The following is a 57,671-nucleotide window of genomic DNA, read 5'->3' as shown; positions in this document are numbered from 1 at the left end:
CAACCCCAGTCGGTCGTACATGCGCGCCTGGACGCTCAGGGCCGCGATCATCTCCGCCGATTCCTCGCGGTAGCGACTCGCAACCTCGAGGACGACCAATCGCGGCACGACGACGCGGTGTCCGAGTGCGCGAGCGTCGGCGATGGCAGTGTCGAACCGTGCGCCCCTGGTCAGGGCCGAAGAATCGAGAACGATGATCATGGGCTCGATTCTCTCTCGAGAAACCGGACGAATGCGCTAATCCACCCCGAACCGTTACTTGATCTTGAAGATCACTGCCCGCTGAACGATGAAGTTGATGACCGTCGCGGTGCCCTGCGCGATGACGAAGGCCAGCGGTGTCCGCCACCAATGCTCGTCGAAGACATGGACCATCAGTTCGTTGAGTCCGACCTGAACCGCAAAAGTGACCGCGTACAGCGCGACTACAGCGATGAAGCGGGCGCGAGAAGGCTCGGCCTTGAACGTCCACCGACGATTGATGAGGTACGCCGTCGTGGTGCCCGCAACGAAGCTCAGCGATTTTGCGGCGACGCGCGGCAACCCCAACGCGAGGAGCAGCACATACAGCCCGTAGTCCACGACCGCCGACAGCCCACCCGTCGCGACGAACCGGACGATCTGCGTTTTCAGGTCCAACGCGTCGTCGGCGATGTCCGTCGTGACAGGAATCTCGACGGGCAGCGGGACGTGGGGTTCGTGCTGGTGACTTGCAGGTGTTTCGGGCACGACGACGAGAGTAACCACTCGAGTCGGAGCCGTCGGCACTACTCCCAGGTAACCTCTACCTTGATGTCCACGACAGCAGAAGAGACGCCGCAGCCGGCTCTCCACACCCAAGCCCGCACCCTCACCGGTTGGGGACGCACCGCCGCCACCACTGCACAGGTGCTGTCCACCCCCGACGTGGAAGTGATCGCCAACGCGGTCGCCCAGGTTGCGGAACAGAACGATTCCAAGCCCTCGCATCTGCGACGCGGCGTCATCGCGCGCGGCCTCGGCCGCTCGTACGGTGACCCAGCGCAGAACGCCGGCGGCCTGGTCATCGACATGAATGCCCTCAGCCGCATTCACCGCATCGATCGCGACACCGCTCTGGTGGACGTCGACGCCGGCGTGAATCTGGATCAGCTGATGAAGGCTGCTCTGCCGTTCGGCCTGTGGGTTCCGGTCCTGCCGGGTACTCGTCAGGTCACGATCGGCGGCGCCATCGGCTCGGATATCCACGGCAAGAACCACCACAGCGCGGGCAGCTTCGGCAACCACGTCGTGTCGTTGGATCTGCTGACGGCCGACGGCAAGGTTCGCACGCTCACCCCCAAGGGCGGGCGCAACGACCCGAAGGCCGCACTGTTCTGGGCCACGATCGGCGGCATGGGCCTGACGGGCATCATCTTGCGGGCAACCATCAAGATGACACCGACCGAGACGGCGTACTTCATCGCCGACGGCGACGTCACCAACAGCCTCGACGAGACCATCGCGCTGCACAGCGACGGCAGCGAGGCCAACTACGAGTATTCGAGCGCCTGGTTCGACGCGATTTCCGCGCCCCCGAAGCTCGGTCGTGCGGCAGTCTCGCGCGGATCTCTGGCGAAGCTCGACCAGCTTCCGGCCAAGCTGCAGAAGAACCCGCTCGCCTTCGACGCACCGCAGTTGCTGACGTTCCCCGACGTCTTCCCGAACGGGCTGGCCAACAAGTTCAACTTCACCGCGATCGGTGAGGTCTGGTTCCGCAAGTCCGGCAAGTATCGCGGCAAGGTCCAGAATCTGACGCAGTTCTACCACCCGCTCGACATGTTCGGTGAGTGGAACCGCGCGTACGGATCCAACGGATTCCTGCAGTACCAGTTCGTGGTTCCGCCGGAGGCCGTCGACGAGTTCAAGAAGATCATCGTCGACATCCAGCGCAGCGGGCACTACTCGTTCCTCAACGTGTTCAAGCTCTTCGGCGAAGGCAATCAGGCGCCGCTGAGCTTCCCGATCCCGGGCTGGAACATCTGCGTCGACTTCCGCATCAAGCCGGGCCTGAACGAGTTCGTCACCGAACTCGACAAGCGTGTCCTCGAATTCGGCGGACGCCTGTACACGGCCAAGGACTCGCGGACGTCCGCGGAAACCTTCCACGCCATGTACCCGCGCATCGACGAGTGGATCGCGACGCGCCGCAAGTACGACCCCACAGGCGTTTTCGCCTCCGATATGTCCAGAAGGCTGGAACTGTGATCAACGCTGTAGGTAACCCGCAAACCGTTTTGCTTCTCGGTGGAACCTCCGAGATCGGCCTCGCCATCTGTGAGGAATACCTGAAGAAGGCGCCGCTCCGCGTCGTTCTGGCGGCACTCCCTGGCGATCCGGGACGCGAAGCTGCGGTCAAGCAGCTCGAAGCGAAGGGTGCCACCTCGGTGGAGCTCATCGATTTCGACGCCGTTGATTTCGAATCGCACCCGAAGGTGATCGACCAGGCGTTCTCGAACGGTGACGTCGACGTCGCCATCGTCGCCTTCGCACTGGACGGTGACTCCGAAGAGCTGTGGCAGAACCAGCGCAAGGCCGTTCTGGTGGCAAACGTCAACTACACCGCTTCCGTCTCGGTCGGTGTTCTTCTCGGCGAGAAGATGAAGGCTCAGGGCTTCGGCAAGATCATCGCGATGTCGTCGGTTGCCGGCGAGCGCGTCAAGCGTGCCAACTTCGTCTACGGATCCACCAAGGCGGGCCTCGACGGTTTCTACCTCGGACTCGGCGAGGCTCTCGCGGAATTCGGACCGCAGGTCACCGTCGTTCGCCCCGGCATGGTGCGCACGCAGTTCAGTGCCCACGTCGAGGAAGCTCCGCTGACGGTCAACAAGGACATCGTCGCGAAGCTCGCTGTTGCCGCCTCGGACAAGGGCAAGGAAATCGTCTGGACTCCCGGCCCGTGGCGCTTCGTCATGATGGGTCTTCGCCACGTGCCGCGCCCGATCTTCCGGAAGTTGCCGGTTTAAGCTCCTCCCGTGCCAGAAACAACAACTGCTCCGAGTACAGACCTTTCGACCCCGTCGCCGTGGCGTAATGCCGCGGCGACGGTGGTGGAAATGGCCCTCGGAGCGCTGGTCGCCGCTGTTGTAGCCGCTGTCGGGCTCTTTGCTTTCGGCCGAGTGCAGTGGCCGGCGTTCACCTCTTCCAATGTCACGCAGGCAGTCACGACGGTGCTGCAGGTGCTCTGCATCGCAGTGGTCGGTGTTGCGGTTCTGATGTTCCGCGCCCGCAAGGCCGAGCGGGTCGCAAAACTCCTCTCGTGGGCCGGGCTCTCCGGCTTCGTCACCACGACGCTCGGACTTCCCCTGGCCGCGACGAGTCTGTATCTGCACGGCGTCTCGGTCGATCAGCAGTTCCGGACCGAGTACCTGACCCGGCTGACGGATTCTGCTGCGCTGCAGGACATGACGTACGTGGATCTGCCGCCGTTCTACCCGGCCGGCTGGTTCTGGATCGGTGGACGCGTCGCGAACCTGCTGGGAATGGACGGCTGGGAAGCCTTCAAGCCTTATGCGATCGGCTCGTTGGCTGTCGTCGCCGTCGTTGCACTCGTGTTGTGGACCAAGCTGATTCGACGCGATTGGGCCGTCGTCGCGGCATTGGCCGTCACTGCCGTCGTGTTGGCGTACAACTCCCCCGAGGCGTACGGCGCCGTCATCAACCTCCTGATCCCGCCAGTGCTGATCCTCGCGTGGGGCGCATTGGACCGGCCGGGGGCATCTCGATTTGCCGGAGCCGGCGCAATACTCGGGACGGGCCTGTTCCTCGGTCTCGCCGCAACGGTCTACACGCTCTATCTCGGATTCGCCGCGTTCGCAGTGACTCTGATGGCCTTGGTTGCCGCAGTACTTGCCGCACGCGCCCAGAACACGTGGAAAGCCGCACTGGGATCCCTCGTCAGGCTCGCCGTGATCGCGGTGATCTCCGGCCTGGTGGCTCTGACCGTCTGGACGCCGTACCTGCTGAAGGCACTCTCCGGTGCCACCGCAGAGTCCGGCACCGCAATGCACTACCTCCCCGATTCCGGTGCGGTGCTGCCCTTCCCGATGCTGAGCTTCACCCTCGTCGGCGGACTGTGCCTACTCGGCACGATCTGGCTGATTTCGCGGTTCCTGTTCTCCCGCCGCGCCCGAGCACTCGGTATCGGTGTCATTGCCGTGTACCTGTGGGCATTGCTGTCCATGACGTTCACCGTCGCCGGCAGTACGCTCCTCGGTTTCCGACTGGAGCCGGTCCTGATCGGACTCCTTGCCGCCGCCGGTGTGTTCGGTTTCTTCGAGTTCGCCGGTTGGATCGTGCTGGCCACCAGCGAAAATCCTCGCGTCAAAGCGGTACTGGTTGCACTCGGTGTCATCGGAGCCATCGCCTTCGCGCAGAACATCCCGCAGGTGCTGGCGCCGGATATCGCTGTGGCATACAGCGATACCGACGGCAACGGCGAGCGCGGGGACAAGCGACCCCCGGGTGCCGAAGCCAATTACGCCGACATCGACCGGATCATTCGCGAGCAGTTGGGACGCGAACCCCATGACACGGTGGTCCTCACTGCCGACATCGGCTTCCTCAGCTTCTACCCGTACTTCGGCTTTCAAGGACTGACGTCGCACTACGCGAACCCGCTCGCCGATTTCCGTGCGCGCGCTGCGCTGATCGAGCAGTGGTCGGAACTGAAGACGCCTGACGAACTGATAGCTGCGCTGGACTCGGCGCCGTGGCGCAGCCCCGACGCCTTCGTCTTCCGCCAGGGCGCCGACGGGTACACGCTGCGGTTGGCAGAGGACGTCTACCCCAACGACCCGAACGTCCGCCGCTACACGGTCACGTTCCCCAAGGAACTGTTCGACGATCCTCGTTTCACCGTGACCGAGCAGGGGCCGTTTGTGGTCGTTACCCGCTCTGACGCAATCTAACCAGGAGATACGTCACAAAAGGCTTACCGTCGGGGTCGTTGACGCGACCCCGACGCACCCCTAGCTTCATACCGTGCCCCGAACCGATGCCCGAGCGGCGATGATCGATGCAGCCGAGCGTCTGGTTGCCGAGCGAGGTCTGGCCGCTCTGACTCTTCGTGATGTTCAGACCGAAGCCGGGCAGGCCAACAAATCGGCTGCGCAGTATCACTTCGGGTCACGTGAAGGTTTGCTGGCGGCCGTCGTCGAGTCCAGAATGCGACCTGCCGGTGAGCGTCGTCGTGAGTTGCTCGACACGATCGATCTCGACGCGAATCCACCGACGATGCGTGCCCTCGTCGAGGCTCTCGTCCTGCCGTTGGCGGAACAGACCATCTACCGCGAGGGCACGTTGTACGCGCGGTTCCTGGTGCAGTCGATCTTCGACCCGGCGATGTCGTCGACTATCCGTGACCACATGCAGGCCGAGAGTTTCCGCGAAGTTCAGCGGCGGATAGTCGCTGCGTCCTCGTTACCGGCAGAGATCGCCGAACTTCGGGCAGGAACTCTGACCGTGCTCACCGTCGTCACTTTTGCCACGTGGGAAGGCCGCGTCGACAGCCGCGAACGTGCTCACGTGATCGTTGCCGACCTGATCGAAAGTTGCCTCGGAGCACTCTCGGCCCCGGCTGCGCAAATCTGACACGCTGTCCGGCGAGTTTGTTTCCGAAACTGCCGGGGTACTCAGCCCCTCCAAGCGCAGTCGAGCAAACGGCCGCATCAACCACCGGCGGGGTAGGTGATGACAGTGAGCGAACTCGTTGCGCAAAGCCGCGAGCTTGTACCGCATCGTGCAGTTCTCGATTCCGCAGAGCATGTTCTGGTCATTGCGCGCGGCAAACCGTTCGGGCGCGAACAGGCTTTCCATGAAGTGTTGAGCGTCGCGATTCGCAATCGCATCGAAGTACTCACTCTGGCAAGGGCTCTCATCGACGTGTCCGAGTCCCGCGACTACCGCGCGATCCCGACCGACACCGCGCACACCGTTGCGGTGCTCGAATGGGGCGAGCTACTCGAGATCCCCACCGAACACCACGAGAAGTCCAGGGCCGAGTCATCCGAGGACGTCGATGAATCGAGTGAACCCGACGATCCGATCGAACCCGAGTATCTGGTCGAGACCGACGTGGGCGGACGGGTCGTCTTCGTCGCCCTCGCGTTCACGATCGGCGGGATAGTCGGATTCTTCGCGCACGACTGGGCACTTCTGCTTCTGATCACCGCCGTGTACCTCGTGTGGATCGCGGCACGGTTGGTCGCGAAACTCGTCAGTGTTTCCCGTAGTGCCCACTGGGCGGACGCTTCGCCGATTCGTGGCGCCGATTCGACCACAAGGAACGCGGAAAACTCCCACCATCACGCTGTTGCAGCGTGACGGCGGGAGCATCCGCTTTCGCTAAAGCCTCTGCGGTACACCGTAAGTGACGACGGTATCGCCATTCGACGTGACAGCCTTCGCGTACGGCCTGATGGTCACCGGCCCGATTGCTCCCTGTACGTAACCGTGAACTCCGGACAGACGGACAGCGGCTTCGGGACCGTCGAACTCCTGATCTTCGAGCAGCGCGACGTCGGTGATACCGCCCGGCGCCAGGTCGACGTCCAGTTCCTGCGACGGAATGATGTCGCCGCCGATGACGAACCCATTGGAAATATCCAGGCCCAGTTCGAAATCCGGAACCAGACCGATCCCGAGGTTCGTTCCGCTCTCGACTGCCCAGTCGAGACCAGGACTGTTGAGAACGACCGTCGCGCCGGTCAGCGCGATCGGGTAACCGATCTGATAGCCGATCGTCAGCTTCGTTCCGGTGAAACTTGCTGCATCCGGGCCGTCGATCTTCACGCCGGCAACCCCGTCGTGGAAGAACTCGACACTCAGCGGTGAGCTGTCGAGAGGTGGAAAGACGTGGATAGCGGTATCAGCCTGGAAGACTTCTATCCGATTTCCTTTGACGTCGGTGATCGAACTGGTGTTGTCGACGCCTGCCGACGCCGTCCCACCCCCCAGGACAACGGCCAACAAGGCCACTGCTCCTACTGCGCTACTACGAACTGCTGTCTTCGACATGCACAAGCACCATCCCATCCGGTATAGGCCCCGGACGTAGGTTCCAACTCTTCGTCGAGGATGGGATTCGTCGGGGCTGCCTGAACAAACGCGAGCAAGATCCTTGTTGCGATACCCCGGTCACGAACCCGTCAAACGGTGCACGAAAACATTACTTTTCGGACAAGTCGGGCGGACCGGTTTGTCCCGCTGAGTGCGCCCGCTCGCGGACGCGAACCGTTTTGTTCGTTACTCTGACAGAGGAAGTTATCGAATCGAGACCTAAGTAGGCCACCCCGAACTTCTGAGAACTGCCACTTCAGGGATGGGCGCCAGAACCGAAAGGCACCGACTGCATGACCGAGACCTTGCCCGACGTCCAACTGCTCGAAGAAGCACGTCCAGGGCGAGTCCGTTCAGCAGTGCGGCGCTCGGTCGTCCAGCGCGGTCGTCTGGTCGACCTCGCGATCATGGCGACGTTCACCGTCGCGGCGATCTACGTGATGTCCAACCTGTGGAGCGATCTGCAGTCCGGCTATCTGTTCAACGCGGGCCGCGACCAGGCCATGTGGGAATGGTTCTTCGCCGATACCGCTCACGCCCTCGCCCAGTTCCGCAGCCCACTGTTCAGTGACCTGCAGAATTACCCGCTCGGCGTGAACCTGATGGCCAATACCGCCATGTTCGGGATCAGCATCCCGCTGGCCCCGATCACATTGATCTTCGGACCGACAGCCACGTATGCGATCGGACTGACTGCCGGCCTCGGCGGCACCGCTATCGCCTGGTACTGGGCATTCTCGCGGCACGTGCTGACCGGCGTCTCGGTCCGCTCCAAGATCGCCGCCGCCGTCGGCGCGGGGTTCTGCGGATTTGCACCGGCCATGATCTCGCACGCCAACGGCCATCCGAACTTCGTCGCGTTCTTCGTCCTTCCGTTCATCTTCTTGCAGGTCGTGCGCATCTCGAACGGCAAGCGTCCGGTTCGCGACGGAATCGTTCTCGGCCTACTCGTCGCGTGGCAGATCTTCCTCGGCGAAGAGCCACTCCTCATCTTCACGATGTCGGCCATGGTGTTCGGCGCCGCATACGCCCTGCCCGACCTGGCCAAGTCACGCCAGGCGATCAAGCGTGCGATGCCCGGCCTCGTGATCGGCGGTGCAGTCACACTCCTGATCACCGCAGTGCCGCTGTGGTCGCAGTTCTTCGGCCCAGCGAGCTACGACGGCGTCTCACACGGTCAGGCCGGCAACGACACCGCTGCCCTCACCACGTTCCCGACCGAGTCGGTTGCGGGAGATCCCGAGGGCGCCGAGTTCCGGATGAACCCGACCGAGGAGAACGCGTACTTCGGGTGGCCGCTGGTGATCCTGCTCCTCGGTGCCACGGTGTGGCTGTGGCGCATCCGTCTGACCCGCGCTGCCGCCGCCGTGATCGTAGTCATGGGTGTGCTCTCGCTCGGTTCCGAACTGATCATCGACGGCGACAGGACCGGCATCACCCTGCCGTGGAAACTTCTCGCCGACCTGCCGCTGTTCGAATCGGTGCTCGAATCCCGATTCGCCATGGGCGCGATTCCGGCGATCGGACTGCTGCTCACCCTCGGCACCTACCGCGCTTTCGTCGAACTTCGTGGACCGCGCCGCACTGCTGCCGGTGTCTGGCTGGTAACACTCGCCGTCGCGATGATTCCTCTCATACCGACCCCCATCGACGCCGATCAACGATCTGCGACGCCCGAATTCATCACCAGCGGCTCGTGGGAGAACTACGTCAGCGACGGCACCCTGGTGACGGTTCCCGTCGCGAGCGCCGAAGACGCCCGCGCACTGAGCTGGCAGGTCGACGCCGACTTCGGCTTCCCCATCGCCGGCGGGTACTTCGTCGGCCCGGATTCGAAGACCCGCGCCGGAATCTACGGCGCCGAGTCCCGGCCCACCTCGACCCTGCTGGTCAATGCCAAACAAACCGGCAAGGTCCCGTTGATCGACGTGGGCACCAGAGCGAACGCACTGACCGACCTGCGGTACTGGCACGCCGACGTACTGGTGCTTCCCCGATTCTCCGGCGACGACGCCCTGCGCCACACGGTCGACGAACTGGTCGGCTTCGACGCCAAGCGCGTCGACGACGTGTGGGTGTGGGACGTACGAGACCTCGTGAGCGGCAAGACCTCCAACCAGAGCTGAGCGGGTTGATCAGCGGGTCATGATCACCGGACCGTCTTCGGTGATCGCGACCGTGTGCTCACTGTGCGCAGCCCGGGCGCCCGAAACGGTGCGAAGGGTCCACCCGTCGGCGTCGTGCCGGTAGTCGTCGGTTCCGTCGGCGACGAGCATCGGTTCGATGGCGATGACCAGGCCGGGACGCAGCCGGAAGCCTTTGCCTGCTCGACCTTCGTTGGGCACGTCCGGGCCTTCGTGCATCTCGCGGCCGATGCCGTGCCCACCGTGATCGGCCAGCATGCCGTACCCGCGGCCACGCGCGTACTGTCCGATCGCGGCACCGATGTCGCCCAATCGGTTTCCGGGCTGGGCAGCGGCAATGCCACGGGCAAGTGCCTCATCGGTCGCGTCGATCAGTGCCTGATCCTCACTACTCCCCCGCCCGACAGTGAAGCTGATGGCGGAGTCGCCGCACCAGCCGTCGAGTCTCGCGCCGCAGTCGATGCTGACCAGGTCACCGTCGCGAAGCCGGTACTCATTCGGGATACCGTGCACCACAGCATCGTTCACACTCGCACAGATGGCGCCTGGGAACGGCGTCGATGCCGTTGCCGGCCGGTAGTTCAAGAACAGCGCCGAGGCGCCGGCCGCCGAAATAACCTCCGCGGCAACGGCGTCCAATTCGAGCAACGTCACCCCGACGCTTGCCGCCTCACGCGCCGCAGCCAGAGCCTGCGCCGTGATTCTCCCAGCCGCCGCCATCGCGTCGATTTCCCCTGCGGTCTTGATTTCGACCATTTCGAACACCTTCCTTGTCGAATAACTATACCGGTATTACTATAAGCACATGGTGCGCGTGCCGCTGACGGCGGAAGAACTCGAACGAGGACTACGACTGGGTGAACTCCTGCGATCGGCGCGGGGGGACCGAAGCATGGTTCAGGTAGCGCTCGACGCCGGTATCTCGGTCGAAACTCTGCGCAAGATCGAAACCGGCCGCATCGCGACACCCGCCTTCTTCACCATCAGCGCGGTCGCGGAAGTGTTGGGTATTTCACTCGACACCATCGCCCGAACACTTGAAACACCACAATCCGAACAGGAAGTTGCATCCTGAGTAGTTCTCTCAGGATGTGCGGGCCCGCACTCGCCTAACATCGTTCCTTGTGCCGTCTGAAGTAGTAGTGCCCCCGAAACCCGTGCCCACTGGCCCCGAAGCTCCCCGAGAATCGGATTCCCAGAGAGTCCGGACGGCACGACTCATCGCGATAGTCACCGGCCTTCTTGGCCTGCTTCTTGCACTCGCTACGCCCTTCCTGCCCGTCAAGCAGGAAGCCGCGAGCATCGACTGGCCGCAGGGTGGGACCGTCAACAGCGTTTCGTCGCCGCTGATCTCCTACTCGCCCACATCGCTCGACATCAGCATTCCCTGTTCCACCCTCGGCCAGTTGGGCGGCAGCGGCGGCACACTGCTCTCGACCATGCCGAACGGCGCGCCGGACCGAAACGACCGCGGCCTCACCGTCCGCACCACTGCCGACCGCCTCGAAGCACTCACCCGCGATTCGGTATTGATCTCGACCCCGCTCGATCAACTGAGCGGGTGCACGGCGATCACCATCACGACCAACTCCGAGCAGACCGTCGCGGCGGTCACCGGTATCGACGGCGTCGGCACCACCCTGACCGGTGACTACCGCCCACAGGTTGTCGGCATCTTCACCGACTTGCAGGGCGCAGCGCCCGCCGGACTGTCCGCCCACATGGACGTCGACTCCCGGTTCTCGTCCAGCCCCACACTTCTCAAACTGTTCGCGATGATCGTCGCGGCACTCTCGACCATCGTCTCGCTGTACGCACTGCACCGGATCGACGGCGTCGACGGCCGTCGTGCACGGCGGTTCCTGCCGGCGCGATGGTGGAAGTTCACCGGCATCGACGCCCTGGTTATCGGCACGCTGGCGCTGTGGCATGTGTTCGGCGCCAACACTTCCGACGACGGTTACCTGCTCGGCATGGCCCGAGTCTCGGAGCACTCCGGGTACATGGCCAACTACTTCCGCTGGTTCGGCGTCCCCGAAGCGCCGTTCGGTTGGTACTACGACGTGCTGGCACTGTTCGCGAAGGTCAGCACCGCGAGCATGTGGATGCGCCTGCCCGCGTTGATCGCCGGCATTCTGTGCTGGATGGTCATCAGCCGCGAGGTGATACCGCGACTCGGTGTTGCGGTGCGCCGCAACAAGGTTGCCATCTGGACGGGCGGGCTCGTGTTCCTGGCCTTCTGGTTGCCGTACAACAACGGCCTGCGTCCCGAGCCCATCATCGCCCTCGGCGCCCTGCTCACGTGGTGCTCCATCGAACGCGCCATCGCCACCGGACGTCTGTTGCCCGCCGCGATGGCCGTGCTGATCGCCGCATTCTCGCTGGCCGCCGGGCCTTCCGGGCTGATCGCCATCGGCGCGCTGATCGCCGGAGCCAGGCCGATCCTGCAGATCCTGATCGCCCGCGGCAAACGCGTCGGCTTCCTGTCCCAGATCATGCCGATTCTCGCCGCCGGAACCGTGGTGCTCGTCGCGGTCTTCGCAGATCAAACCCTCGCGACAGTTCTCGAATCGACCAGAGTGCGAACGGCCGTCGGGCCGAACGTTCCGTGGTTCGAGGAACGGTTGCGTTGGGACGCACTGATGACCATCTCCCCCGACGGCTCACTCGCACGCCGCTTCGGCATGTTCGTCATGATCGTCGGACTCGTCTTCTGCGTCATGATGATCCTGCGCAAGGGCCGGATCCCCGGCACCGCGATCGGGCCCTCGCACCGAATCCTCGGCATCGTGTTCGCGTCGCTGCTCCTGATGCAGTTCACCCCCACCAAGTGGACTCACCACTTCGGTGTGTACGCCGGTCTGGCCGCCACGGTGGCCGTCCTCGCTGCCGTCGGTGTGAGTGCGTCGAGCATGCGTTCCAAACGAAACCGCGCGCTGTTCGCCGCGGGCATCCTGTTCATCCTCGCTGTGGCGTTCACGAGCTCCAACGGCTGGTGGTACGTCTCGAGTTACGGCGTCCCGTGGTGGGACAAGCCGCCGTCAATCGCCGGCAAGGGATTCTCGACGGCCTTCCTCGGCCTCACGATTCTCGCGCTGCTGCTGGCCGCGTGGTACCACGTCATGGAGCCGCGCCGGCGAAACGGCACGGAGGACAGCGTCAAGAAGACCAGGCGACTCCGCCTTCTCGCCCCGTCACCGTTGACCATCGCGGCCGGAGCGGTCGTGCTGTTCGAGGTGCTGTCCCTGCTCAAGGGCGCGGTCGCGCAGTACCCCGCGTATTCGATCGGCAAGTCCAACATCGAATCCGTCTTCGGCGGAAGCTGCGGTCTCGCGGGTGAGGTACTCGTCGAGTCCGATCCGAACGCCGGCGTTCTGCAATTGACGGATCGGCCCACCGATCTCGCCGGCGCAGGTGCATTCGGTGCGAGCGAATCAACCGGGTTCTCGCCGGACGGGGTTGCAGGCGACCTCACGGCCGACGCAGAAGACTCGACGGCAGGCAGTGCAAACAGCCTCGACACCTCGACCTCGCAGTCCGGCACCACCACGCCGGGAACCGGATCCGGCACCGCCGGTGGCTCGCAGTCGACGGCCGGCGTCAACGGCAGCAACGTCGCGCTCCCGTTCGGGCTCGACCCCGCAAAAACCCCGGTGCTCGGTAGTTACGGAGCACCTCAGAACGCGTCACTGACCACCGGTTGGTATTCACTCCCCGAGCGCAACGACGCCGCACCGCTCCTGACCGTCGCGGCCGCCGGACGCATCCGCTACGTCAACTCCGACGGCATCGTCACCCCCGGCGCAGTGCTGCAGGTCGAGTACGGCAAGAAGCAGGCCGACGGGAGCGTCGACGCACTGGGACGTGTCGATCCGATCGACATCGGCCCGTCGCCGTCGTGGCGCAACCTGCGCATTCCGATGGATCAGCTGCCCGCCGACGCCGACACCGTGCGTCTGGTGGCCAGTGACACCGACATCAGCGCCGACCAGTGGCTGGCGGTCACACCGCCACGAGTGCCGACCATGCGCACGCTGCAGGACGTCGTCGGATCCACCGATCCCGTGCTGATGGACTGGGCTGTCGGTCTGGCCTTCCCGTGCCAACGTCCGGTGGATCACCTGTACGGCGTCGCCGAGATCCCCGACTGGCGCATCCTGCCCGACCGCATCGGCGCGGAGTCCACCAACGCCTGGCAGGACCACTACGGCGGCGGACCGCTCGGCTGGACTACCGAACTGCTCTCGGCCAGGGCATTGCCGACCTATCTGGACAACGACTGGGATCGTGACTGGGGATCGCTCGAGCAGTACACACCGCTCGATTCGGACGCGGTTCCCGCGCAAATGAACGTCACCACAGAGACCCGATCGGGCACCTGGACACCGGGCCCGATTCGTTACCAGTCGTAACTGTTACGCGTGGACCTACCAACCACCTGGGCACGGTAGGTCCACGCTCAGCCCTGACATACCATCGGTAGCCGTGCCCGACGCCGTGACAGCTTCACCTCAGACTTCGAGTTCGCCGCCTCCTGCTGGTCAGGATGCCCGCGAGCGTTTCCATCGCACGCGATGGGTCGCGATCATCGCCGGCTTGCTCGGCTTCGTGCTCGCACTGGCAACTCCGCTGCTTCCCGTCGTGCAGACGACGGCTTCGGTCAACTGGCCGCAGAACGGCGTGATCGGCGACGTCGAGGCACCGCTGATGGCGCAGGTTCCCATCGACGTCAACGCGTCGATCCCCTGCACCGCGGTCAGCTCGCTGCCCGAGGGCGGCGGTATCTTGCTGTCGACGGCACCTGCTCAGGGCGACGGCGGCGCGCTCTCGTCGATGTTCGTCCGCGTGTCCGCTACCAGCGTCGACGTGCTCGATCGCAACGTCGTCGTCGCTTCGGCGGCACGCGAGGACGTCGAGTCCAGTCGCTGTGGCGCCATCGCGTTCAGCTCTGACGTCAACCGAACCACGGCAGAGTTCGTCGGACTGACCTATCCCGACGGCAACCCGATTCGTGGCCAGCTCGACGGTGACTTCCGCCCGCAGGTGGTCGGCGTCTTCAGCGACCTGCCCGACGGCGCTGCCCCCGAGGGCCTCGGCTTCTCGATGACGATCGACTCACGTTTCTCCTCGAGCCCCAGCGTCTTGAAGCTGGTCGCGATGATCGTGGCAGTCCTCTCGACCATCGTCGCGCTGGTCGCCCTGGCTCGCCTCGACGGCACCGACGGCCGCAAGCACCGACGCTTCCTGCCCGCACGCTGGTGGAAGTTCTCCGGTATCGACGGAGTGGTGGTCGGCACGCTCGTCGTGTGGCACTTCATCGGCGCGAACACCGCCGACGACGGTTACCTCCTCACCATGGCTCGAGTCTCGCCGGACGCGGGATACATGGCCAACTACTTCCGTTGGTTCGGCGTTCCCGAGGCCCCGTTCGGCTGGTACTACGAAGTCCTGGCCGTGATGGCGAAGATCTCGACCGCGAGCCCGTTCATGCGTCTGCCCGCTCTCCTCGCCGGAATCCTGTGCTGGATGGTCATCAGCCGCGAGGTCGTCCCGCGTCTCGGCCGGGCGGTTCGCCGGAGCAACGTCGCCCTCTGGACCGGCGGGCTGGTGTTCCTGTCCTTCTGGCTGGCGTACAACAACGGTCTTCGCCCCGAACCCATCGTGGCTCTCGGCGCACTGCTCACCTGGTGCTCCATCGAGCGCGCCATCGCGACCGGACGTCTGCTGCCCGCGGCCACGGCAATCTTGATCGGCGCCTTCACTCTTGCCGCCGCACCCACCGGATTGATGTGTATCGCAGCCCTTCTCGCCGGTGTGCGCCCGTTGGTACGCATCGTCGTCAAGCGTCACCGACTGGTCGGCACACTGCCGCTTCTCGCTCCGATCGCCGCTGCCGGAACCATCGTGCTGGTGGTCATCTTCGCCGACCAGACCTTTGCCGGTGTCATGGAAGCCACGCGCGTCCGAACGATCATCGGCCCCAATCTCGAGTGGTACCAGGACTTCCTGCGCTACTACTACCTCTTCGTCCAGACAGTCGACGGCTCGGTTGCCCGACGCTTCGCGTTCTTGACGATGATCCTGTGCCTCTTCACGACGCTCTTCGTGTTGTTGCGCCGCGGCCGCGTCCCCGGTGCGGCAACCGGTCCGTCGTGGCGCCTGGTCGGCGTCGTCTTCGGCACGATGTTCCTGATGATGTTCAACCCCACCAAGTGGACTCACCACTTCGGTGCGTACGCGGGCATCGCCGGTTCTCTCGCCGCGCTGACCGCCGTGGCCGTGTCCGCGTCCGCCCTGCGCTCGCGTCGTAACCGATCGGTGTTCGTGGCCGGACTGCTCCTGATGCTCGCGTTGACGTTCGCCGGCATCAACGGCTATTGGTACGTCTCGAGTTACGGCGTGCCGTGGTTCGACAAGACCATCTCCTACGACGGCCGTGAATCCAACACCCTGTTCCTCGCGCTCTTTGCTCTCGCCTTGGCCTTTGCCGCCTGGCAGTACCTGCGTGAGGGATTTGCCGCCCCGCCCGAGAAGCCGAACACGGCCAAGGGCAGACGAATTCGCAAGTTCGCGGCCGCTCCCCTCACCGTGATTGCCGGTCTGATGGTCCTGTTCGAGGTGCTCTCGCTACTCAAGGGTGCAGTGTCGCAGTACCCGGCGTACTCGCTGGGCCGAAGCAACATCGAGGCACTCGCGGGCAAGACCTGCGGCATGGCCGAGGACGTTCTGGTCGAGACCGACGTCAATTCCGGGAATCTGCGGCCTCTGACCGCTCCCGGATTCAACGCCGAGGATCCGTTGTCCGGAGTTGATTCGAAGGGCTTCTCCCCCAATGGGGTTCCCAGCGATCTGACTGCGGATTACATCGAAGTCAAGCAGGGCATGGGCAATACCGACAGCCAGAGTGTCGGTCCCACCTTCGCCACCGGTTCCGGTGCCGGAACCAGCGGCGGCACCGGCAACGTCGGCGTCAACGGCAGCACGGCCAAGCTCCCCTTCGGCCTCGATCCGTCGAAAACGCCGGTCATGGGCAGCTACCAGCCTGGCGTGCAGGAACCTGCTTCCCTCATCTCGAGTTGGTACGGATTGCCCACTCGCAGTGAAGAATCACCGCTGGTGGTCATGTCTGTCGCCGGGCGTGTGTGGTCCGTCGACAACACCGGTGCGATCACGTACGGCCAGTCACTTCTGGTCGAGTACGGCAAGACTCAGCCCGACGGAACCGTGCAGGTTCAGGGTTCGTACATGCCGCGAGACATCGGACCCGCGCCGTCGTGGCGCAACGTCCGTATCCCGATCGACGAACTCGCGCCGGACGCGGACGCCGTTCGGGTGGTCGCGTTCGATCCCAACCTCACGGGCGATCAGTGGATGGCATTCACGCCGCCGCGCGTGCCCAAGCTCGAGTCCCTGAACTCGTACATCGGCAACGAGCAGCCGGTCCTCCTGGACTGGGCTGTCGGCCTTCAGTTCCCGTGCCAACGTCCGTTCACACATCAGAACGGTGTGGCCGAGATGCCGAACTTCCGCATCCTCCCGGACCGTCCTCTTGCGGTCAGTTCCACCGACACCTGGCAGTCCGCGGACAACGGTGGCCCGCTCGGATTCACCGAGGTTCTTGCCGGTGCGACGACGGTTCCTACGTACCTGAAGGACGACTGGGCGCGGGACTGGGGATCACTCGAGCGGTACGACCGGTACTTCCCCAATGCGGTTCCGGCAGAGGTGGAGACGGGCACCGCAACCCGCTCGGGCATGTGGATGCCCGGCGAGATGCGAGTGCACTAGCCTGCGCTACCTACTCGGGTGACTGCTCGGGTGCGACGTACGGAGACGGCCGAGACCGCTCCGACAACGACGACGCACCCGAGTAGTTGCCCAACGCCTGGCCGTTCGCCGAGCAGCACAACTGCCAGCAGCACGGCGAGAACCGGTTGCATGAGCAGGAGCGTCGCGCCCACCTCGGCGGGAAGCCGAGGGAGCGAGTTCCCCATCAGCATCCAGCCGAACACCTGGCCGACCAGTGCCAGTGCCGCGAGCCAGCCGAACGCTTCCCAGCCCGGGACGAAATCGATCCGGCCCCACAGTGATCCGATGACGGACCCGGCGATGCCCGCGGACGTCGTCGAGATCAACACCTGGCTCGCTGCCCGATCCGCCTCGCCCGTCCGGCCGACCACGAAGATGTAGCCGCCGTAGGCGATTCCGGAGACGAGCGAGAGCGCCGTTCCCCACAGCAAGTCGTCGCCGGTTCCCCCACCCCCGAACACGCCGCCCGCCAAGGCGATTCCCGTGAACATGAACGGCAGGGCGAAGACGAACCGCATCGGCACCCGATGGCCGAACACCAACCAGGACAGTGCGGGCACCACGACCACCTGCACGTTCACGACGACGCTCGCCATCCCCGCGCCGATCATCAGAATCGACTGCGACCACAACGCGAAATCCAGTCCGAGCAGCAGACCGCCGAGCACCTGCAGAACGACTGCCCGCCGGCTCGGCTTGCCCACCCGGCGGTACTCCCGCCACGCCAACCACAACAGCGGCGGCAGGGCCAGGAAGCAACGGAAGAAGACGGCCGTCGAGGGCCCGACATCAGCCAACTTGATGAGGAGCGAACTGATCGAGATCGCGGCTGCGCCTCCGACGACGAGCAATCGAGGGTCGATGCGCCCCCGAGGAGTTCGGGTGGGTGTCGGTGTCTGCGCGGTCGCGGAGGTCAGAGTGGTCACTCGACAATGTTCCTGCCGCTAACTATTCAGCACAAGCAAATGTTCAGACCGTATATTCGGTAGCATTGCTACTGTGTTGAATCTCGAAAGACTCCGCGCCCTGCACGCCGTCGCCGAGAACGGATCAGTGGCGGCTGCCGCCCGCACCTTGCATGTCACACCGTCCGGGATTTCGCAGCAGTTGAACAAACTCGAGCGCGAGGTCGGTGTTCCGCTCCTCGAACCGCAGGGCCGCGGTGTGCGACTCACAGAAGCGGGCCGAATCCTCGCGCGCCGAACCGCAGAGGTTCTCTCGACGCTCGCTCAGGCCGAGGCGGAAATCGCGTCGCTGCAGAGCGAGGTGACGGGCCGCGTACGTATCGGCGCCCTGGTCTCCCCCAGCAGGACGGTGCTGCCGCGAGCCATCGCCGAAATCAGGCATGCGCACCCGCAGCTCGAAATCACCTTCAACGAAGGCGAATCCGAAGAACTGCTCCCAGCACTGATTCGCCGCGACCTCGACGTCGTGGTGGTCGACAGTTGGAGCACTCTGCCCGTCGAACTTCCCGACGGACTCTCCTTCACGCCCGTGTACGACGACGTGGCGCTGCTCGCTCTCCCGGCGTCACATCCGCTGGCGGAGAACAAGGTCGTCGCGCTCAGCGAGCTGTCCGAGCATGCCTGGGCGACGTGGACCCGGGGAACGGACTTTCACACCTTCACCGTCAGGACCCTGCGCGCGCAGGGGTTCGACCCACGAATCGAGTACGAGGTCGCCGAGTTTCCCACCCAGGTCGAATTCGTCGCTCAGGGCCTCGCCGTCGCATTGATTCCACGTCTGGCGAGAGTTGTACCGCCGGAAGGTGTTCGAATGCTCGACACGGTTCCGCCGCTCGGCCGAGACATCTACCTCGCCTGGCGGACCGACAGCGAAAGGCCGGCCGTCCTGGCGGCGATAGAAGCGCTACGCCGCCAGTTCGACGCCCTCGGTGACAAAAAGAACTAGAGCGGCATCAAGTTGTGCTTGCGCGGGTTCTTGAAGATCGTCTTGTCCGCGAGCAACTTCAGAGCCTTACGGATCTCGAGACGCGTCTGCGAAGGCTCGATCACCGCGTCGATGTATCCGCGCTCGGCCGCGATGTACGGCGTCGCGACGAACTCGTTGTAGAAGTTGATCAGCTGAGCACGCACCGCGGGTGCATTCTCGCCGGCCTCGGCGAGCTGACGCCGCCCCATGATGTTGACGGCACCCTCGGCGCCCATCACGGCGATACGAGCGGTCGGCCACGCGAGGTTGATGTCGGCACCGAGCTGCTTGCAGCCCATGACGGCATAACCGCCGCCGTACGCCTTACGAACCACCACAGTCACCTTCGGCACAGTGGCTTCGATGTACGAGAACAGGAAACGCCCGCCGCGCTTGATGACGCCGACCTTTTCCTGATCGACGCCGGGAAGGAAGCCCGGTGTGTCGACGACGAAGACGAGCGGGATGTTGAAAGCGTCGCACAGACGCACGAAGTGAGCGGCCTTGTCGGAGCTGTCCGCGTCGAGGGCGCCGCTGAGGTACGTGGGCTGGTTGGCCACGACACCGACGGGCAGGCCGTCGACGCGGGAGAATCCGGTGATCACGTTGTGCGCGACCTGGGCTCCGATTTCGTGGAAAGTGCCGTCGTCGAAGATCCGCAGAATGATGTCGTGCATGTCGTAGCCGGCATTGTCGGCATCCGGCATGAACGCATTGAGTTCGAGATCCGACTCGGTGATCTCGGGTTCGAGGCCCGGGTTGATCAGCGGCGCCTTCTCCTGGCATGACGACGGCATGAAGCTCAGGTACTCACGCACCCAGTCGAAGGCAGCCTTCTCGTCGGGAGCGACGTGATGGATGTTTCCGTACTCCGCCTGCTTGCGGGCTCCACCCAAGTCCTCGAGGCTGACCTCTTCGCCGGTGACCGACTTGATGACGTCGGGTCCGGTGACGAACATGTACGACTCTTCGGTCGCGACCACGACGTCCGTGTTGATCGGGGCGTACACGGCACCGCCGGCGCATTTACCGAGGATGACCGAGATCTGCGGGCACAGGCCGGACAACGGCTCCTGACGTGAACCCATGTTGGCGTACCAGGCCAACGAGGAAACGGCGTCCTGGATGCGAGCTCCACCGGAATCGTTGATACCGACGACCGGGCAGCCCACCTTCAGCGCAAAATCGTTGACAGCTGCGACCTTACGGCCGAACATCTCTCCGGCGGCACCGCCGAACACCGTCTGATCGTGCGCGAACACGGCTACCGGACGCCCGTCGACGGTTCCGTGACCGGTCATGACGCCGTCGCTGTACGGGTTGCCCTCGCCCGCCATCTTCACCAGGGCACCGATCTCGATGAAGCTACCGGGGTCGAGCAACATGTCGATGCGCTGGCGCGGCGTGCTGTGCCCTGCTGCATCGCGCTTGGCAATGGCCCGAGCCGAGCCGGGTTCCTTTGCCTTCTCCAACTTTTCGCGGAGTTCAGCGAGCTTCTCCGCGGTGGTTGTCGTCACTTCTGAACTCCGGTTTCCGCTGCTTTGGTCTGAGCTGTCTCGATCTGGGCCAGCTTGGTGGTGAGGTCTGCCGCAACCTTCGCGATGTACGGCTCGTCGACGATCTGCAGGTGGTCCCCGCCGATGTAGACGACCTCGAGGTTCTTCACGTAGTCACCCCAGCCACCATCTGCCTTGCGGGTCTTGAATGCAGGCTCGAGCGTCATCAGCTCGTCGTGGTACTTGTCAGCCATGTAGAGCACGACGTCGCCGTCGTAACTGCTGAACTCGGCCGTCTGGATGGCGCGATTGTCCAACCACGACGTCCGCTGATGCTCGATGATGCCGCCGGGAATCTTGGCGCCGCTCATCTTGATCATGTCCATCAAGATCTGGATCTGATCCTCGTCGGCTTCGGTGGAAGCCAGAACGTCAAGCGGCAGCGGCACATCCAGGTTGTAGGTGCGCTTGGCGAACTTGCCGTAGCGCTCCCAGCGCTTGCGTCGTTCCGCCTCGGTGTCCGGCACGACCTCGCCGGCCATGACGGTGTCGAGCAGCCCGACCACACGCACGTCGGCGCCCTGCTCGCGCAGCAACTTCGCGACCGCATACGACATCACGCCACCGAACGACCAGCCACACAGCACGTACGGCCCGTCGCCCTGGATCTCACGCAGCAGCGGAACGTAAGCAGCAGCGCGGGTTTCGATCGAGCCCTCGACCCGCTCGAACCCGTACATCGGCGTGCCGGCGGGCAGGCGCTTGAGCAGAGGCTCGTACGTCACCGTCGAACCACCGGCAGCATGGAAGACGAATACCGGTACGGCAGTGGAACCTTCGGGACGGGCACGCAGAGTACGTACGAGTCCGTCGATCTTGCCGTCGTCCTCGAGGTACTGGCGAACGACGTCCGCAAGCTCTTCGATGGTGGTGGAGTCGAGAACGTCGTCGAGAGTGATCTCGCCGCCGGCACGCTCGGAAAGCCGAGCAGCAAGCTTCTCGGCGACCTCGTCACCGACGATCGGCAGATCGTTGAAGATGCCCTTGGCCGACTTCCCGGTGACAACCGCCCACGTCGCAAACGTCAAGCGCTCGGCCGCATCTCGCGGCGGAACGTCCGAGCCTGCGTCGTCGGCAGTTCCGGCTCGAGAAGGATCGGAAGGCGCAGCAGCAACCGGAGCAGTGGTAGGTAGTTCCACTGCCACCTCTGCGGGAGCAACGTCCTCGTCAGCAGCGTCGGCCGCCAACTTCTCCGCGGCCTGCTTGTCGGCCATCGCCTGAACCTCTTCGCGATTGTCGATCGCGTAGCGCAGGTACTTGTTGACCTCGTTGAGACTCGCATCCTTGACTGCCTGGAGCTGGAGCTGCGGAATGTCGAACTCGTACTCGACGCGGTTCTTGATACGCATCGCCATGAGCGAGTCGAGACCCAGTTCGATGAGCGGAACCTCGGCCGGCAGATCCTCCGGCGAGTACCCCATCGACTCGGCTACCACGATCTTGAGGCGGTCGTCGAGGCTCTGCGAACCGTTCGGATCCCACTTGTCTCCGGCGTCTTCGACGACCTCGGCCAGGGATTCCATCGGCGCACTGGTCTTGACCGGCGCGCTGACGACCAGCTCGGGCAGCGGCTCACCGGACGTGACGACGGCGTCGAAGAGCAGACGGAACGTAGCACCCTCACGAGCGTGCACCTGCACCGACGCTCCACCCGGATGCGGATTGAGTGTCGTGGTCAGGGTCGCAGCGCCGGCCAGCTCACCATGGGGAACGGCAGCGGTGAGAGCGACATCCGAGAGCACCTGTCCGGCAGCAGCGCTCACGAGCACAGCCAGATCGGTGACGGCGGATGCGTCGACCTCCCACACGTGGCGGCCGTCGGGCAGAGCGACGTGCGAACCGGGTACGCGAGCCGAACCGCCGGCACTGACGCGAATGTCGAGCCAATACGGCTTACGCAGGAATGCGGTACGCGGAACCGAAGCGAAATCGCCTGCGGGAAGCAGAGACTCGAGGTTCACGGCATGGCCGTGCACGTACAGCTGCGCGAGAGCGGCAAGAACACCCGCGGACTCGTCTTCCTTACGCTTGAGCGTCTGGATGAGCTCCATGTCGTGCAGGCCCGAATCGAACGCGGTAGCCGCCACCGACATCAGCGTCACCGGATTGGGTGCAAGCTCGACAAAAGTGGTGTGGCCGTGGGCAACTGCACCGCGTACCGCGTTGGTGAAGTACACGCTGTGGCGAAGACCCTTGACCCAGTACGCCTCTTGATGGATCGGCTCGTGACCGGGGCGGTAGAAGGTGTCCTTGTCGACGGACGAGTAGACGCCGAGCTTCAACGTGGTCGGCTCGATACCGGCCAACTCGGCGGCAAGCTCACCGAGCAGCGGATCTACCTGCGAAGTATGGCTGGCGCCCTTGGTCTGCAGGACACGCGCCATCTTGCCGTCGGCCTCGGCGGCCGCGACGATCGCCTCGATGTCCGGCTGTGGTCCACCGATCACCGTGTGCGTCGGAGCTGCGTAAACACAGACCTCGAGCTTGGGGTACGTGGGCAGCAGCGCCTCGATCTCGGATGCGCTGTACTCGAGCAGAGCCATCAGACGGATGTCGTCACCGACAAGTGCGCCCTCGGCCTCACCCATCAGCCGTGAACGTGAACAGATCACGCGGACAGCGTCTTCCAGGTTCAGACCGCCGGAAACGTACGCGGCAGCGGCCTCACCCATCGAGTGCGGAACCACGGCTTCGGCCTCGGCGCCGTGGTGACGCAGCAACGCGGCCAGACCGACCTGGATGGTGAAGATTCCCACCTGGGCTGTCTCGACGTTGTACTCGATCGAATCGTCGAGGAACATCTCGACCATCGAGTAACCGGCCTCGTCCTGGATCAGCGCGTCGACCTCGTCGACGGCCGCCTTGAAGGCCGAGTTCTCCGTGTAGAGCTGCTTGGCCATCTTGCGGTGCTGCGAGCCGAAGCCCGAGAACACCCACACCGCGCCCTTGGGCGACGGAGAGTCGGCCGAGAAGACTCCTTGAGCAGGCTTGCCTGCGGCGACGGCGCGCAGCGAGCTGATGGCCTCGGAGCGCGTCTTCGCCAGAACAGCGGCGCGCGAGCGTCCGTGGTTGCGACGCGCGAGTGTGCGGGCGACGTCGGCGAGGGGCGTCTTGCTTCCCTCTTCGGTTTCGAGCCAGTCGGCCAGGTCAGCGGCTGCGCGGCGACGACGCGACGGCAGCGCGCCGGACACGGCCAGCACAACGGTGCTCTCGTTCTCTGCTGCCGGTTCGTCGACCACCGGGGCATCCACAACCGGTTCATCGACTACTGCGTCGGCAGGCACGTACTCCTTGACCACGACGTGCGCGTTGGTTCCACCGAAACCGAAACCGGAGACACCGGCGACAGCCTTGCCGGTGTAGCGCGGCCAGTCGGTGGCCTCGGGCGTCACCTGCAGGTGCGACTTCTCGAAGTCGATGTGCGGGTTCGGGCCCAGGTAGTTGATCGTCGCGGGAATCTTGTTTTCCTGCATCGCCAAAACGACCTTGATCAGGCCGGCGGCGCCCGCAGCTGCTTCCAGGTGCCCGAAGTTGGTCTTCGCGCTACCGAGCAGTGCCGGCTTGTCTTCGTCACGACCACGACCGACGACACGACTGAGCGCGTCGGCCTCGATGGGATCACCGAGATCGGTACCCGTTCCGTGCGCCTCGATGTAGTCGACGGTGGTCGGCAAGATTCCGGCGTCGCGGTACGCGAAACGCAACACGTCGGCCTGGGCATCGGGATTGGGGGCGAGCAGACCGTTGGAACGGCCGTCCTGGTTGACCGCGGATCCGGCGATCACCGCGAGGATGGAATCTCCGTCACGCTCGGCGTCTTCGAGGCGCTTGAGCACGACGAGTCCGCCGCCCTCACTGCGAACGATTCCCTGAGCCTGAGCGGAGAAGGCACGCAGTTTTCCGTCGGGAGCGAGCATCCCGGTCTGATCGAAACCGAGGGTTCCGGGAGGGGCCAGCAGCATGTTGACGCCACCGGCCAGCGCGATGTTGGAGTCACCGCTGCGCAGCGAGCGCACAGCCTCGTGAACGGCAACCAGCGAAGACGAACACGCGGTGTCCAGAGCGATGGACGGTCCACGGAAGTCGAAGAAGTACGAGACCCGGTTCGCGACGATCGCCGTCGACGTTCCGGTCAACGCGTACGGGTGCGCCGTCGTCGGATCACTGACCGCGAGCAACTGGTAGTCGTTGGCGGAACTGCCGATGAAAACACCGACCTGCTTGCCCTTGAGCCCACTCGCCGGAATGCGAGCGTGCTCGAGTGCTTCCCACGCGAGTTCGAGTGCGAGGCGCTGCTGCGGATCGACGTTGACGACCTCGAGCGGAGACATCGCGAAGAACTCGGCGTCGAAACCCTTGACGTCGTCGAGGTACCCGCCCTTGGTGTTCGCGTTCTCGACCGCGGCCTTGATGGCGGGATCCGACATGAACTCGGCCCAGCGGTCCTCGGGGAGGTCGCTGATGCCGTCGCGTCCGTCCGCCAGCATTTCCCACATGTCCGAAGGCGTGTGCCCGGCACCGGGGAATCGTGTGGACAGTCCGACGATGGCGATGTCGTGAGCGTCCGTCGTGCCGCCTGAGACGTAATACGAGGCGTCGACGGTCTCCTCCGGCGCCTCGGGCTCACCTTCGATGATCCGAGTAGCCAGCGAAGCGATGGTGGGGTGTTGATAGGCAACCGTGGCGGTCAGCGTGACGCCGAGCAGATCCTCGATGTCTCCGCTCAGAGCAACTGCGTCCCGCGAGGCGAGCCCGAACTCTTCCATCGGGCGATCGTCCGTGATCGAACCCGCTGGCTGACCGGTCGCGTTGGCGATCCAATTGCGAAGCCACTCACGCAGCTGCGCGACACTCATCTCGCTCACAACGTCTTTGCTCTGCGCACCATCTTGTTCAACCATCAACTCACCAAGCCACCGATCATGAAGGGACTGCTCCTCAAACGCTATCGGGGAATGCGGTCTGCTGATAGCCGCCTCGCAACGTTCCCTCGATATAGCTCGCCTTACACGCGCGGCGAGCGATCTTGCCGCTGGACGTACGCGGAATCGAACCCGCGGGGACGAGCAGGATGTCTCGGGCCGTAACACCGTGACGGGAAGAAATCGCCGCACGCACGGTGTCCGCGATCGGCTGCGGATCGGCCTTGCCTGCGCCGGGAGCACGCTCGGCCACGATGACCAACTGCTCCGAGGAATCGTCGTCGTCGAACTTCAGACCCGAGTGCGTGTTGGAGAACACGACGGACGGCAGCTGGTTGGCCGGTACGGCAAACGCAGCGATGAAGCCAGGGCGCAGAGCCGGGCTGGCTTCCTGAGCCGAAGCCTCGAGGTCCTGCGGGTAATGATTGCGACCGTCGACGATCACGAGGTCCTTGACGCGACCGGTGATGTACAGCTCGCCGTCGACGTAGACGCCGAAGTCGCCGGTACGCATCCAGTTGGCATCCGCCGGCGTGCCCTCGGTGTGGCTGTCTTCGCTCAACCGATTGTCCAGCTTGTTGTGGAAGGTCTCCGCCGTCTCGTCGGGGCGACCCCAGTAGCCGATACCGATGTTCTCGCCGTGCAACCAGATCTCGCCGACGTGATTGTCGGGGACCTCGGTCAGCGTCTCGGGATCGACGATCGCCGCCCACTGACTGCGCGAGACGTACCCACAGGAGACCTGCGCGATTGCGTTCTCGGAGTACTGGTCGACGATGACCATGCGTCCCTTGTTGAGTTCCGTGCGGTCGACGTAGATGACCTTGGCCTCGTCGGAATGCTTGGTCGAGGAGACGAAGAGCGTCGCCTCGGCCATGCCGTACGACGGCTTGATCGCAGTCTTGGGCAGACCGTACTGAGCAAAAGCGTCGTTGAACTTGCGCATCGACGACGTCGTGACCGGCTCACTGCCGTTGATCAGACCGATGACGTTGCTCAGGTCCAGGGTCTCGCCGTCCTTCGGCAGGCCACGCGCGGCAGCGTGCTCGAAAGCGAAGTTGGGAGCGGCAGCAAAGGTGCCGGCGCCGTCGGAAACCGCAGCAAGTTCCTTGATCCACCGGTACGGCCGCTGCACGAAAGCGCGCGGGCTCATGATGGTGATGTACTTGCCGCCCAGAGCAGGCAGGATGACCGTCAGCAGGCCCATGTCGTGGAACAGCGGCAGCCACGTGACACCGCGTGAGTCCTCGTTGAGTTCGATGGAGTCGACCATCTGGAGCGCGTTCGTTCCGACAGCACGATGGGTGATCTCCACGCCGGCGGGAACTCGGGTCGAACCCGAGGTGTACTGCAGGTACGCGATGTCGTCGAGTTCGATGTCGGGACGAACCCACGTTTCACCGACGGTATCGGGAATCGCGTCGACGGCGATGATGCGCGGACGCTCGGCAGCGGGAAGCGAGCGGAACAACTGGCGAACACCGGCCGCCGACGATGCGGCAGTCAGAATCGCAGTCGGCTTGCAGTCACCGAGAACAGCGTGAAGACGGTCGGTGTGACCGGGCTCGTCCGGATCGAAGAGCGGCACCGCGATGGAACCGGCCTGAATGGCCGCGAAGAACGAAATGACGTAGTCGAGTCCCTGCGGAGCAAGAATCGCGACGCGGTCGCCACGCTTGGTGACCTGCTGCAGACGGGCTGCAACAGCGCGCAGACGCACACCGAACTGCTCCCAGGTCAGCTCCAGGGCTTCACCGTCACGCTCGCGTGAGTAGTCGATGTACCGATACGCGAGCTCGTCCGCGTTGACACGCGAGTGTTGCTCGACGTAGTCGACCAGCGTGAAGCCTGGTTGCAGGCGGATCTGGCCCTTCTCGTCGAGAAAGCCATCGAACAGCGCGTTCATTCCATCTCCTCCGAAGCGATCACACAAGCACTGTCTTTCATGCCTGCGCCCCAGACTTCCTTCGCTCTCTCGGGTCCATCTTCGATCAATCGAATCGCACTTTGTGCGCAACTCACCTGAATCACTTCATCGATCCCAAACCATCGATATGTTACAGATTCGCATCGTCCGTATTCTCCGGCCTACTCGCCCGCCAGTAACGGGATGATCGGGGCGAACGCTTCCATCTGCGTCGGGAAGACCCCGACGTACGACATCGACGTCTTCTCGCGGACCAGTCGAATCTGGTCTGCGATTTCCTCGAAAGTGCCCACAGCCAGGTATGGAGAGTTCAACAGCTCCTCCACGCTCAGCTTACGATCCACTTCGATGTTCGGCGGAAAACCTTGGTCCAGAGCGGCGATTGCCATTTCGGCAGCCTGCTCTCGATCGTCGGTGATCATGATCATGGTGATGGTCCAGTTGAGTTCGATCTCATCGAAACGCTCGCCGGCAGCTTCGCGGATCCGCTCGACACGTTCGATGGTCTTTTCCATCGTGATTCCGGAGAGCAGAAGCCGCCCGTCACGGTTGGTCGGTGTGGCGACCGAGATGATGTCCGCGTACTTCGCCGCGAGAGCAAGCATCTTCGGGCCTCCGCCGCCCACGATGATCGGTGGCCGCGGGCCCTGCCGCGGTCGCGGGCTGCCCTTGAGGCCGCGCACCTGATAGTGCTTGCCTTCGAAAGTGCATTCCTGCCCGCGCAGAAGAACGTCGAGAATCTGCAGAGACTCCTCGAGCTTCTCGATGCGAACGCCCGGACTTTCGTAGGCGATGCCGCCCTTGTCGAACTCTTCCTTCATCCAGCCCGCACCGATACCGAGTTCGAGTCGACCACCGGACAGCACGTCGATTGTCGCCGCGTCCTTCGCGAGCACAGCAGGATGACGGAAGCCGTTGGCCAACACGGCGGTGCCGAGACGAATCTTGTCGGTGGCCACCGCGAGCGCTCCGAGAGCGGCGATCGGGCCGACCTGATTACCCAGGTGATCCGGAATCATGAACGAGTCGTAGCCGAGTTCCTCGGCCTTCTGCGCGAGCTTGACGAAGCGTCGCGCACCACCCTCTTCGGCGTTGCCCTCGCCACCGGCCGCAAACCGAAATTTGCGTAGGGCATCGCTGCCGTGGGTGGAACTCATATATCGATCTCCTGTGATGGACACGTACGTCGTACTCGAACTACAAACTCGGACAAATCGAACCTACTCGCCAGTCACTTACGTGACAGCACTGTAGAGGAAGCCCCCGGACCGTGCAGCACTCTACCGGGACCAAACGAGCAGATTACCCGCGAGCGAACTCCCGAGACGCCCGATTGTGACGAATCAACAGTGCGGCGGTGACTCAACTGTGGGGCGGCGTCGGTGCAGCGTCGATCTTCTCCGCAGCCCACTGTGCCATCCATTGGGTGGCCGTCGTGCCGTTCGGATCGACTTGGAAGGAGTTGTACATCGCGTGCACAGGGTTGTTGTAGTACTCGAGCAGTCGCGGCGCCGAACTCAGCCAGTTGGTCGGGTTGAGAGCGGCTGCCGGCGCGTCGCAGATACCGTCGCTCGGCGCACAGATCTGATAGGTCCGATCGTTGAGGTCACCGAACCCGCCGGGCCTCGGGCCGGTCATCGTGAGACCGGGCAGCTTCAGCCCGTTCAGCGACAGCTCGGCGCCGACACCGGCAACGCTCGGGCCAACGGTGTTCCCGAACGCCGGATCGCGCCGACCGTCGGCGATCAAGCCGACGCCCAGAACCAGATCGGCAGGCACCGCGCCGGTACCGTCGCCGATACTCGCGGCGACGTCACCCGCGATCACCGCGCCCTGGGAAAATCCGGTCAGGACGTAACTCGTGAGCGGGCACTCGGCGTGCCGCTTCATCAGAAAGTCGTTAGTGGCAGCAGTTCCCGCGGCCCGACTGTTGTTGTAGGACTGCTGTCCGTCCGGCGGGATCGCAACCGGATTCGAAAACTGTGCGACATACGGAACGGTGTAGACGTCGGCCCGTGAAGTATCGAACTTCTCCTGCAGAGGACGGGTCACGTTCAGCATCAACGACGCCGGATTGGCCGTCGGGTTGTACGGGTCGTCGGTAGCGCTCGACTCCCACGTACCCGGTATGGCTACTACCTGGACATCGGGGCAACTGGCCGGCTGAGACACCGGAGGCTCCGGGCTCGGCGGGATCGGAGTCGGCGAAGGCACCCGCCCGGCCAGGATGTACCAACCGCCGATCACGACCGCTGCGACCACAAGAATGATCAGCAGCGGGATCAGGCACCCACGACGCTTTCCAGACCTCGCCATGACCCGCGCCTACTTGCAGTAGGTGGCGTTGGCGACGTCGATGTAGATCTGAGCGTTCGCACCTGCCTGCTCGGGAGTGATCTGCTTGCCTTCCGCCGACGCTTCCTGGCCGACGAAGGCGGTCACGAAGGTCAGGACCTCGTCGTCGGTCTGAGGACCGGCAGCGCAGATGTAATTGGCCGTGTTGACGGCGATGCTTCCGTCACCGGCTGGGGTGATGCCCTTCGCCTTCAGTCCGTCGAGGAACTTCTGTGCCTCGGGACTGACCTCGACGACTGTGGGACCCGGGAAGCCCTCGATGCTCTGCGGCTGCTCCGGCGGCGCGGTGGCCGCGGCTCCCGGACTGGTGGGCGCAGCCGACGCCGTCGTGGTCGCGGAGGCGGACGCAGATGCCGAACCGCTCGAGGACGAAGCCGCCGCGGACGTCGTGGTGACCGGATTGGAGGTTGCAGTGGAGTCGTCACTACCGCACGCGACAAGCGCGCCACCGGTGGCGAGCGCCAGGGCGCCGACCGCGATCGCGCGTGCACAAGTGTTTCGGTTACCCGAGAAAAGCGACATCAATGTCCGTCCTTGCCTTCAGTCGAAAGTCCATCAACAGGTTACGCAACGCACGCGGGCGGGCACCGATCCGTGATCGGGCCCGCCCGTCGTGCACCACTGTGAGTTAGTGAACTTCTGTCTTGTCACCGATCACCGTGATGTAGCCGAACTGGAAGTTCTGCTGGACACCACCGGGAATGTCGAACTTGTCACTGATCGGGAATCCGAGTCGTCCACCTTCGTATCCGACGCTCTTCCAACCGTCGAACAGCGGACCGTTCTCGACGGACCATGCACCGGTGCCGGGGCTCCAGTAGATGTTGCCGCCCTCGAACTCGGTGAAGCGTCCGTTGTCCTTGATCGGAACCTCGTTCGACTTCGGGAATCCGAGCCAGCCGTTTTCCCAGCCGAGTTCGCCGTACTTGCCCATGATCATTCCGAGAACCGCGTGAGTTCCATTGGCGCTGCTGTACATTGCGCCGATCTCGAATCCCTGGACCTTGCCCGGCTTGCCGGGGGTCGCGATCTCGTCGGCAGTCGGGTAGCCGAGCGGGCCACCTTCCCAACCCTGTGCGGACCACTCGGCGAGGATGTCACCGCTGACGGGGTGAGCGCCGGTCTGCGGGGTCCAGTAGATGGAGCCGTTCTGGAAGTGGTTGAAGCGTCCGCGTCCGTCGGGGGTACCGAGTTCGGGGGTACGCGGGAAGCCGAGCGGGCCGGCCGCTGCTCCGGTGTTCATGTACGCGCCGGCGATACGACCGGCGACGGGCTGGGCGCCCGTTCCACTGGTGAAGTAGATGCGACCGTTGCGGAAGTCCTGTGCCAGGCCACCCGCGACGCTGTACTCGGGGGTGATGCAGTCACCGATCCAGCCGTTGGCTGCGGCCGTCGCACCGATCTCGCCCGAAGTGCCGCAAGCCGGCTTCTCGACCTCGACGCCGATGGCGTTGGCCAACTGCGGCCACAGCTGATGAAGCTCGAACTGCCAGTACGGCCACGAGTGGGTTCCGGACGGGCGGTAGTTGACCTGCGCGGGGATGCCGAGCTGGTTGAGCTTGGTCGCGAAGGTCTGCGAGGTCAGGCGAGCGAGGATCTCGAGGCCCATGCCTGCGTAGTTGGTGCTCACGCCGGGAATTCCCGACGGCTGGTCGTACGGGCCGGTCGTACCGCTACCACTCGAGACGTACAGGCTGACGCCCTTGAGCTTCTCGGCGAGCGCGTACGGATCGTGTGCAGCCCACTGCGGGTTGGACGGCGGTCCCCACATCGCGGCGGAGTTGTATCCACCGGCGTCGGTCATCGCGAACTGGATTGCCTGAGGCATGCCGAGCGAGGTGGTGGTGAGGATGCCGGAGAGCGAAGCGGCGAACTTGAAGAAGCCGGGGTTGCGCGCCGTGAGGAACATGGCGGACGTACCGCCCATCGACAGACCGACGACACCGCGTGTCTGCGTGGTCCGCCAGTCCTGTTCGAGGATGGGGGGCAGTTCCTTGGTCAGGAACGTCTCCCACTGGTAGTTCTTGCCGTTGTCGGGCTGGAGCCAGTCGGAGTAGAAGCTGGACTGACCGCCGACCGGGAGGATGACGTTGACGTTCTTGTCCGCGTAGAAGGACTCGGCGTCGGTCTCGTAGGTCCAGGCGTTCTCGTTGTCGGTCGCGCGAAGACCGTCGAGCATCCAGACCGAGGGGAAGCTGGCCGACGGATTGACGTTCCAATCACGGGCCAAGAGGATCTGCACCTGAATCGGGGTGCCCATCGCGGGAGAGTTCACCCACAGCGCGACGCGACGCTCGCTGAGCCAGTCGACCTTCGTGACCGCTGCTCCGGTGGGGTTCTGGGTGGCGGCCGGTGCGGCCTGAGCAGGTGCCGGCGCGGCTGCCGCGGTTCCGGCCGTCGTCAAGCCCGCGGCGATCGGCAGAACCAGCATCGCTGCCAGTGCGCCGACGACCTTTGTCCGGAAGGTTGCCCGGGACCGGCGACGGTCCTCCGTGGCAAGGCCTACTCGCATGAGCTCACTCTCTTTCCTTACGTTCGGTCCGCGCGTCGATCGTGTGGCCGCCTGAGCAGCCAGACCCCCGTTGAAACTATTTCTACACGCAAACGATCCCCGCTTGGGGTAGCCGCGCTGTTACTGGTGGTGCAATTGTTACTGACATCGGGCGCTTGTGCAGCACCTGAATACACAAGTGCCGTCCCGGTTCTCCTTCGAGGAGTCCGGAACGGCACTGGTGAAGTGACTAGGTCACGGGATCGCGCACGATCACCAAGCGTTCATGGTGTCGAGGATCTGGCCGCGAGCCTTCCACAGCTCCGCCGACCAGTACGGCCACGAATGCGTGCCGTTGGACGGGAAGCTGTAGGTGGCCGGGATACCCAGCGAGTTCATGCGGATCTGGAATGCACGGGTGTTGACCAGGGCGAGAGCCTCGAGGCCCATGCCGTTAGCCGTGTTGTAGTAGTCGATCGGTGCGCGCGGGTGGTCGTATTCACCGGGCAGGCCGCTTGCCGACGAGATGTACATCGACAGGCCCTGCAGACGCGGTGCGAAGACGAACGGGTCGTTGCGCAGCCAGGACGGGCTCCACGGCGGTCCCCACATGGAGTCGACGTTGAAGCGACCGGCATCGAGCATTGCGACGCGGATTGCCTCGCGCATGCCCGGAGCCGAGATGTTCAGGTAGCCCGACAGCGAGCCGGCGAACTTGAACTGGTCACGGTGGTAAGCAGCCAGCGTCAGAGCAGCGCTGCCACCCATCGAGAGGCCGAGGACCGCGTTGTTGGTGGGCGAGACGCCGTAGTTCGCGAGGAAGTTGGGCAGTTCTTCGGTGAGGAAGGTTTCCCACTTGTACGTGATCTGCTGGCCGTTGAAGTTCGACGGTGCATACCAGTCGCTGTAGAAGCTGGACTCGCCGCCGACGGGCATCACGAGGGTGATGTTGTCGTTGCGGTACTGGTCCTTCGCATTGGTCTCGAAGCTCCACGCGTTGGCGTCGTTACGCGCACGCAGGCCGTCGAGGAGGTAAAGGGCAGCGTTTCCGCCGCGAGCGGCCCACTGGACCTGGACCTTGATGTTGCCCATCGAGGAGGGCACCCACAGCTCGTCGTATCCGCCGGAGGGGGCGGTGTGGCTGGGAGCAGTGTGCGCAGGCGCAGCAGAGGCGACAGCACTACCGGCAACTCCTGCAGCAAGGGGGAGCACAAGTGCTGCGGCACCGATGGCCAACGCTCGGTGCTTGAGGCGCTGGGTCAGCCTCTTTCTGGCAAAACGCATGGATACTGCTCTCTCTCTTCGTCTGCGGAACCCACTCGGTGGAGTGGTTCCGGCGGATTCCGTCGGGGAACAGGCTTTTCTGCCAGCCCGAACGAGTTCGGGTCGGCAGCGGACCTCTTCCAAGTCACACTGCGCTCGCTGGACTTTATGTCACAGGTTCAGCTGTGACAAATAGGTGGACCGTTACGTCCCAATCCGCGAGCAACACCGTCATCACCCCTCGGGGGTGATTCAGGTTAGGTGAATCGTCTTCGAGTACATCGTGGCCAATCAATTCGGTGTTACTGAATCGAAATATTCAAACCCTCAACAGTCGGTGATGCTGATCACATCACCTGGGTGACTCCGGTGGAACGAGACCGCAGCGTTCCAATTCGTAGGCCGGAACCCGGTCGAATCGGTACTTCGCGAAGTCGAATGCCTGCTGGAAGTTCTGTTTGAATCTGGCCCAGGTCAGCTCGGAGCGGTACGACGTGAGCAGCTCCTGCGTTTCCGGGCAGGTGATGGCCAGCTTTGCGTCCGCAACCCAGTCTTCGTCGAGGAAGAACGGCAGCCACGGTCGAACGTCGATCATTCCCGTGTCCGCGACCACCCAGTCCGGATAGAGATTCTTGTCGTGCCCGATCCGGCCGTCCTCGAGTCGCTCGGTGTGAGCTGCCAGGGGGTACGCCAGCCCCATCTGATCGAGCACCCGAACGTCGAGGCCGACGTTCATGCTCGTCATTCCGAGGTTGAGGAAGAAGACGACGTGCTCGGCCGGCTCTTCGATCGGTCCGGGTGGTGGGACGACGAACCAGGAGTCGTAGCTCGCGGACGGCAGCAGCAGCCCACCCTCCGGAGTCCGCGCGATGGTCTCGACCATGGCACGCATTCGCGGATAGTCGAGGTAGTCCTCGGCCAGGATCGGATGCTTGTGACCGGTGTTGAGTGCGTAGAACGCTCGCTCGTCGACGATTCCCGAGCGACCCACCACGGATCCTTCGGGCATACCCGTCGTGTTCGCGGCGAAGAAGGCCCAGATGATCGTGCCGATCCACAGCACCGCCGAGACTCCGAAGATCGCGGTGTCGCGATTACTTCCGAACGCTGCCCGCGCCGGCACCCGCAACGGAATGACCGCCACCGGGATGAGCAGGCAGAACAGCACCGGCAACAGGACGCGGCCGTGCATGAAGTCGCCGCCGACGCGCAGAGAGTAGATCCCGAGGATCAGCCCACTGCCGAGAATGAAGGTGACAATCGCCCGCGGCGTGCGCAGAAACTGCTGAAAGCGCTGCCACAGCGGGCGTGCGGGTTGATCTGCGGTAGCGGTAGGTGTGTCCGCTCGGCTTCGCCACACGAGCAGCAGCGCACCGATGAGCAGGAACAGCAACGGCAACCAGAGCAGGTACGGCCCGACCAGGTTCCACAGGTACGCAAAACCCTGCGCCCACTTCGCGCCACCGGCGTCCTTCGACACCGCGGTGTTCGGGTACGGCAAGGCGTAATAGCCCATTCGCCAGATCTGATAGCCCACCGGGACAAGTCCGGCGACGACGACGATCAGTGTGCGAATCTTCCAGGTCAGGCCTGCGGAGAGAACGATCATCATCAACGCGGCAGCACCGGGAATCGCCATCTCGGGTCGAACCAGTGGTCCGAGTCCGGCCACGAACGAGAGAGTCAGGATCGACGCCGTGGACGGCGTCGACGCCTGCGCCCACCTAACGAGCAGTACCCACAGGAGCGCGATCCAGAAGATCACCAAGCATGTCTCGAGCCCGGAAGTGGCGAAATCTCGCGCAGGCGGAACCGCGATGTAGACGAGAACACCTGCCGGTATCAGCAGGATCGTTCCGCCCGCCGACGGCCGAACGCCGCGGTACAGACGACCGGTGCCGAGCATCGCCAACACGACGGCAGCAGTCGAGAGTACGAGCGCGATCGTCAGAACAACGTATTCGAGACGGATCTGCGTGAGCCAACTGAACGCGTAGACGATGTACGTCCACGCGGTACTCGTGTTCGCCTCGACACGCTCACCCGCGTTGAAGACCGGGCCGTTCCCCGCGAGCAGGTTGCGGACGGTTCGCAAGACGATGAGTCCGTCGTCGGCGATCCAGCGACGCTCCCACGCACCCCAGAACATGAGGGCAGCAGCAAGCACCACCCCGCCGAGAAAAACTCCTCGACTGAGGGTGGTGCGATTCGCCGCAGTGTCGACGTGCGGGTCGGCCTCGGTGCGTGGCTCAGACGAGGTAGACAGCGACACCCACTACTCCGATCCACGCAATCGCGAGGAGTTGCAGCACCCGGTCACCGAGCGCGATCTCCTCAGGCTCTCCGGCTTCGCCGCCGTCGACGTCCACCGCGTATCGCAGCACCGCGATGGTGAACGGCACCATCGAGATGGCGTACCAGTTGGTGCCCTTGATGGCGTCCTGTTGGAACGCCCACAGTCCGTAGCAGAGGACCAGCGTCGTCGCTGCCATCGTCCACACGAAACGCAGGTACGTCATCGTGTAGCTCTCGAGGGACTTACGGATCTTGGCGCCGGTCTTCTCGGCCAACTGCAGTTCGGCGTAGCGCTTGCCTGCCGCCATGAAGAGTGAGCCGAACGCCATCATCAGCAGGAACCACTGCGAGAGATCGATCTCGGCGGCAACGCCACCGGCGATCGCTCGAAGCAGGAAGCCGGACGAGACGATGCAGATGTCGATGACGGCCTGATGCTTGAGACCGAAGCAGTAGGCGAGCTGGATGACGATGTACACGCCCATGACCACGGCGAGTTGCCAGTTGGCCAGGAAGGACAGCCCGATCGCACCGGCAAGCAGCACGACTGCCATGCCGTAGGCGATGTTGACGGGTAGAACGCCGGCCGCGATGGGACGGAATCGCTTCGTGGGGTGAGCACGGTCGGCTTCGACATCCATCGCGTCGTTGACGAGATAGATGCCTGATGCCGCCATACAGAACACGACGAACGCCAGCGCGACGGGCAACAGCACGTCGGCTTCGGTGGCGGTTCCGGCCGCGATGGGCGCTGCCAGCACAAGGACGTTCTTGACCCACTGACGTGGGCGAAGCGCCTTGACGATGCCGGCGGGCAGGGACTTCGGGGGTCCGCTGACCGTAGGCGGTTCCTCGCTCATTTATCTCCACATTTCTGTTCGGCTCTGGCTTCTTCGACCCGGCGAACTACCGCCGCGGATGCGGCTCCCAGTGCCGCTCCGGCGAGTACGTCGGTCGGGTAGTGAACTCCCAGGACCAGACGCGAGAGCATCATCGGGGGCACCAGCAACGCCGGTAAGGGTAGCCCGGTGAGCCGACCGATCAGCACAGCCGCCGCCGTCGTCGACGTCGCGTGTGATGACGGGAAGCTGAGCTTGCTCGGTGTCGAGACGTTGACCTGCACCGAAGGATCGGAAGGTCGCTTGCGCCTGACCACTCGTTTGATCACCACGGAGGCGGCGTGTGCACCGAATGCTCCGACGGCTGCTCCGGCCCATTCCCGTCGACGCGGCTTGTCCACAGCAGCTCCGACGGCAGCGATCGCGATCCACCCGAGGGAGTGCTCACCGAAGTGAGACATACCGCGGGCGACCTTGACGGCTCCCGGCAGCTGCCCGACGGTCGACTGAATCCCGGCCAGAATCTGTACTTCAGGAGATGCCGAAGACACGTTCCCACCTTTCCGTGCTGGTCAGTGAAGGAACGGCGTCCTGGTACTGCTTCTTGAGCTCGGGGAAACGTGCGGCGAGTTCGCGGCGCAAACGCATGGCTTCCTTGAGCAGTTCAAGTGCCTGCTTGGGGTTGCGCTTGCGGTAGACGACGCCACGACCGTCGGCGGTGGTGACGGTGACCCCGTCGACCTGCGAGAGCAGATACCACCTGGCGTCGATGGTCGGCACGTTGAGCTGAGGACGCTCGTGATGCTCGGGGTGCGCGGGCTTGAGGTTGTGTACCACGGCCTTGCCGACGCGGACGATCTTCGCGACGGGGTTGGTCGGCGCGCTGACGTCCCCGACTTCGGCGCCGGAGGGCAGCGGTAGTGCGGTTGCCGAGGGCACCACGACGGCGTCGGGGTACTCCTTGCGCTGGGCGTGAACCTCACCGAGTGCGGTGGGCAGCATGTTCGCGACGTGTTCCGGTCCGGCGAGGAAGTCCGCGATGGCCTTGTTCTGGATCGCGACGGTGGAGTACTCGAGGCACAGCAGGTGCTTGAGAGTCGCCTTCACCGTGTTGACGACAAGGCCGCGGCCGTTGCCCGGCATGTGGAGCGCGGCCACCACCAGACGGTTACGGAGGTGGAAGTACGCCTGCCAGTCGATGGCGTCGTCCTTGTCGCTCCACGCCATGTGCCAGATCGCGGCACCAGGCAACGTGACGGTCGGGTATCCGGCTTCCTTTGCGCGCAAACCGTATTCGCAGTCGTCCCACTTGATGAACAGTGGCAGCGGCTGCTTGAGCTCTTCCGCGACCTGGCGCGGGATCATGCACATCCACCAACCGTTGAAGTCGACGTCGATGCGACGGTGCAGCAGTTTCGAATCTCGCAGCGAATTCTTGGAGAAGTCGTGGTCGTATTCGACGTTCGGCGCGGCAGACCACATGAAGATCCCGCGGTTGACCACTTCACCCATCACGTGAAGGTGGCTACGTTCCTGCAGGTTGAGCATCTGCCCACCCACCAGCATCGGCGACTTCGCGAAGCGCGAGAAAGCAAGCGCACGAAGGATCGAGTCGGGTTCGATCTCGATGTCGTCGTCCATGAACAGGATGTGCTGGCACTGCGTGGTCTTGAGTGCCTCGTACATGATTCGGCTGTATCCGCCGGAGCCACCGAGGTTGCCCTGATCGTGAATGGCGAGCCGATCACCAAGTGCTGCAGCAGCTTCGGCGAACCCGGGCTCGTCACGCACCTTGCGGGTGCCCTGATCCGGCATGATGACGGCCTTGATCACGTCCGACACCAGCGGATCCGAGGACAACGCAGCCAGCGCCTTGACAGCGTCGGTCGGGCGATTGAACGTCGGAATACCAACGGCGACCGTCGCTTCGCCGGGAGCCTCGACGGGCGCGTACCAGCCGCCGCTCTCGACGACTACGGCCGTATCGGTGGTGATGTCGAACCAGATCCAGCCGCCGTCCTCGAACGGTGCCAACTCCACCTCGAGTTCGACCGCGGCATCACCGTCGGCAAATTCCTTGCCTTCCACGTGAATTCGCGAGGAGTCCGCCTTGGAACGGTAGACATCCACGCGGCCGTGTCCGGACAGTTCGAGTCGAAGGACCACAGATTTCAGGATGGACCATCGACGCCAGTAGCTGGCGGGGAACGCGTTGAAGTACGTGGCGAACGAGACCTCGGTCTCGGCACCGAGCGCGACGGACGTCCTCGAGGTGGAGTGAGCCCGACGACTGTTGGTCGAAGCTTCCTCCAAGTACAGCGTGCGGACGTCGAGAGGTTCGCCGGCGCGGGGAAGGATGATCCGAGAGAGCAGGGACTTGCCGAGGTAGGTCACCTCGTCGCCGGTGACGGCATCTTCGCCTTCGAGTAGATGACGTGCGTTCATTCGCTCTCCCCTGCCAATTCCGCACCCGTTTCGAGATGCGGGCGCAGGGTGTTCTCGAACATCGTCAGCGCGCTGGCGATCGCCATGTGCATGTCCAGGTACTGGTAGGTGCCGAGACGCCCACCGAAGAGGACCTTGTTCTCCGCGGTCTCCTTCTTGGCGCGTGAGCGGTACGCGGAGAGCTTCTCACGATCCTCCGGAGTGTTGATCGGGTAGTACGGCTCGTCCTTCGCCTCCGCTGCACGTGAGAACTCACGCATGATGACGGTCTTGTCGGTCGGGTACTCGCGCTCCGGATGGAAGTGACGGAACTCGTGGATTCGGGTGAACGGCACGTCGGCGTCGTTGTAGTTCATGACCGGGGTGCCCTGGAAGTCTCCGGTGGGCAGAACCTCGGTCTCGAAATCGAGGGTGCGCCATCCCAGTGCACCTTCGGAGTAGTCGAAGTAGCGGTCGAGCGGGCCCGTGTAGATGACGGGTGCGTCGGGGCTGGCGGTACGCAGTTCGTCGCGGACGTCGAAGTAATCGGTGTCGAGGCGGACCTCGATCTTCGGATCCTTCGCCATGTTCTCGAGCCACGCCGTATATCCGTCGACGGGCAGGCCCTCGTACGTGTCGTTGAAGTAGCGATTGTCGAAGTTGTAGCGGACCGGCAGGCGGCTGATGTTCGCCGCGGGCAACTCGGTGGGGTCGGTCTGCCACTGCTTAGCCGTGTAGTCACGCACAAATGCTTCGTAGAGCGGGCGCCCGATCAGGGAGATCGCCTTCTCTTCGAGGTTGGAGGCGTCCTTCGAATCGATCTCGCTGGACTGTTCGGCGATGAGGGCGCGTGCTTCTTCGGGAGTGAAGTACCGACCAAAGAACTGCGACACGAGACCGAGTCCCATCGGGAACTGATACGCCTGCCCCTTGTGCAGCGCAAAGACGCGGTGCTGGTAGTTCGTGAACTCCGTGAACTGAGTGACGTAGTCCCAGACCTTCTTGTTGGAGGTGTGGAACAGGTGGGCACCGTACTTGTGGACCTCGATGCCGGTCTCCGGCTCAGCCTCCGAGTATGCGTTCCCCCCAAGGTGGTGACGGCGATCCAACACCAGCACGCGCTTACCCAGCTGGGTAGCGGCACGCTCGGCGATGGTCAGCCCGAAGAATCCCGAACCGACGACGATCAGGTCGTACTGGGCACGGACGGTCTCTGAATTTGCAGCGGTCACGATGAACCAGGGTATCGGACCTGTTCGGAAGCCGAGGGTTGGATGCGTCACCAGGGCCGATGCGGCAAGTCAGGACGCTGCGAGACCGATCAGACCGGAAGCACTCGGTGCACCGCTCGAATCGAATCCGATCACGATCGGTTCGTCGACCGGAAAGTGCGCGGGAAGTAGAAGCAGTCCCTCCGACGCGCAGCGTTCGAGAAGTTCGCGGCGGGTGACCCTCGCGATCTCCGGATCCGCGTCGCCGCCCTGACTGAGGTCCGGGTACAGAAACTGGATCGGATGGTGGATCACATCGCCGGAGATGACGGCGCCGCCGTCGGCAGTGCGGATCTCGATCACGATGTGACCCGGCGTGTGGCCGGGCGCGCTGCGCACGACGACGCGTGTGCCTTCGGACTCGGCCAGGACGTGGCCGTCGTCGACCGCCTCCCACTTCGCCCCGTCCAGAACGGGACGGACGCTGTCCTCGAAGGTCTGCGCCAGATCCGAGACCACTCCTTGGTGTGGACCGTCGGCGGCGAGTTGTTCGAGCGCGGCCAGTTCGGTGCGATCGAAAATGTAGGTCGCGCGGGGGAAGGTAGGCCGCCAGGTTTCGGCGTCGAGGGCGGTGTTCCAGCCACAGTGGTCAGGGTGCAGATGTGTGCTGACCACCAGATCGACGTCGTCGACGGACACACCGGTGGCTGCGAAGCGTGAGAGGTAGTCGGTGCCGAACATGTGATGCGGCAAGAGGTTCGGCCGGTGCTTGCTGTTTCCGTTGCCGGTGTCGACGACGACGGCCTTGCCGCCGATCTCCACCAGGTAGGTGTGGATGGCAAGCACGAGGTCACCACTACCCTCGTCGAAGAACTCCGGTGTCAGCCGCGCCGACGCTTCACTGATCTCGGCCTCACTCGCCTGGGGAAAGAGCTCTCGCGGCGGAAACGGCCAGTGCGCCAGCTCTGTCAGTTGGGTGACGCGTGCCGACCCGACGTCGATGGTGAAGCTCATCAGTGTTTGCCTTCCGAACAGCTCGATACCGCTTGTGGGCACACACAAAGGCACCCACCGAAATGCTCGGTGGGTGCCTGGTCGGTGTCAATGGTTTTCGACGCCGGTGATCAAAGACTCTTCGCGATGATGCCCTTCATCACTTCGTTGGCGCCGGCGTAGATCTTCTGGACGCGGGAGTCCTCGTACATGCGCGCGATCGGGTATTCACGCATGTAGCCGTATCCGCCGTAGAGCTGCACGCACCGGTCGACGACGGCGCATTGCTGCTCGGTGAGCCAGTACTTGACCATCGCGGCGTCTGCGCCGTCCAGCTCGCCGTTGAGGTGATCCTCGATGCAGTTGTCGAGGAAGACACGGCAGGTGCGTGCGATCGTCTGGCACTCGGCCAGCTCGAAGGCGGTGTTCTGGAACTCGAAGAGGCTGTGCCCGAACGCTTGACGCGCCTTGGTGTATGCGACGGTCTCCTCGACTGCACGCTCGATGGTGCCGATGGCCTGCGCGCCGATGATGAGGCGTTCCTGCACCAGTTGCGCCATCAACTGACCGAAGCCGAGCCCCTCGGACTCACCGAGGAGGTTCGAGACGGGAACGCGAACGTCGGTGAAGGACAGCTCCGACGTATCTGCGCCGTGCTGACCGACCTTGTCGAGCACGCGGCCGACCGCAAAGCCTTCGCAGTCACGAAGATCCACGATCAGGAGCGAGACACCCTTGGCGCCCGCCTTGGGGTCGGTCTTGACGGCAAGCACGATCATGTCTGCGCTGCCACCATTGGTGATGAAGGTCTTCGACCCGTTCACGACGTAGTGGTCACCGTCACGGATCGCGGACGTGGTGATTGCCTTGAGGTCGGAACCTGTTCCTGGCTCGGTCATTCCGATGGCGCCGAGGATTTCGCCCGTTGCCATACCTGGCAGCCAGGCCTTCTTCTGCTCTTCGCTTCCGTACTCGAGCACGTAGTGGGCGACGATGCCACTGTGCACGGAGTTACCGAGCGCATAGTCACCGCAGTAGCCCTGCGCCTCGAAGACAGCGAGATCGTGCGCGAAAGTTCCACCGCCCCCGCCGTATTCCTCGGGAATCGAGCAGCACAGCAGGCCGAGCTTGCCGGCTTCGAGCCACACGGACCGGTCGACGCGATGCTGAGCGTCCCACTGCTCACGCTTGGCGATCAGTTCACGATCGAAGAAACCACGGGCCAGTTCGGCTACTGCGGTGATCTCGTCGTCGTGCCACGACGGCTTGCGCTTGGTCGCCATGATCAGACCCGCTTCAGCAGGGCAGCGAGTGCCTGACCGCCGCCGATGCACATGGTGACGATGCCGAATTCGAGGTCGCGGCGGACCATGTCGCGGGCCGCACGCAGGGTCAGGATGGCTCCGGTGGCGCCGACCGGGTGTCCGAGGGCGATCGCTCCGCCGTACGGGTTGGTCTTCTCCGGATCCAGGCCACTGTCACGGATGACGGCGATGGCCTGCGAAGCGAACGCCTCGTTGACCTCGGCGGTGCCGATGTCGGAAGGCTTCAATCCTGTTTGCGCAAAGAGCTTTTCGAGAGCGAGCACGGGAGCGTAGCCCATCAGGCCGGGCTCCATGGCTGCCGTCGTGACGGTTTCGAGCGTGACCAGTCCGGTGAGACCGCGCTTGGCTGCCTCGGTGCCCGTCGCGAGGACGAGTGCGCCGGCGCCGTCGTTGATGCCCGACGCGTTACCGGCGGTGACGGATCCGCCCTCTTCGAATGCGGGGCGCAGCTTGGCGAGGGTTTCGACGGTGGTTCCGGGCTTGGGATGCTCGTCCTCGGTGACGGTGACGGAGCGCCGACCACCGGTCTCGACGGGAGTGATTTCCTCGGCGAATGCCGCCTTCGCTGCGTCGGTAGCGGCGCGGCGCTGAGATTCGACCGCGAACTCGTCCTGCTGCTCGCGACTGACGCCGTACTTACGGGCGACGGCTTCGGCAGTGCGGCCCATGTGAGCCTTGCTGAACGGGTCGGTGAGCATCGCGACGGTGCCGTCGACGAGGCTGCGATCGCCGAGCTTGTAGCCCGAGCGGGCGGCGAAGTCGTAGAAGGGCATGCGAGACATGCTCTCGTCACCGCCGGCGAGCGTGATGGCAGCTGCGCCCCATCGCATCTGCATCGCCGCAGACCACACAGCCTGCAGGCCGCTGCCACAGAGACGGTTGACGGTGTAGGCGGGGACGTTCTCGGGCAGTCCGGCGGCGATGCCGACGCGGCGTGCGTTGTAGGCGTCCGGGCCGACCTGGCCGATGCAGCCCATGACGACCTCGTCGATGTCTTCGGGCGCAACGCCGGCGCGGCTCAGCGCGGCCTTGGCTGCTGCGGCGCCCAGCTCGTGTGCGGGTACGTCCTTGAAGACGCCGCCGAAGCTACCGACGGGGGTCCTGGCCCCGTCGACGATGACGATCGGTTCGGGTGTGGTCATGATTGTCCCCATCTGCTGTGCTCACGTCGATTTCTCTGTCCGTGGCCGATACTAGGACATCGAAGTATCTCGCAGATGGGGACGTTGGTGTCAGGGTGTGGGAGCGCTCTCGGCGACGGGCACGACCTCGGCGTCGGCGTCGGTGTCTTTGTGGTTCCGGTAGCGGTAGAGCCCGATACCCACGAGGATCGCTGCAAGTCCCAGGGACACGATCATCTGGCTGCGCGTCGAGTCCAGGGTGAGCATGCCGATGCAGAGCGCGATGATGGCGGCGATCGTGGCGTAGGTCAGGTACGGGAAGAACCACATCTTGAGTTCCAGCTCCTGGCCCGAAGCTTCGAGCTTGCGGCGGGTGCGCAGCTGGGACACCGAGATGACCAGCCAGACGAACAGCGCGATCGCACCGGAGGAGTTGACCAGGAACAGGAAGACCTTGTCCGGGGAGAGGTAGTTCATGCCGACGGTCAGGAAGCCGACGATCGTCGAGACCAGGACAGCGCGCATCGGGACGCCGGTCTTCTCGATACGTGAGAGCGACTTGGGGGCGTCGCCGCGGCCGGCGAGGGAGAAGATCATGCGGCTCGCGGTGTAGAGACCGGAGTTGAGGCAGGACAGAACCGACGTGAGGACGACGACGTCCATGATGTTGCCCGCGGCCGGAATGCCGTAGGAGTCCATGACGGCGACGTACGGGCTGAGTGCAACCGACGCGCTGTCCCAGGGAAGCAGGGTGACGACCACTGCGATCGAGCCGATGTAGAAGATGAGAATTCGCCAGACGACGGATTTGACGGCTGCGCGAACAGCTTCGAGCGGGTTGGCCGATTCACCGGCGGCGATGGTGGCGATTTCGGCCCCGAAGAACGAGAACACGACCACAAGGACTGCGGCGAGCATCGCTCCTGTTCCGTTCGGCAGGAAGCCGCCGTGACCGGTCAGGTTTGTCATTCCGGGTGCTTCGACGCCGGGCATCCATCCGCAGATCGCCACGATGCCCATGCCGAGGAACGCGATGATGGCGACGACCTTGATGGAGGCGAACCAGAACTCGAACTCGCCGAACGACTTGACCGAGATGATGTTGGTCAGCGTCAGCACGATCATCAGAATCAATGCCCAGGTCCACTGGGGAACGCCGGGGACCCAGCGATTCATGATGAGGGCACCGGCGGTGGCCTCGATCCCGAGCACGATGATCCAGAACCAGGCGTACAGCCAGCCGATCGAGAAGCCCGCCCAGCGGCCGATGGCCTTGTCGGCGTACGAGGAGAACGAGCCGGTTTCCGGCGACGCTGCCGACATCTCACCGAGCATGCGCATCACGAGGATGACGACTACGCCGGCAAGCGCGTAGGAAATCAGGACACCGGGTCCCGTCTCCTGGATCGCCACACCGGAGCCGACGAACAGTCCGGCGCCGATGACGCCTGCGATCGCAATCATCGACAGATGCCGCTTCTTCAGCGTGTGCTGAAGTGCCGGCTGGTCTGTACTGGACATCAGTACTCCTTGTGGGCTGTTCGGGACGTGGATCTCGGTGGCGCTCTATCCGGAGCGCATTTTCGATAGCGCCAGTGTCGGACCTTCGGCAAGCTCGCGTCAGGCTCCACTTTGTACAAACGTGACCGCAGGCACTACAAAGTGGCGAGTTCGAGGTGTCAGACTGGACTCATGCCCATCACGCTCCGCCAGCTTTGTGCGACCGAACAGTTCGGCCTTCGCGTCCTGGCTGGGCACGACCAGCTCGATCGCACCCTGACCTGGGCACATGTCTCCGAAATTCCCGACCCGACGCCCTTCCTCGACGGCGGTGAACTACTACTCATCACCGGGGTGTCACTACCGACGACGGCCGCGGAAACGACCCGATTCGTACGGACCCTGGTGGCGGCCGGAATTGCCGGAATCGGTTTCGGAACCGGCCTCGGATACGAGCAGGCGCCACAGACTCTGGTGGATGCGGCCACCCGTTTCAGTGTGCCCCTTCTCGACGTCCCATTGCGAACACCTTTCATCGCCCTGACCAAAGCGGTGTCGAAGGCGCAATCCGACGACGACATGAAAGCGCTGCGCAGCAATTACCAGAGCCTGCGGCGACTGCTTCAAGCTGCGGTGACGGTCAACGGCACCCGGGCAGTCGTACGACGGGTGGCGGAATTGATCGGCGGATGGGCGGCTCTGCTGGACTCGGCCGGACATACCGTCGAGATCTCACACACCGCCGCGGCCGCCGGAATCGAGCGAACTGCCCCCGAGCGCGACGCCCGCCCGATGGAAGTCAGTTTCCTCACGAGTGAGAACGAGGACGTCATCTCCCATCCGCTGCTGACGTCGAGGGGAAAGCTGATGGGGTACCTCGTCGCCGGCTGCCCCGGCGCCGTCGGTTCACTGAATCAGGGCATCGTCATCGCAGCCGCGTCTCTGCTCACGTTGATGACGGCTCGAACCCGAGACGCACAGCTGACGATGAACCACCTTCGTACCGTTGCGATGCATCAGCTGTTCGAGGGACAGAATGCGCTCGCCCGCAACATCTCCGGGGAACTGTGGGGAGGATTTCCGGTCGAGCCTTTCCAGGTCTTCCACGTAGCGGGCCCGAGTGGCCTGCTCGAGAGCGTGTCCGTCTCACTGCTCGATGGTCTCAGCCGCGATCTGGCGTTCGGCATCACCGACGGTGCACTGATTGCCGTCGTCTCGGCTACCGACAGCGGGCGAATCCTCGCCCGTGTCAACGAAATCGACGTCACCGTCGGCGTGTCGGACATGCTGTGGTGGGACGATCTCTCGCGCGCCAGACGCCAAGCCGCGCAAGCAGCAGCCGAGGCGGGTGCCCGCAACCTGCCTTCGATGCGGTTCGCCGAACTCTCGGAGAGCGGATTGTCCGCATTTCTCGACCAGGATCGCTCGACGGCATTCGCGGCGGCACACTTGCGCCCGCTTCTGGAAGCGAAGGGCGGTAGCGATCTCTACCGGACCTTGGCCATGTGGTTGGCACACAACGGGGTGGGCGACGCCGCAGCCACAGCGCTGAATATTCATCGGCATACGTTGCGCAGCAGACTCGCTCGGATCGAGAGCCTTCTCCAGCTCGACCTCGGCTCCCCCACGGAACGTGCGGAGTTGTGGCTCGAGTACCGCCTGCTCGGCGACGCCCCGACCATCTGACCGACAACCAACGAACCCTGAACGACCTGAAGGGCCTCCGCCGGGTTACGGCAGAGACCCTTCAGAGTCGATACGTGCGAGTCGGTACCGACCGACCTTCCCCTAGCTTCCGCCCGTCGGTATCCACTCGCGGAGCACGTTGGCATCAACTACCTGCGCGCCCAAAACCTTTGTCCAGATGATGGTTCCGTTTTCGTAGACACGGAAAGTGCCTGCTTCGGAGGGCAACTGCATCTCCGGGCCGGCAGGAGCACCGAGAGAGCCGCTTTCACCGCCGAGCTCCCGATACTTCTTCTCGATCTGCGTCTCCGTAACCGTACCCGATGGATCGTCGGATGGCGAATTGGATTCCGGCACTGTCGATTCCGAATCCGGTGCCACTACCACACCCGCACCGTCACCGATGGTGAACCAGTCGGATTTCAGGCCGAGTTTCTGGCGGAACTGAATTCCGGTGGCGCCAACAGTTGCATTTGTTCCGACTACCTCGACTGCCGTCACTCGCCCGCCGTCGGTACCGAATCCGTTGCGCGAGAGAATCTTGAGCGATTGCAGCTCACCCACATCGAAGGCGTCCGCAATCTGCCCTGCGGTCAGATTCACTGTCCAGTCATGATTCGGAGAAAGGGCGTCACCGAGATCCTCGACGGCCGGGAATTCACCGCCGGAGCTGTAACCTCCTGTGGACGAGGAGAATTCGGTGGCAACGATCTTGCCGTCACGCGACAGAACGGCGCCGGCGGTGGACCGGACGGCTTCGGTGGTGCGGGGATCTTCCTTGCCCGCTCCGCCGTAGACCTGGCAGTCCTGAGTGTCGCAGGTGTCGGCGTACGAGCTGCGATGCTCGGTCGCAGCGTACGAGCGTGCTGCCACGGCTTGCGCCCGTAGCGCTTCGGCCCCACCGGAATCGGCCCATTCGGCCTTCGCTTCGACCGGCACCACGCCGAGCAGGTAGTCCTCCATGTCGAGGAGATTGACTGTCCGAGCCGAGCCGTTGTCGAGCACTACGCCGAGGGCGCCTCGATAGGGCGCGTCGTTGTTGCACAGCTTCAGGAACTGGTCGGCGGGTCGATCAGGACCGAGGTCCACCGGGTCCACCCACGGATGGTCGGTGACCGCTTCCCAGACAACCCCGCCACCACACCCGCTGGTGACCACTACCTGCGCACCGCCACCGGGCAGTGCAGTGAGATGGGCAGCCTCGCCGGGCGCGGTGCGCTGACCGTTGACCACGAGGCCGGCGTCGGAGTAGACGTCGAGCGTCGAGTTGTCCTGGGCCGTGAGCCGCACACTCATCTGGGCAGGCGGCATCGAGTCCAGGACGGTTCCCCCGTAGTAGTGACTGAGGATTCGCTCGCCGGACCAGCCGTCGTTCTTGGCGTAGCCGTAAGCGCCCCACTGGCCCATTCCACGGCCATGTCCGTTGCCGTGCCCGGAGAGCGTGAATTGCGTGTCGGCAGCGACGGCGTGCAGGATCGACGGCTCGTCAGCGCGGATTTGCGTGAAACCTCCGATCGCGACGCCGAGCGCAAGAGCCGGAACGAGACCGAGGACCGAGATCCGCATCAGCGAGGTTCGCCTCCCGGGTCCGCCCACCAGAAAGCGACCTGCGCGACCGGACACAGGCTTCTTACCTGCAGTTCCGCTTCTTCCGCTTCTCGCCATCAATGCTCTCCTCATCGCTACCGGCCTCACGAGTCCGCGAAGTCGGTACTTCGCGCGCAGGCCAGTCCACAACGATTTAACTAAAGTCTCACCCTAAGGTTGAGCGTTATGGACTTTTGTGACTAGTGTGGCAAGAGTGTTTGGAGTTAGCAACACCAGTCACACGAGTCACATCAGCATCACGAGTTGCAGACGTACGCGTCCGAAAACTGGAGTTCAACCCCAGAACATGGCATCCGACCTGCTCGGATCCGGTTTTGAAGGATTCCGTTCACGGCCGTCATCGGCCCTGAAGTTCGCTCGCAAGTAACTACAACCGAGGAGTAATCCCTTGCCACACCGTCGACCGAAGCCCTCGCTCGTACTCGGGGCTGTAGCCGCAGTGGCTGTCGCAAGTCCTTTTGCGGTCTACGGCTTCACGAGCACTACGTCCGATGTACGTTCCGCGAACGAGACGACGTCAGTAGCAGTGCCGACCCAGATCGCAGAGGTGCTCCTCGCGTCGGTGCCCGACATCATCATTCCGGTCAAGGAGCTGACCGGTCTCGATCTCCCCGACATCAACCTCGGTGATCTGAGAAACCTCAAGCTCCCGACCGAAATCCCGCTACCTCCCGGGATCACGCTGCCGACCGAGCTGTTCCCGGCACCCGCTGCTCCCGGCGCCCCGACCGAAACCGCTCCGGTTCCTTCCGAGGAAGAGCCAGGTGCCGTGGTCAAGGAAGTCACCCGCGACACTCCGTTCAGCATGGTCGCGTTGACCTCGGACACCATCGCCTCGGCGCAGTCCAAGGTCCGCGCCCTGGCCGAAGACGGCACCTGGGGCCCGTGGTTCACCCCTGACGCCATCGACTCCGCCAGCTCGGATCAGGCCACCAACGCCGGTACCGCCACCGAACCGGTCTTCGTCGGCGCCACCAAGTCCATCCAGATCCTCACGCCGCAGGGTGCCGCTGCTCCCGCAGCCGAGGTTGTGCCGGCCCCGGCTCCGGAAGCTGCCCCCGCGCCCGCTCCGGAAGCTGCCCCCGCTGAAGCACCCGCAGCCACCGGCGAACTCGGGTACACACCCGCTTCGGTGTCCAAGCCGCTTCGCCAGGTGACGACGGCAGCAGATGCCGTCACCGCCGTGTTGATCGACCCGGGTGCCAGCGAGGCAGACAGCAATCTGCAGGCCGTCGCAGCGCCGCTCGGCGGCAGCGGACCGTCCGTCATCACCCGTGCTCAGTGGGGAGCAGACGAGTCACTTCGCTGCGACTCCCCCACCTACGACGACTTCATCGGTGGCGCGACCGTTCACCACACCGCAGGTAGCAACAACTACACGAAGGCCGAATCGGCCGGCATCGTCCGCTCGATCTATGCCTACCACGCACAGACGCTCGGCTGGTGCGACGTCGGATACAACGTCCTCGTCGACAAGTACGGTCAGACCTTCGAAGGCCGCGCAGGCGGACTCGACAAGGCAGTTCAGGGTGCACATGCGGGTGGATTCAACGAGAACACCACCGGTATCGCGATGATGGGCGACTACTCCACCGTCGAGCCTTCGCAGGCGACGCTCAACGCCGTCGGCAAGTTCCTCGGTTGGAAGCTCGGCATGGCCGGACTCGATCCCAAGGGCCGAACGACGATGTACTCCGAGGGCACCGAGTTCACGCCGTACCCGCAGGGCGCAGCAGTCGATCTGCCGATCATCTTCGCCCACCGCGACGTCGGAAACACCGCGTGCCCGGGTGATGCCGCATACGCACACATGAACGACATCCGGAACATCGCGGCCGCGAACATCGGGGGAACGTTGAACCCCTCGAACCCTTCCAATCCGTCGACGCCTGCGCCCAAGCCGACCACTCCGGTCGACACGGTCACCGGTGGCACCGGTTCGTCGATCCCGGATCTGGTCACCCAGATTCTGCAGATCACCGACAATTCACCGCTCGCGCAGAAGTGGATCGCCGAAGGTGGCGAGATCGGACGCCTCGGCCAGGCACTGTCCGGAATTCTGCAGGCGAAGCTCGGCAACCAGGGTGCGCTGTTCCAGAACGGCGCTGTCTACACCTCGCCGAACGGCGGAGTGTTCACCGTGCTCGGCGAGATCTTCAAGTCGTGGCAGAGTTTCGGTTCCGACGCGGGTGAACTGGGATTGCCGATCTCGGACGAGTACTCGATCCCGGACGGCCTGCGCAGTGACTTCGAGAACGGTTCGCTGATCTTCAACCAGATCACCGGCATGGTCACGAAGGTCCTCAAGACCTACAACGAGACCTTTGCCCAGGAAATGGCCAACAGCGCGCCTGTCGGCTGACACTCGAGCAGTACACGTCCTCGGGCGCTGGTGGGTTCTACGACCACCAGCGCTCGAGGACTTTTGCGACCCCGTGTGCCGAATTGGTGTCGGTGACCTCGTCGGCTGCGGCTTTGGCTTCGGGGTGAGCGTTGCCCATGGCGACGCCGAGTCGAGCCATCCCCAGCATCGGGATGTCGTTGGGCATGTCTCCGAAGGCCACCAGACCCGACAGGTCGAAGCCGAACCTCTCCGCGGCAGCAACCAGGCCCGACGCCTTCGTGATGCCCGGCGCCGAGAGTTCGATCAGTCCGTTCTCGGTGGAGTACGTCATGTCGGCGAGCGCACCGACGTGCGGGGCGAGCGTGTCGTACATCGCCGTGCTGGTCATGCCTGGACGGCGAATCAGGAGTTTGACGGCCGGCGCCGCAAGCACTTCGTCCTCGGACATCTCGGTGTTGTCCGGGTTGAGCCAGGCATGTTCGTAGTCCGGTGAGCTGACGAATTGTGGGGTGGCGGCGTCATGTGCGCTCTCCCCTACTCGTTCCGCGGCCAAACCTGCACCCGGGAGTGCAACCAGTGCCAGCTCGGAGAGTTCGGTGAGTGCGTCGACCGACAAGGTCGCGGCGCTGAGGACGCGGTCGGCGTAGCTGTCGTAGACAACGCCTCCATTGGCGCAGACGGCGAGTGGCGCGTATCCCAAGCCCTCGACGACGGGCGAAATCCATCGCGGAGGACGCCCGGTTGCCAGCAGGAACGGCGTGCCGGATTCGACGACGGCATGCACGGCGGCGCGGGTGCGGGCACTGACCAACTCGTCGTGATCGATGAGGGTGCCGTCGACATCGGTCGCAACCAAGGTTGGGCGGTCAGGGCTGATACGACGGTCTGGGCTCACACCGCCATTGTGCCTGCCCGGTACGACGGTCTCGCTCAGCGCGCCCGCTTCGCGCGTTCCTGTGCGTCCATGGCCGCGGCTTCTTCCGGCGTCGGTGCGCCACCGCCGAGTCGACGAGGCACCCAGTACGCCCCGGGCTCGTGCACGAACCCGTCCTGAACGTGGCGCAGGATCGCATCCATCTCGATGCGCAGGATCTCGCTCAGCGCTTCGGCGGGCTCGACCGGATCGATCGGTGCACCCACCTCCACCGAGATCGGGAAATGATTGCGGCCCAGATTTTTCGGTCCGTCCTTGGTGACGATCCGCTGGGCGCCCCAGACGATCAGCGGAATTATCGGCACGCCGGCGTCGATGGCCATCCGAGCTGCTCCGGATTTCATTTCCTTGATCTCGAAGCTCCGGCTGATCGTCGCTTCCGGGTAGACGCCCACCAATTCGCCACGCTTGAGGGCGTCGACTCCGGCTCGATACGCCTGCGCTCCGGCGGAGCGGTCCACTTCGATGACGCCGCATCCACGCATGAGGAAGCCGAGGACCTTGTTGTCCGCCAGCTCAGCCTTGGCCATCACTCTGAGCTTGCGTTTCGCGGTGCCGACCGCCAGGGCCGCCGGTATGAAATCGAGGTAACTCGTGTGGTTGATCGCGATGACGGCACCGCCGGACACCGGGACGTGTTCCGTCCCGGTGCGGGTGACTTTCACGCCCTGGAAACCGCTCAGACCACGCGCGACTACCTCGACGGCGGTGTAAACGGGTTCGAAGGGCATGGGTCAGCCTTCGGACTTCCGCGCCTCGCGAGCCTTGGCTTTCGCCTCGGCCTCATCGGCATCCATCTTGTCGGCCTGCTCGAGCGTCGGCGCGCTGCCACCGAGGCGGGCCGGCACCCAGTACTCGCCGGCGGGATGGTCGTAGCTCTTCTGCAGATCGAGCAGCAACTCCTGCATCGTCGACCGCAGCTTCGCCGTCAGCTCACTCGCCGGCTCGAAAGGTGCAATCGGCTCGCCGACGGCAATGGAGATGGGAGTGTTGGTGCGGCCCAAACGCTTCGGATAACCCTTCGTCCACACGCGCTGAGCGCCCCAGATGACGACGGGAACGATCGGGACGCCCGCCTCGATCGCCATCCGGGCGGCGCCGGACTTGAATTCCTTGATCTCGAAGCTCCGACTGATCGTGGCTTCGGGGTACACGCCCACCAATTCGCCGCGCTTCAGGAAATCTACGGCCGCCTTGTAGGAGTCGGCGCCCGCGCCGCGGTCGACCGGGATGTGCTTGAGGGCCCGCATGATCGGTCCGGAGATCTTGTTGTCGAAGACCTCTTTCTTGGCCATGAACCGGATGTAGCGCTTCGGGGTCCGTGCCGGCAGTCCCGCATACGTGAAGTCCATGTACCCGGTGTGGTTGATCGCGATCACGGCGCCACCGGACGCCGGGATGTTCTGCTCTCCCTTGACGGAGAACTTCAGGCCCTCGAAAGCGAAGACGGTACGGGCGATGCCGATGACTGTTCTGTAAACGGGATCCACAGTTCGCTAGCGTAGACGGGAATCCGTGATCTGACCCGCAGCAGTTCTGGGGTGGATGTTGGTCAGAATGTCGCAAAAGGGGCGTACGAACGAATGAAGTCGGCAGGACGAGCGGCAGTGGGGGCAGTCGCACTCGCCATGACGTTGGCGATAACCGCATGTGAGGACGACGGACGGACGGGAATCCTGACGGACGAACCGTCTCCGCCGACGACTGAAACCACGACGACAACCACTCTCGCACCCACGACGACAATTGCGCCCGCTGCGCCGGTCGCGCCACCTCCGGTTGGTGACGTGCCCGGCAATCCGGCTGCTGCGCCGGCCTTGGCAGCTTGGGCAACGGACCTGGTGTCCTTGGACGTGGACGCGCTCACGAACGCATGCTGGACGATGCCGCCCACAACGATCGCCGACCGATACTCGGATGTTCCCGCCATCTTGACGGCCATCGCCGCACCAGGCGTCGACGGCCAGTACGCGGTCACCTGGAGCGGCGGCGGACTCTCCGTCGCCGCCAAGCGCTCGGAGATCGCTTCCGGCTATGCGTGCCCGTTCGTCTTCCCTGCGGGGCAATCAAACTTCTACACCGCGGCCGACGCTTCCCACGCCGTCGTCAGGTTTCTCTCACGCGCCACGGGACGGCCGGTCAATACCCGCGACGTCGAGACGTTCTATCCACTGATCTGCCCCGGCAACAGCCCGTGGGATCCGGACGGCACCGGCGCAACCGGCCAGCCGCCTCTCAAGCTCGATCCGAATCAGCTGGCCGGTATCAAGTCTTTCGACGCCGACGCTGCAACAGTCACTCCGGTTCGCGGCGACTACGTCCGTGTCACCCTGCCCGTCAGCGACGGAACCGGTAACTCGCGCTCGATGCAGTTCACCCTGTCGATCGGCCCCGAGGGATATTGCCTCGGGGCCGCGACCTGAACTGCTTCGGTCAGGAACCGAACGGAAGGAAATCGCTCGAGCCAGCGCTTCCTGAACCGAGGCTGCCCGTGCCACCGCCGGTTGCAGCCTTGATCTGAATTGCGTGGGCCGTCGAGGTGGATCCTGTGAATCCGGTTGCCCCGCTGTAGATTGCCGAGATCGAATGCGTGCCGGTTGTGGTGAAGGTGTGGTTCAGCGCCGCGATCCCGTTGACCACTGCAACAGCGTCACCGATCGGAGTATCCCCATCCATGAACTGCACCGTTCCACCGTTCTGCACCGAACTGACAGTCGCCGACAGCGTCACCGACTTGTTCACCACAGCATCGGCAGGCGCCGTCACCACAGTCTCCGTGGTGACATCCGAAGGCGCAGGGTCCGTTACATTCACCGTCCGCGCCTGGGCCGAGGATCCGACTACACCGGCTCCTCCCGAATAGACCGCAGTGATGCTGTGCGCACCCGCAGAGGTAAACGAATGCGTCAGGCCCGCAGCGCCGGCCGTAACCGCTTCAGGACCGCCGATCGCGACGCCACCGTCGTAGAACTGCACGGTTCCGACGCCGACAGCATCATCCGACGACGTTCGGACGGTTGCCCACAAGTCGGTCGCCACACCAGTTTTGGCGTCGGTCGGAATATTCAGTTCGACGACGGATTCCTGGTCGGCAACACTGACCTGAACTGACTTCGCACTCGCAACCGAGTTTTTGAATCCGGCACCAGCGGTGAAATTCGCGGTAATGCTCTGCGCGCCAGCGGCATCGAAGGAATGCGAGAGGGTCGCGGTACCACCGGACACCGTCACCGGTGCACCGATTGCCGTGCCGTTCGACTTGAACTGCACCGAACCCACCGCATTGTTCGGAGCAACCGTCGCGGTGAGATCAACCGCCGTACCCGTAACCGCCGTCGCGGGAACCGAGAGCGACGTCGTCGTCTCGACATCCACCGGAGCCGGATCAGAGACCGTCACCGTGCGAGCCGACGCCGACGAACTCACAAACCCTGCACCGGCAGTGAAGTCAGCCGTAACACTTTGTGCACCAGCAGTATCGAATGCATGCGACAGCGTCGCGACACCCGCGGAGACTGTCACCGGCGAGCCGATCGCAGTGCCATTCGACTTGAACTGCACCGAACCCACAGCGTTGTTCGGAGCAACAGTCGCGGTCAGATCAACAACCGTACCCGTGACGGCAGTCGCCGGAACCGAGAGTGAGGTCATGGTCTGGACATCCACCGGAGCCGGATCAGACACCGTCACCGTCTGAGCAGGCGCCGACGAACTCACAAAGCCAGCACCGGCGGTGAAGTCAGCCGTAACACTCTGAGCACCAGCAGTATCGAACGTATGGCTCAATGTCGCAACACCCGACGCAACTGCAACCGGTGAACCGATTGAAGTGCCGTTCGACTTGAACTGCACCGTGCCGACAGCGTTGTTCGGAGCGACGGTAGCGGTCAGATCTACGGCCGTACCCGTGACCGCCGTCGCGGGAACCGAGAGTGACGTCGTGGTCACCACATCCACCGGAGCCGGATCCGACACCGTCACCGTCTGAGCCGACGCCGACGAGCTCACAAAGCCAGCACCGGCGGTGAAGTCAGCCGTAACACTTTGTGCACCAGCAGTATCGAATGCATGCGACAGCATCGCGACACCTGACGCAACTGCAACCGGTGAACCGATCGCAGTGCCGTTCGACTTGAACTGCACCGAACCCACCGCATTGTTCGGAGCCACCGTCGCCGTCAGATCAACAGCAGTACCCGTAACCGCCGTAGCCGGAACTTGAAGCGTTGTAGTCGTACTCAGCGATGAGCTCGAGATCTCGATGGTCTGAGCTTGCGCGGTCGAACCACCAAAACCTGCAGTACCTGAGTAGACCGCAGTGATCGAGTGCGATCCCGTCGTGGTGAACGTGTGATCCAGGGTCGCCGCTCCGCCAGTCACCGCGATGGGTCCGCCGATGTCGATGCCACCGTCCTTGAACTGGACCGTTCCGCCGTTAGCTGCCGGTGAGATGTTTGCGGTCAGCGCGACCGAGGTCTGCTCGACGGCACTACTCGGGACTGTCAACGACGCAGTCGTCTGTACATCGGCAGCGGCCACGCTCACTGTGCGTGCTGGTGACGTGGATGTCAGAAACTCGAGAACACCGTCGTATACAGCGGTGATGGAGTGATCTCCCGCTGCGGTGAATGTATGTGGCAGTGTGGCAACGCCATTGACGACGGCCACCGGGGCGCCAATGTCAGTTCCGCCATCCTTGAACTGAACGGTGCCGCCTGTCGGTGCCGGGGAGACCTGCGCAACCAAATCGGTCGACTGACCGACCGTTGCAGCCGCGCCGGATGTCACTGCAGTCGCGGTCCCCGCCTGCGAGACGACGTTGACGGTGGCCAATGCCTGACCACCCGCATTCAACCCACCACCACTCGAATCGCGCGGAGAGCAGTTGTAGCGCTCCCAGTACCCCGGCCAAAGGGTCTCGTACTGCAAGAACGTGAACGCATTCTTCGGCGAATTGAACGCACCCGAATCACCATCTGTGGCACGCAACTTCGGCTGCACCGTACTACCCGCGGCACCGGCAACCACCGTCACGTCGATCGCGGGCAACCGGAAGGTCTTCCCTGCCCCTACCTCGATTCCACCGTCACTGTTCTTGCTCGTGCTCGGGCCGTTACCGCCCTTGTTGTTCGAGTCAGCAGTCTGATTGTTCCCCGAAATACGCAGATGCGTACCCGCGCCATCCGGCGAACCGCCGTCGTTGATCCGAATCACCGACGGAGTCACACCGGACAAATTCGACGAAGTACCTGCCACGACCTGAGCATCCACCAACGACACCCCTGCAGGTATATCGAAGTCGTACTTGAGCCGCGTCCACTTACCGACACTGCGGCCTGCATGCCCACCCGTCGGCACCGACATCACGTTCGGCTGAACCCGATAGGTGAACGTCGACCCCGCCACCACCTTCTCCGGCGCAGACACCGTCACACCCGTCGAATGAAACACATCCGCGATATCAACAGCCAGATGTTCATAACCATCGCAACCCAGCTTGAACCCGATCGAGTTCTCCACCGCGGGAGATGACGTCGGAGCTGCCGAAGCAACGCCACCTGCCACCAGCACGCCACCGACCAACGCCGCCACCACGACCGCGGAACTTCTTCTCACCAACACGAACTCTCCTCAGCTAGCAACAGACGTGGATCGGGAACCGCACGGAAGGAGATCACTCGAACAGAGCGGAAATCGGAATGGAGCTGGACGCTCGTACAGTACCCGTCAAAAGTAGTACTTGTATCAGTTATTTCAGACAAATATTCACGAATTGCCAATAGTTCAGCTAACGACCAATCCGCGATTCCCGAAGAGCAATGCCCCCTTGCACCTATGGGGCGGCTTCTAGTGGTCGTCGCAACACCCCACTGTGGGAGTTGCGACGACCGTGGCATGTACATCTCAAGAAATCG

40 protein-coding genes (1 of these 40 running past the window's edge) are annotated in these 57,671 nt (G+C 63.8%); 13 read left to right on the top strand and 27 right to left on the bottom strand.

Features of this window, described 5'->3' with window-relative positions; translation table 11 throughout:
* Together V3587_RS27920 and V3587_RS27915 are read right to left on the bottom strand one after the other, a co-directional pair.
* Positions 1–201, bottom strand: the 5' portion of a protein-coding gene (locus tag V3587_RS27920; RefSeq protein ID WP_042447630.1) for a PIN domain-containing protein. 708 nt of this gene lie to the left of the window's left edge; the window shows 201 of its 909 coding nt (coding positions 1–201); the start codon lies at positions 199–201; its stop codon lies off the left edge, out of view.
* A gap of 54 nt (positions 202–255) precedes the next feature.
* Positions 256–729 carry a GtrA family protein gene (locus V3587_RS27915; protein ID WP_074447111.1) on the bottom strand — a complete coding sequence of 158 codons (474 nt, stop codon included), beginning with the start codon at positions 727–729 and terminating at the stop codon, positions 256–258.
* 63 nt (positions 730–792) lie between these two features.
* Here V3587_RS27915 and V3587_RS27910 point away from each other — a divergent pair, with 63 nt between their 5' ends.
* From V3587_RS27910 to V3587_RS27890, 5 genes are all read left to right on the top strand, one after another.
* A complete protein-coding gene (locus V3587_RS27910) occupies positions 793–2,226 on the top strand; it encodes an FAD-binding oxidoreductase (RefSeq protein WP_003943934.1) in 1,434 nt (477 codons plus the stop codon).
* Positions 2,223–2,984: a decaprenylphospho-beta-D-erythro-pentofuranosid-2-ulose 2-reductase gene (locus tag V3587_RS27905; RefSeq protein WP_283377502.1), complete on the top strand. Its 762-nt coding sequence runs from the start codon at positions 2,223–2,225 to the stop codon at positions 2,982–2,984. The genes V3587_RS27910 and V3587_RS27905 overlap by 4 nt, the downstream gene beginning before the upstream one ends.
* Positions 2,985–3,074: 90 nt before the next feature.
* Positions 3,075–4,928 carry a galactan 5-O-arabinofuranosyltransferase gene (locus V3587_RS27900; RefSeq protein WP_042921256.1) on the top strand — a complete coding sequence of 618 codons (1,854 nt, stop codon included), beginning with the start codon at positions 3,075–3,077 and terminating at the stop codon, positions 4,926–4,928.
* A gap of 73 nt (positions 4,929–5,001) precedes the next feature.
* On the top strand, positions 5,002–5,610 hold the full coding sequence (locus V3587_RS27895; protein WP_003943927.1) for a TetR/AcrR family transcriptional regulator: 609 nt from the start codon (positions 5,002–5,004) through the stop codon (positions 5,608–5,610).
* 99 nt (positions 5,611–5,709) lie between these two features.
* Positions 5,710–6,342 (top strand): hypothetical protein, encoded by a 633-nt coding sequence (locus V3587_RS27890; RefSeq protein WP_202022615.1) that lies wholly within the window; start codon positions 5,710–5,712, stop codon positions 6,340–6,342.
* 21 nt (positions 6,343–6,363) lie between these two features.
* Here V3587_RS27890 and V3587_RS27885 read toward each other — a convergent pair whose 3' ends face one another.
* Positions 6,364–7,035 carry an MspA family porin gene (locus tag V3587_RS27885; protein WP_003943954.1) on the bottom strand — a complete coding sequence of 224 codons (672 nt, stop codon included), beginning with the start codon at positions 7,033–7,035 and terminating at the stop codon, positions 6,364–6,366.
* 335 nt (positions 7,036–7,370) lie between these two features.
* Here V3587_RS27885 and V3587_RS27880 point away from each other — a divergent pair, with 335 nt between their 5' ends.
* Complete coding sequence (locus V3587_RS27880) at positions 7,371–9,203, top strand: glycosyl transferase (protein ID WP_283377503.1); 1,833 nt, start codon at positions 7,371–7,373, stop codon at positions 9,201–9,203.
* A 9-nt stretch (positions 9,204–9,212) separates the two neighbouring features.
* Here the strand turns inward: V3587_RS27880 and map are convergent, their stop codons facing one another.
* Positions 9,213–9,977 (bottom strand): type I methionyl aminopeptidase, encoded by a 765-nt coding sequence (gene map / locus V3587_RS27875; protein ID WP_283377504.1) that lies wholly within the window; start codon positions 9,975–9,977, stop codon positions 9,213–9,215.
* A gap of 49 nt (positions 9,978–10,026) precedes the next feature.
* Between map and V3587_RS27870 the strand changes: the two genes are divergently transcribed.
* The 3 genes from V3587_RS27870 to V3587_RS27860 all read left to right on the top strand — a co-directional run bounded on the left by V3587_RS27870 (position 10,027) and on the right by V3587_RS27860 (position 17,009).
* Positions 10,027–10,296: a helix-turn-helix domain-containing protein gene (locus tag V3587_RS27870; RefSeq protein ID WP_003943854.1), complete on the top strand. Its 270-nt coding sequence runs from the start codon at positions 10,027–10,029 to the stop codon at positions 10,294–10,296.
* Between the two features lie 82 nt (positions 10,297–10,378).
* Positions 10,379–13,633: an arabinosyltransferase domain-containing protein gene (locus V3587_RS27865; protein ID WP_283377510.1), complete on the top strand. Its 3,255-nt coding sequence runs from the start codon at positions 10,379–10,381 to the stop codon at positions 13,631–13,633.
* 73 nt (positions 13,634–13,706) lie between these two features.
* Complete coding sequence (locus V3587_RS27860; protein WP_283377505.1) at positions 13,707–17,009, top strand: arabinosyltransferase domain-containing protein; 3,303 nt, start codon at positions 13,707–13,709, stop codon at positions 17,007–17,009.
* Here V3587_RS27860 and V3587_RS27855 read toward each other — a convergent pair.
* Entirely contained in the window at positions 17,006–17,956 is a 951-nt protein-coding gene (locus tag V3587_RS27855) for a DMT family transporter (protein ID WP_075831808.1), read from the bottom strand. The genes V3587_RS27860 and V3587_RS27855 overlap by 4 nt on opposite strands.
* 73 nt (positions 17,957–18,029) lie before the next feature.
* Here V3587_RS27855 and V3587_RS27850 point away from each other — a divergent pair, with 73 nt between their 5' ends.
* Entirely contained in the window at positions 18,030–18,941 is a 912-nt protein-coding gene (locus tag V3587_RS27850) for a LysR family transcriptional regulator (protein ID WP_007731813.1), read from the top strand.
* On the opposite strand, the gene V3587_RS27845 is transcribed toward V3587_RS27850, so the two are convergent.
* The 17 genes from V3587_RS27845 to V3587_RS27765 all read right to left on the bottom strand — a co-directional run bounded on the left by V3587_RS27845 (position 18,938) and on the right by V3587_RS27765 (position 45,205).
* Positions 18,938–20,479, bottom strand: a complete 1,542-nt coding sequence (locus V3587_RS27845) for an acyl-CoA carboxylase subunit beta (protein ID WP_003943957.1) — start codon at positions 20,477–20,479, stop codon at positions 18,938–18,940. The two genes, V3587_RS27850 and V3587_RS27845, sit on opposite strands and share 4 nt — an antisense overlap.
* Positions 20,476–25,419: a polyketide synthase Pks13 gene (gene pks13 / locus V3587_RS27840; RefSeq protein ID WP_277377844.1), complete on the bottom strand. Its 4,944-nt coding sequence runs from the start codon at positions 25,417–25,419 to the stop codon at positions 20,476–20,478. Before pks13 ends, V3587_RS27845 begins: the two co-directional genes overlap by 4 nt.
* Positions 25,420–25,456: 37 nt before the next feature.
* Positions 25,457–27,346, bottom strand: coding sequence for a long-chain-fatty-acid--AMP ligase FadD32 (gene fadD32 / locus V3587_RS27835; protein WP_003943899.1), 1,890 nt, complete (start codon positions 27,344–27,346; stop codon positions 25,457–25,459).
* A 182-nt stretch (positions 27,347–27,528) separates the two neighbouring features.
* Positions 27,529–28,524: an LLM class F420-dependent oxidoreductase gene (locus V3587_RS27830; protein WP_007731815.1), complete on the bottom strand. Its 996-nt coding sequence runs from the start codon at positions 28,522–28,524 to the stop codon at positions 27,529–27,531.
* Positions 28,525–28,729: 205 nt separating this feature from the next.
* A complete protein-coding gene (locus tag V3587_RS27825) occupies positions 28,730–29,683 on the bottom strand; it encodes a cutinase family protein (protein ID WP_003943848.1) in 954 nt (317 codons plus the stop codon).
* 9 nt (positions 29,684–29,692) lie between these two features.
* On the bottom strand, positions 29,693–30,244 hold the full coding sequence (locus V3587_RS27820; protein WP_003943980.1) for a DUF732 domain-containing protein: 552 nt from the start codon (positions 30,242–30,244) through the stop codon (positions 29,693–29,695).
* 106 nt (positions 30,245–30,350) lie between these two features.
* Positions 30,351–32,234, bottom strand: coding sequence for an alpha/beta hydrolase-fold protein (locus tag V3587_RS27815; protein WP_230359378.1), 1,884 nt, complete (start codon positions 32,232–32,234; stop codon positions 30,351–30,353).
* Positions 32,235–32,486: 252 nt separating this feature from the next.
* On the bottom strand, positions 32,487–33,497 hold the full coding sequence (locus V3587_RS27810; protein WP_003943835.1) for an alpha/beta hydrolase: 1,011 nt from the start codon (positions 33,495–33,497) through the stop codon (positions 32,487–32,489).
* A 331-nt stretch (positions 33,498–33,828) separates the two neighbouring features.
* Positions 33,829–35,748, bottom strand: coding sequence for a flagellar motor control protein ZomB (gene zomB, locus V3587_RS27805; protein WP_161121231.1), 1,920 nt, complete (start codon positions 35,746–35,748; stop codon positions 33,829–33,831).
* Positions 35,726–36,631 carry a decaprenyl-phosphate phosphoribosyltransferase gene (locus V3587_RS27800; protein ID WP_283377506.1) on the bottom strand — a complete coding sequence of 302 codons (906 nt, stop codon included), beginning with the start codon at positions 36,629–36,631 and terminating at the stop codon, positions 35,726–35,728. The genes zomB and V3587_RS27800 overlap by 23 nt, the downstream gene beginning before the upstream one ends.
* On the bottom strand, positions 36,628–37,161 hold the full coding sequence (locus V3587_RS27795; protein WP_003943893.1) for a phosphatase PAP2 family protein: 534 nt from the start codon (positions 37,159–37,161) through the stop codon (positions 36,628–36,630). Before V3587_RS27795 ends, V3587_RS27800 begins: the two co-directional genes overlap by 4 nt.
* Positions 37,142–39,055 (bottom strand): glycosyltransferase, encoded by a 1,914-nt coding sequence (locus tag V3587_RS27790; RefSeq protein WP_003943981.1) that lies wholly within the window; start codon positions 39,053–39,055, stop codon positions 37,142–37,144. The genes V3587_RS27795 and V3587_RS27790 overlap by 20 nt, the downstream gene beginning before the upstream one ends.
* Positions 39,052–40,266, bottom strand: a complete 1,215-nt coding sequence (glf, locus tag V3587_RS27785) for a UDP-galactopyranose mutase (protein WP_003943925.1) — start codon at positions 40,264–40,266, stop codon at positions 39,052–39,054. Before glf ends, V3587_RS27790 begins: the two co-directional genes overlap by 4 nt.
* A gap of 69 nt (positions 40,267–40,335) precedes the next feature.
* Entirely contained in the window at positions 40,336–41,259 is a 924-nt protein-coding gene (locus V3587_RS27780) for an MBL fold metallo-hydrolase (protein WP_161121230.1), read from the bottom strand.
* A 110-nt stretch (positions 41,260–41,369) separates the two neighbouring features.
* Positions 41,370–42,521 (bottom strand): acyl-CoA dehydrogenase family protein, encoded by a 1,152-nt coding sequence (locus tag V3587_RS27775; protein WP_007731824.1) that lies wholly within the window; start codon positions 42,519–42,521, stop codon positions 41,370–41,372.
* A 2-nt stretch (positions 42,522–42,523) separates the two neighbouring features.
* Complete coding sequence (locus V3587_RS27770; protein WP_007731825.1) at positions 42,524–43,705, bottom strand: thiolase family protein; 1,182 nt, start codon at positions 43,703–43,705, stop codon at positions 42,524–42,526.
* 90 nt (positions 43,706–43,795) lie between these two features.
* Complete coding sequence (locus V3587_RS27765; protein WP_064442963.1) at positions 43,796–45,205, bottom strand: amino acid permease; 1,410 nt, start codon at positions 45,203–45,205, stop codon at positions 43,796–43,798.
* A gap of 171 nt (positions 45,206–45,376) precedes the next feature.
* Here V3587_RS27765 and V3587_RS27760 point away from each other — a divergent pair, with 171 nt between their 5' ends.
* A complete protein-coding gene (locus V3587_RS27760; protein ID WP_283377507.1) occupies positions 45,377–46,870 on the top strand; it encodes a PucR family transcriptional regulator in 1,494 nt (497 codons plus the stop codon).
* Between the two features lie 102 nt (positions 46,871–46,972).
* Here V3587_RS27760 and V3587_RS27755 read toward each other — a convergent pair whose 3' ends face one another.
* A complete protein-coding gene (locus V3587_RS27755; RefSeq protein ID WP_054827106.1) occupies positions 46,973–48,535 on the bottom strand; it encodes a SpoIID/LytB domain-containing protein in 1,563 nt (520 codons plus the stop codon).
* A gap of 331 nt (positions 48,536–48,866) precedes the next feature.
* Between V3587_RS27755 and V3587_RS27750 the strand changes: the two genes are divergently transcribed.
* Positions 48,867–50,840 (top strand): N-acetylmuramoyl-L-alanine amidase, encoded by a 1,974-nt coding sequence (locus tag V3587_RS27750; RefSeq protein WP_064073596.1) that lies wholly within the window; start codon positions 48,867–48,869, stop codon positions 50,838–50,840.
* Between the two features lie 37 nt (positions 50,841–50,877).
* On the opposite strand, the gene V3587_RS27745 is transcribed toward V3587_RS27750, so the two are convergent.
* The 3 genes from V3587_RS27745 to V3587_RS27735 are packed head-to-tail and all read right to left on the bottom strand — an operon-like array spanning position 50,878 to position 53,246.
* A complete protein-coding gene (locus tag V3587_RS27745) occupies positions 50,878–51,699 on the bottom strand; it encodes an HAD family hydrolase (protein WP_283377511.1) in 822 nt (273 codons plus the stop codon).
* A gap of 53 nt (positions 51,700–51,752) precedes the next feature.
* A complete protein-coding gene (locus tag V3587_RS27740; protein ID WP_283377508.1) occupies positions 51,753–52,487 on the bottom strand; it encodes a lysophospholipid acyltransferase family protein in 735 nt (244 codons plus the stop codon).
* Between the two features lie 3 nt (positions 52,488–52,490).
* Positions 52,491–53,246 carry a lysophospholipid acyltransferase family protein gene (locus V3587_RS27735; RefSeq protein WP_042921233.1) on the bottom strand — a complete coding sequence of 252 codons (756 nt, stop codon included), beginning with the start codon at positions 53,244–53,246 and terminating at the stop codon, positions 52,491–52,493.
* 93 nt (positions 53,247–53,339) lie between these two features.
* On the opposite strand from V3587_RS27735, the gene V3587_RS27730 reads away from it, so the two are divergent.
* Positions 53,340–54,179 (top strand): hypothetical protein, encoded by an 840-nt coding sequence (locus V3587_RS27730; protein ID WP_042921235.1) that lies wholly within the window; start codon positions 53,340–53,342, stop codon positions 54,177–54,179.
* A 10-nt stretch (positions 54,180–54,189) separates the two neighbouring features.
* Here V3587_RS27730 and V3587_RS27725 read toward each other — a convergent pair whose 3' ends face one another.
* Complete coding sequence (locus V3587_RS27725; protein ID WP_283377509.1) at positions 54,190–57,372, bottom strand: beta strand repeat-containing protein; 3,183 nt, start codon at positions 57,370–57,372, stop codon at positions 54,190–54,192.
* Positions 57,373–57,671 lie beyond the last annotated feature (299 nt).

Origin of the sequence: Rhodococcus sp. IEGM 1306, from assembly GCF_036541985.1 — a bacterium.
GTDB classification, from domain to species: Bacteria; Actinomycetota; Actinomycetes; order Mycobacteriales; family Mycobacteriaceae; genus Rhodococcus_F; species Rhodococcus_F qingshengii.
This window is presented reverse-complemented; position numbering and strand designations above follow the sequence as displayed.

What these genes read in the sequence shown, in the direction of transcription:
- V3587_RS27755 (WP_054827106.1), bottom strand. Translation starts at nt 48,535, where the DNA reads ATGGCGAGAAGCGGAAGAAGCGGAACTGCAGGTAAGAAGCCTGTGTCC.
- V3587_RS27880 (WP_283377503.1), top strand. Translation starts at nt 7,371, where the DNA reads ATGACCGAGACCTTGCCCGACGTCCAACTGCTCGAAGAAGCACGTCCA.
- V3587_RS27770 (WP_007731825.1), bottom strand. Translation starts at nt 43,705, where the DNA reads ATGACCACACCCGAACCGATCGTCATCGTCGACGGGGCCAGGACCCCC.
- V3587_RS27815 (WP_230359378.1), bottom strand. Translation starts at nt 32,234, where the DNA reads ATGCGAGTAGGCCTTGCCACGGAGGACCGTCGCCGGTCCCGGGCAACC.
- V3587_RS27800 (WP_283377506.1), bottom strand. Translation starts at nt 36,631, where the DNA reads ATGAGCGAGGAACCGCCTACGGTCAGCGGACCCCCGAAGTCCCTGCCC.
- V3587_RS27730 (WP_042921235.1), top strand. Translation starts at nt 53,340, where the DNA reads ATGAAGTCGGCAGGACGAGCGGCAGTGGGGGCAGTCGCACTCGCCATG.
- V3587_RS27780 (WP_161121230.1), bottom strand. Translation starts at nt 41,259, where the DNA reads ATGAGCTTCACCATCGACGTCGGGTCGGCACGCGTCACCCAACTGACA.
- V3587_RS27910 (WP_003943934.1), top strand. Translation starts at nt 793, where the DNA reads ATGTCCACGACAGCAGAAGAGACGCCGCAGCCGGCTCTCCACACCCAA.
- V3587_RS27765 (WP_064442963.1), bottom strand. Translation starts at nt 45,205, where the DNA reads ATGTCCAGTACAGACCAGCCGGCACTTCAGCACACGCTGAAGAAGCGG.
- V3587_RS27740 (WP_283377508.1), bottom strand. Translation starts at nt 52,487, where the DNA reads ATGCCCTTCGAACCCGTTTACACCGCCGTCGAGGTAGTCGCGCGTGGT.
- map (WP_283377504.1), bottom strand. Translation starts at nt 9,977, where the DNA reads ATGGTCGAAATCAAGACCGCAGGGGAAATCGACGCGATGGCGGCGGCT.
- V3587_RS27790 (WP_003943981.1), bottom strand. Translation starts at nt 39,055, where the DNA reads ATGAACGCACGTCATCTACTCGAAGGCGAAGATGCCGTCACCGGCGAC.
- V3587_RS27820 (WP_003943980.1), bottom strand. Translation starts at nt 30,244, where the DNA reads ATGTCGCTTTTCTCGGGTAACCGAAACACTTGTGCACGCGCGATCGCG.
- V3587_RS27825 (WP_003943848.1), bottom strand. Translation starts at nt 29,683, where the DNA reads ATGGCGAGGTCTGGAAAGCGTCGTGGGTGCCTGATCCCGCTGCTGATC.
- V3587_RS27885 (WP_003943954.1), bottom strand. Translation starts at nt 7,035, where the DNA reads ATGTCGAAGACAGCAGTTCGTAGTAGCGCAGTAGGAGCAGTGGCCTTG.
- V3587_RS27900 (WP_042921256.1), top strand. Translation starts at nt 3,075, where the DNA reads ATGGCCCTCGGAGCGCTGGTCGCCGCTGTTGTAGCCGCTGTCGGGCTC.
- V3587_RS27760 (WP_283377507.1), top strand. Translation starts at nt 45,377, where the DNA reads ATGCCCATCACGCTCCGCCAGCTTTGTGCGACCGAACAGTTCGGCCTT.
- pks13 (WP_277377844.1), bottom strand. Translation starts at nt 25,419, where the DNA reads ATGGTTGAACAAGATGGTGCGCAGAGCAAAGACGTTGTGAGCGAGATG.
- V3587_RS27810 (WP_003943835.1), bottom strand. Translation starts at nt 33,497, where the DNA reads ATGCGTTTTGCCAGAAAGAGGCTGACCCAGCGCCTCAAGCACCGAGCG.
- V3587_RS27890 (WP_202022615.1), top strand. Translation starts at nt 5,710, where the DNA reads ATGACAGTGAGCGAACTCGTTGCGCAAAGCCGCGAGCTTGTACCGCAT.
- V3587_RS27775 (WP_007731824.1), bottom strand. Translation starts at nt 42,521, where the DNA reads ATGGCGACCAAGCGCAAGCCGTCGTGGCACGACGACGAGATCACCGCA.
- V3587_RS27870 (WP_003943854.1), top strand. Translation starts at nt 10,027, where the DNA reads ATGGTGCGCGTGCCGCTGACGGCGGAAGAACTCGAACGAGGACTACGA.
- V3587_RS27830 (WP_007731815.1), bottom strand. Translation starts at nt 28,524, where the DNA reads ATGAGTTCCACCCACGGCAGCGATGCCCTACGCAAATTTCGGTTTGCG.
- fadD32 (WP_003943899.1), bottom strand. Translation starts at nt 27,346, where the DNA reads ATGAACGCGCTGTTCGATGGCTTTCTCGACGAGAAGGGCCAGATCCGC.